Source organism: Sphingomonas sp. AX6 (assembly GCF_902506605.1).
Lineage (GTDB): Bacteria > Pseudomonadota > Alphaproteobacteria > Sphingomonadales > Sphingomonadaceae > Sphingomonas.
Window position 1 is genome coordinate 1,635,133 of sequence record NZ_LR733979.1, and the last position, 54,949, is coordinate 1,690,081.

58 protein-coding genes and 1 tRNA gene (2 of these 59 running past the window's edge) are annotated in these 54,949 nt (G+C 64.5%); 28 read left to right on the top strand and 31 right to left on the bottom strand.

The annotated features are described in order from the left end of the window. On the bottom strand, positions 1–1,348 hold the 5' portion of the coding sequence (gene topA / locus ENHY17A_RS07945; protein ID WP_159711672.1) for a type I DNA topoisomerase. 1,205 nt of this gene lie to the left of the window's left edge; 1,348 of the gene's 2,553 nt are visible here — the first part of the coding sequence; it begins with the start codon at positions 1,346–1,348; the stop codon falls past the left edge of the window. Between the two features lie 124 nt (positions 1,349–1,472). Here topA and ENHY17A_RS07950 point away from each other — a divergent pair, with 124 nt between their 5' ends. Further along, positions 1,473–1,913, top strand: a complete 441-nt coding sequence (locus ENHY17A_RS07950; RefSeq protein WP_159711674.1) for a hemerythrin domain-containing protein — start codon at positions 1,473–1,475, stop codon at positions 1,911–1,913. A gap of 37 nt (positions 1,914–1,950) precedes the next feature. Here the strand turns inward: ENHY17A_RS07950 and dprA are convergent, their stop codons facing one another. The 3 genes from dprA to ENHY17A_RS07965 all read right to left on the bottom strand — a co-directional run bounded on the left by dprA (position 1,951) and on the right by ENHY17A_RS07965 (position 3,887). Beyond that, a complete protein-coding gene (gene dprA, locus ENHY17A_RS07955; protein WP_159711676.1) occupies positions 1,951–3,051 on the bottom strand; it encodes a DNA-processing protein DprA in 1,101 nt (366 codons plus the stop codon). Further along, entirely contained in the window at positions 3,044–3,649 is a 606-nt protein-coding gene (gene plsY / locus ENHY17A_RS07960) for a glycerol-3-phosphate 1-O-acyltransferase PlsY (RefSeq protein ID WP_236547812.1), read from the bottom strand. The genes dprA and plsY overlap by 8 nt, the downstream gene beginning before the upstream one ends. 79 nt (positions 3,650–3,728) lie before the next feature. Further along, positions 3,729–3,887, bottom strand: coding sequence for a hypothetical protein (locus ENHY17A_RS07965; protein WP_159711678.1), 159 nt, complete (start codon positions 3,885–3,887; stop codon positions 3,729–3,731). Positions 3,888–4,092: 205 nt separating this feature from the next. Here ENHY17A_RS07965 and hemA point away from each other — a divergent pair, with 205 nt between their 5' ends. Both hemA and ENHY17A_RS07975 read left to right on the top strand, forming a co-directional pair. Then, a complete protein-coding gene (hemA, locus tag ENHY17A_RS07970) occupies positions 4,093–5,337 on the top strand; it encodes a 5-aminolevulinate synthase (protein WP_159711680.1) in 1,245 nt (414 codons plus the stop codon). Then, the gene (locus ENHY17A_RS07975) at positions 5,334–5,855 is read left to right on the top strand and encodes a hypothetical protein (protein WP_159711682.1); all 522 of its coding nucleotides are present in this window, start codon (positions 5,334–5,336) and stop codon (positions 5,853–5,855) included. The genes hemA and ENHY17A_RS07975 overlap by 4 nt, the downstream gene beginning before the upstream one ends. A gap of 133 nt (positions 5,856–5,988) precedes the next feature. Here ENHY17A_RS07975 and ENHY17A_RS07980 read toward each other — a convergent pair whose 3' ends face one another. Further along, the gene (locus ENHY17A_RS07980; protein WP_159711684.1) at positions 5,989–6,444 is read right to left on the bottom strand and encodes a hypothetical protein; all 456 of its coding nucleotides are present in this window, start codon (positions 6,442–6,444) and stop codon (positions 5,989–5,991) included. A 76-nt stretch (positions 6,445–6,520) separates the two neighbouring features. Here ENHY17A_RS07980 and rpiB point away from each other — a divergent pair, with 76 nt between their 5' ends. The 5 genes from rpiB (at position 6,521) to ENHY17A_RS08005 (ending at position 10,489) form a co-directional block, all read left to right on the top strand. Beyond that, the gene (gene rpiB, locus ENHY17A_RS07985; RefSeq protein WP_159711686.1) at positions 6,521–6,976 is read left to right on the top strand and encodes a ribose 5-phosphate isomerase B; all 456 of its coding nucleotides are present in this window, start codon (positions 6,521–6,523) and stop codon (positions 6,974–6,976) included. A gap of 101 nt (positions 6,977–7,077) precedes the next feature. Then, complete coding sequence (gene glyA, locus ENHY17A_RS07990; protein ID WP_159711688.1) at positions 7,078–8,388, top strand: serine hydroxymethyltransferase; 1,311 nt, start codon at positions 7,078–7,080, stop codon at positions 8,386–8,388. A gap of 8 nt (positions 8,389–8,396) precedes the next feature. Continuing rightward, the gene (locus tag ENHY17A_RS07995; protein ID WP_201296364.1) at positions 8,397–8,555 is read left to right on the top strand and encodes a hypothetical protein; all 159 of its coding nucleotides are present in this window, start codon (positions 8,397–8,399) and stop codon (positions 8,553–8,555) included. A gap of 171 nt (positions 8,556–8,726) precedes the next feature. Beyond that, the gene (gene nrdR, locus ENHY17A_RS08000; RefSeq protein WP_159711690.1) at positions 8,727–9,188 is read left to right on the top strand and encodes a transcriptional regulator NrdR; all 462 of its coding nucleotides are present in this window, start codon (positions 8,727–8,729) and stop codon (positions 9,186–9,188) included. Positions 9,189–9,385: 197 nt separating this feature from the next. After that, on the top strand, positions 9,386–10,489 hold the full coding sequence (locus ENHY17A_RS08005) for a TrmH family RNA methyltransferase (protein ID WP_159711692.1): 1,104 nt from the start codon (positions 9,386–9,388) through the stop codon (positions 10,487–10,489). A 2-nt stretch (positions 10,490–10,491) separates the two neighbouring features. On the opposite strand, the gene ENHY17A_RS08010 is transcribed toward ENHY17A_RS08005, so the two are convergent. The 3 genes from ENHY17A_RS08010 to folK form a co-directional block, all read right to left on the bottom strand. Then, positions 10,492–10,809: a chorismate mutase gene (locus tag ENHY17A_RS08010; protein ID WP_159711694.1), complete on the bottom strand. Its 318-nt coding sequence runs from the start codon at positions 10,807–10,809 to the stop codon at positions 10,492–10,494. 44 nt (positions 10,810–10,853) lie between these two features. After that, positions 10,854–10,929 (bottom strand) — tRNA-Lys (locus tag ENHY17A_RS08015). A gap of 10 nt (positions 10,930–10,939) precedes the next feature. Beyond that, complete coding sequence (gene folK / locus ENHY17A_RS08020) at positions 10,940–11,419, bottom strand: 2-amino-4-hydroxy-6-hydroxymethyldihydropteridine diphosphokinase (protein WP_159711696.1); 480 nt, start codon at positions 11,417–11,419, stop codon at positions 10,940–10,942. A gap of 23 nt (positions 11,420–11,442) precedes the next feature. Between folK and ENHY17A_RS08025 the strand changes: the two genes are divergently transcribed. The 3 genes from ENHY17A_RS08025 (at position 11,443) to ENHY17A_RS08035 (ending at position 12,982) form a co-directional block, all read left to right on the top strand. Next, positions 11,443–12,108, top strand: a complete 666-nt coding sequence (locus tag ENHY17A_RS08025) for a uracil-DNA glycosylase (protein WP_159714326.1) — start codon at positions 11,443–11,445, stop codon at positions 12,106–12,108. An 81-nt stretch (positions 12,109–12,189) separates the two neighbouring features. Continuing rightward, positions 12,190–12,441, top strand: a complete 252-nt coding sequence (locus tag ENHY17A_RS08030) for a hypothetical protein (protein WP_159711698.1) — start codon at positions 12,190–12,192, stop codon at positions 12,439–12,441. Between the two features lie 10 nt (positions 12,442–12,451). Then, on the top strand, positions 12,452–12,982 hold the full coding sequence (locus ENHY17A_RS08035) for a GNAT family N-acetyltransferase (RefSeq protein ID WP_236547813.1): 531 nt from the start codon (positions 12,452–12,454) through the stop codon (positions 12,980–12,982). On the opposite strand, the gene aguB is transcribed toward ENHY17A_RS08035, so the two are convergent. From aguB to ENHY17A_RS08050, 3 genes are all read right to left on the bottom strand, one after another. Next, on the bottom strand, positions 12,953–13,813 hold the full coding sequence (gene aguB / locus ENHY17A_RS08040; RefSeq protein ID WP_159711700.1) for an N-carbamoylputrescine amidase: 861 nt from the start codon (positions 13,811–13,813) through the stop codon (positions 12,953–12,955). The genes ENHY17A_RS08035 and aguB overlap by 30 nt on opposite strands. 114 nt (positions 13,814–13,927) lie before the next feature. Beyond that, positions 13,928–14,905 carry an agmatine deiminase family protein gene (locus ENHY17A_RS08045; RefSeq protein WP_159711702.1) on the bottom strand — a complete coding sequence of 326 codons (978 nt, stop codon included), beginning with the start codon at positions 14,903–14,905 and terminating at the stop codon, positions 13,928–13,930. 198 nt (positions 14,906–15,103) lie between these two features. Continuing rightward, positions 15,104–16,735 carry a M28 family metallopeptidase gene (locus ENHY17A_RS08050; protein ID WP_159711704.1) on the bottom strand — a complete coding sequence of 544 codons (1,632 nt, stop codon included), beginning with the start codon at positions 16,733–16,735 and terminating at the stop codon, positions 15,104–15,106. A 249-nt stretch (positions 16,736–16,984) separates the two neighbouring features. Between ENHY17A_RS08050 and ENHY17A_RS08055 the strand changes: the two genes are divergently transcribed. Further along, a complete protein-coding gene (locus tag ENHY17A_RS08055; RefSeq protein ID WP_236548034.1) occupies positions 16,985–18,100 on the top strand; it encodes a DmpA family aminopeptidase in 1,116 nt (371 codons plus the stop codon). A gap of 459 nt (positions 18,101–18,559) precedes the next feature. Here ENHY17A_RS08055 and ENHY17A_RS08060 read toward each other — a convergent pair whose 3' ends face one another. The 3 genes from ENHY17A_RS08060 to ENHY17A_RS08070 form a co-directional block, all read right to left on the bottom strand. Beyond that, on the bottom strand, positions 18,560–19,429 hold the full coding sequence (locus ENHY17A_RS08060) for an OmpA family protein (protein ID WP_159711706.1): 870 nt from the start codon (positions 19,427–19,429) through the stop codon (positions 18,560–18,562). Between the two features lie 481 nt (positions 19,430–19,910). After that, positions 19,911–20,525: a 30S ribosomal protein S4 gene (rpsD, locus tag ENHY17A_RS08065; protein ID WP_159711708.1), complete on the bottom strand. Its 615-nt coding sequence runs from the start codon at positions 20,523–20,525 to the stop codon at positions 19,911–19,913. Between the two features lie 193 nt (positions 20,526–20,718). Beyond that, positions 20,719–22,362 carry a peptide MFS transporter gene (locus ENHY17A_RS08070; RefSeq protein WP_159711710.1) on the bottom strand — a complete coding sequence of 548 codons (1,644 nt, stop codon included), beginning with the start codon at positions 22,360–22,362 and terminating at the stop codon, positions 20,719–20,721. Positions 22,363–22,469: 107 nt separating this feature from the next. On the opposite strand from ENHY17A_RS08070, the gene ENHY17A_RS08075 reads away from it, so the two are divergent. From ENHY17A_RS08075 to ENHY17A_RS08090, 4 genes are all read left to right on the top strand, one after another. Beyond that, positions 22,470–23,054 carry a nitroreductase family protein gene (locus tag ENHY17A_RS08075; protein WP_159711712.1) on the top strand — a complete coding sequence of 195 codons (585 nt, stop codon included), beginning with the start codon at positions 22,470–22,472 and terminating at the stop codon, positions 23,052–23,054. Positions 23,055–23,106: 52 nt separating this feature from the next. Further along, the gene (locus ENHY17A_RS08080; protein WP_159711714.1) at positions 23,107–23,463 is read left to right on the top strand and encodes a GntR family transcriptional regulator; all 357 of its coding nucleotides are present in this window, start codon (positions 23,107–23,109) and stop codon (positions 23,461–23,463) included. Between the two features lie 182 nt (positions 23,464–23,645). Next, entirely contained in the window at positions 23,646–23,879 is a 234-nt protein-coding gene (locus ENHY17A_RS08085) for a hypothetical protein (RefSeq protein ID WP_159711716.1), read from the top strand. 46 nt (positions 23,880–23,925) lie between these two features. After that, positions 23,926–24,411 carry a hypothetical protein gene (locus ENHY17A_RS08090; RefSeq protein ID WP_236547814.1) on the top strand — a complete coding sequence of 162 codons (486 nt, stop codon included), beginning with the start codon at positions 23,926–23,928 and terminating at the stop codon, positions 24,409–24,411. Positions 24,412–24,548: 137 nt separating this feature from the next. Here ENHY17A_RS08090 and ENHY17A_RS08095 read toward each other — a convergent pair whose 3' ends face one another. Then, the gene (locus tag ENHY17A_RS08095) at positions 24,549–26,273 is read right to left on the bottom strand and encodes an acyl-CoA dehydrogenase (RefSeq protein WP_159711720.1); all 1,725 of its coding nucleotides are present in this window, start codon (positions 26,271–26,273) and stop codon (positions 24,549–24,551) included. A gap of 44 nt (positions 26,274–26,317) precedes the next feature. Here ENHY17A_RS08095 and ENHY17A_RS08100 point away from each other — a divergent pair, with 44 nt between their 5' ends. Beyond that, complete coding sequence (locus ENHY17A_RS08100) at positions 26,318–27,274, top strand: L-threonylcarbamoyladenylate synthase (RefSeq protein WP_443018307.1); 957 nt, start codon at positions 26,318–26,320, stop codon at positions 27,272–27,274. A gap of 182 nt (positions 27,275–27,456) precedes the next feature. On the opposite strand, the gene ENHY17A_RS08105 is transcribed toward ENHY17A_RS08100, so the two are convergent. Further along, positions 27,457–27,741 carry a hypothetical protein gene (locus ENHY17A_RS08105; protein WP_159711724.1) on the bottom strand — a complete coding sequence of 95 codons (285 nt, stop codon included), beginning with the start codon at positions 27,739–27,741 and terminating at the stop codon, positions 27,457–27,459. 82 nt (positions 27,742–27,823) lie between these two features. Next, the gene (gene msrA, locus ENHY17A_RS08110) at positions 27,824–28,372 is read right to left on the bottom strand and encodes a peptide-methionine (S)-S-oxide reductase MsrA (protein WP_159711726.1); all 549 of its coding nucleotides are present in this window, start codon (positions 28,370–28,372) and stop codon (positions 27,824–27,826) included. Between the two features lie 83 nt (positions 28,373–28,455). Here msrA and galE point away from each other — a divergent pair, with 83 nt between their 5' ends. Next, on the top strand, positions 28,456–29,448 hold the full coding sequence (gene galE / locus ENHY17A_RS08115; protein ID WP_159711728.1) for a UDP-glucose 4-epimerase GalE: 993 nt from the start codon (positions 28,456–28,458) through the stop codon (positions 29,446–29,448). Positions 29,449–29,566: 118 nt separating this feature from the next. Here the strand turns inward: galE and ENHY17A_RS08120 are convergent, their stop codons facing one another. Further along, complete coding sequence (locus ENHY17A_RS08120; protein WP_201296366.1) at positions 29,567–31,780, bottom strand: TonB-dependent receptor; 2,214 nt, start codon at positions 31,778–31,780, stop codon at positions 29,567–29,569. Positions 31,781–32,142: 362 nt separating this feature from the next. Then, the gene (acs, locus tag ENHY17A_RS08125) at positions 32,143–34,101 is read right to left on the bottom strand and encodes an acetate--CoA ligase (RefSeq protein ID WP_159711730.1); all 1,959 of its coding nucleotides are present in this window, start codon (positions 34,099–34,101) and stop codon (positions 32,143–32,145) included. 271 nt (positions 34,102–34,372) lie between these two features. Between acs and ENHY17A_RS08130 the strand changes: the two genes are divergently transcribed. Genes ENHY17A_RS08130 through ENHY17A_RS08145 form a run of 4 tightly spaced genes read left to right on the top strand, consistent with a single transcriptional unit; the run spans position 34,373 to position 39,159 of the window. Next, positions 34,373–35,848 (top strand): efflux transporter outer membrane subunit, encoded by a 1,476-nt coding sequence (locus tag ENHY17A_RS08130; RefSeq protein WP_159711732.1) that lies wholly within the window; start codon positions 34,373–34,375, stop codon positions 35,846–35,848. Next, complete coding sequence (locus tag ENHY17A_RS08135) at positions 35,848–37,248, top strand: efflux RND transporter periplasmic adaptor subunit (protein ID WP_159711734.1); 1,401 nt, start codon at positions 35,848–35,850, stop codon at positions 37,246–37,248. Before ENHY17A_RS08130 ends, ENHY17A_RS08135 begins: the two co-directional genes overlap by 1 nt. Continuing rightward, complete coding sequence (locus ENHY17A_RS08140) at positions 37,238–37,951, top strand: ABC transporter ATP-binding protein (protein WP_159711736.1); 714 nt, start codon at positions 37,238–37,240, stop codon at positions 37,949–37,951. The genes ENHY17A_RS08135 and ENHY17A_RS08140 overlap by 11 nt, the downstream gene beginning before the upstream one ends. Further along, entirely contained in the window at positions 37,951–39,159 is a 1,209-nt protein-coding gene (locus ENHY17A_RS08145) for an ABC transporter permease (RefSeq protein ID WP_159711738.1), read from the top strand. The genes ENHY17A_RS08140 and ENHY17A_RS08145 overlap by 1 nt, the downstream gene beginning before the upstream one ends. Before the next feature lie 174 nt (positions 39,160–39,333). On the opposite strand, the gene ENHY17A_RS08150 is transcribed toward ENHY17A_RS08145, so the two are convergent. From ENHY17A_RS08150 to ENHY17A_RS08175, 6 genes are read right to left on the bottom strand one after another with little or no spacing between them, the layout of a single operon-like run. Further along, positions 39,334–40,194 (bottom strand): DMT family transporter, encoded by an 861-nt coding sequence (locus tag ENHY17A_RS08150; protein WP_159711740.1) that lies wholly within the window; start codon positions 40,192–40,194, stop codon positions 39,334–39,336. Then, positions 40,187–40,786: a nucleotidyltransferase family protein gene (locus tag ENHY17A_RS08155; RefSeq protein WP_159711742.1), complete on the bottom strand. Its 600-nt coding sequence runs from the start codon at positions 40,784–40,786 to the stop codon at positions 40,187–40,189. The genes ENHY17A_RS08150 and ENHY17A_RS08155 overlap by 8 nt, the downstream gene beginning before the upstream one ends. Then, positions 40,761–41,696 (bottom strand): XdhC family protein, encoded by a 936-nt coding sequence (locus tag ENHY17A_RS08160; protein ID WP_159711744.1) that lies wholly within the window; start codon positions 41,694–41,696, stop codon positions 40,761–40,763. Before ENHY17A_RS08160 ends, ENHY17A_RS08155 begins: the two co-directional genes overlap by 26 nt. After that, positions 41,693–43,885, bottom strand: a complete 2,193-nt coding sequence (locus ENHY17A_RS08165; RefSeq protein ID WP_159711746.1) for a xanthine dehydrogenase family protein molybdopterin-binding subunit — start codon at positions 43,883–43,885, stop codon at positions 41,693–41,695. The genes ENHY17A_RS08160 and ENHY17A_RS08165 overlap by 4 nt, the downstream gene beginning before the upstream one ends. Continuing rightward, a complete protein-coding gene (locus ENHY17A_RS08170) occupies positions 43,882–44,886 on the bottom strand; it encodes an FAD binding domain-containing protein (RefSeq protein WP_159711748.1) in 1,005 nt (334 codons plus the stop codon). Before ENHY17A_RS08170 ends, ENHY17A_RS08165 begins: the two co-directional genes overlap by 4 nt. Continuing rightward, positions 44,883–45,380: a 2Fe-2S iron-sulfur cluster-binding protein gene (locus ENHY17A_RS08175; RefSeq protein ID WP_159711750.1), complete on the bottom strand. Its 498-nt coding sequence runs from the start codon at positions 45,378–45,380 to the stop codon at positions 44,883–44,885. Before ENHY17A_RS08175 ends, ENHY17A_RS08170 begins: the two co-directional genes overlap by 4 nt. A gap of 156 nt (positions 45,381–45,536) precedes the next feature. Here ENHY17A_RS08175 and ENHY17A_RS08180 point away from each other — a divergent pair, with 156 nt between their 5' ends. Beyond that, a complete protein-coding gene (locus ENHY17A_RS08180; RefSeq protein WP_159714338.1) occupies positions 45,537–46,547 on the top strand; it encodes a glycerophosphodiester phosphodiesterase in 1,011 nt (336 codons plus the stop codon). Positions 46,548–46,559: 12 nt separating this feature from the next. Continuing rightward, positions 46,560–46,826: a hypothetical protein gene (locus ENHY17A_RS08185; RefSeq protein ID WP_159711752.1), complete on the top strand. Its 267-nt coding sequence runs from the start codon at positions 46,560–46,562 to the stop codon at positions 46,824–46,826. 34 nt (positions 46,827–46,860) lie between these two features. On the opposite strand, the gene ENHY17A_RS08190 is transcribed toward ENHY17A_RS08185, so the two are convergent. Both ENHY17A_RS08190 and ENHY17A_RS08195 read right to left on the bottom strand, forming a co-directional pair. Continuing rightward, on the bottom strand, positions 46,861–47,592 hold the full coding sequence (locus ENHY17A_RS08190; RefSeq protein WP_236547815.1) for an alpha/beta hydrolase family protein: 732 nt from the start codon (positions 47,590–47,592) through the stop codon (positions 46,861–46,863). After that, positions 47,589–48,308 carry a TIGR02117 family protein gene (locus ENHY17A_RS08195; RefSeq protein WP_236547816.1) on the bottom strand — a complete coding sequence of 240 codons (720 nt, stop codon included), beginning with the start codon at positions 48,306–48,308 and terminating at the stop codon, positions 47,589–47,591. The genes ENHY17A_RS08190 and ENHY17A_RS08195 overlap by 4 nt, the downstream gene beginning before the upstream one ends. Before the next feature lie 25 nt (positions 48,309–48,333). Here ENHY17A_RS08195 and phhA point away from each other — a divergent pair, with 25 nt between their 5' ends. Continuing rightward, positions 48,334–49,212, top strand: coding sequence for a phenylalanine 4-monooxygenase (gene phhA, locus ENHY17A_RS08200; protein WP_159711754.1), 879 nt, complete (start codon positions 48,334–48,336; stop codon positions 49,210–49,212). 110 nt (positions 49,213–49,322) lie between these two features. Here the strand turns inward: phhA and ENHY17A_RS08205 are convergent, their stop codons facing one another. The 4 genes from ENHY17A_RS08205 to ENHY17A_RS08220 form a co-directional block, all read right to left on the bottom strand. After that, entirely contained in the window at positions 49,323–50,297 is a 975-nt protein-coding gene (locus ENHY17A_RS08205; RefSeq protein WP_236547817.1) for a 50S ribosomal protein L11 methyltransferase, read from the bottom strand. Next, positions 50,294–50,992 (bottom strand): SDR family NAD(P)-dependent oxidoreductase, encoded by a 699-nt coding sequence (locus ENHY17A_RS08210; protein WP_159711756.1) that lies wholly within the window; start codon positions 50,990–50,992, stop codon positions 50,294–50,296. Before ENHY17A_RS08210 ends, ENHY17A_RS08205 begins: the two co-directional genes overlap by 4 nt. 151 nt (positions 50,993–51,143) lie before the next feature. Next, complete coding sequence (locus tag ENHY17A_RS08215) at positions 51,144–52,514, bottom strand: methyl-accepting chemotaxis protein (RefSeq protein ID WP_236547818.1); 1,371 nt, start codon at positions 52,512–52,514, stop codon at positions 51,144–51,146. A 23-nt stretch (positions 52,515–52,537) separates the two neighbouring features. Then, positions 52,538–53,923, bottom strand: a complete 1,386-nt coding sequence (locus ENHY17A_RS08220) for a methyl-accepting chemotaxis protein (protein WP_236547819.1) — start codon at positions 53,921–53,923, stop codon at positions 52,538–52,540. Between the two features lie 214 nt (positions 53,924–54,137). Between ENHY17A_RS08220 and sdhC the strand changes: the two genes are divergently transcribed. The 3 genes in view from sdhC to sdhA are tightly spaced (at most 1 nt apart) and all read left to right on the top strand, a layout consistent with a single transcriptional unit that may run on beyond the window. Beyond that, complete coding sequence (sdhC, locus tag ENHY17A_RS08225) at positions 54,138–54,560, top strand: succinate dehydrogenase, cytochrome b556 subunit (protein WP_159711758.1); 423 nt, start codon at positions 54,138–54,140, stop codon at positions 54,558–54,560. Position 54,561: 1 nt separating this feature from the next. Beyond that, entirely contained in the window at positions 54,562–54,945 is a 384-nt protein-coding gene (gene sdhD / locus ENHY17A_RS08230; protein WP_159711760.1) for a succinate dehydrogenase, hydrophobic membrane anchor protein, read from the top strand. Further along, positions 54,942–54,949 carry the start of a succinate dehydrogenase flavoprotein subunit gene (gene sdhA / locus ENHY17A_RS08235; RefSeq protein ID WP_159711762.1) on the top strand. It continues 1,795 nt past the right edge of the window, so 8 of the gene's 1,803 nt are visible here — the first part of the coding sequence; it begins with the start codon at positions 54,942–54,944; its stop codon lies beyond the right edge, outside the window. Before sdhD ends, sdhA begins: the two co-directional genes overlap by 4 nt.

The window sequence follows — 54,949 nt, forward strand, 5'->3', positions numbered from 1 at the left end:
GCGGCTGGGTGAAATGCTGTTCGGCGTCGACGCCCTTTTTCGCGGGCGAATCCCCCGAGCGCAGCAGCGGCAGCCGCTTCGAATCCTCGTCGGCGCTGTCGTCCTGGCCTTCCTCGTAAAGCGCGAGATAACCGGGAAAGAGCACGACCTGACCCGTGGCGCGCAATGCGTGCCGACCGGTACCGTCCTCCATCTCGATCGAGGTGCGCTCCATCCGCGCCGACGCCATCTGGCTTGCCATCGCGCGCTTCCAGATCAGGTCATAGAGGCGTGCATGGTCGCCCGAGCCTAGCTTGTCCTTGCTGAAATCGGTCGGGCGGATCGCCTCATGCGCTTCCTGCGCATTCTTCGCCTTGGTCTGATACTGCCGCGGCTTGTCGGGGACATAGCCACCGTCGTAGCGGTTCGTGATCGCCCGCCGCGCATCGTCGATGGCCGATCCGTCCATTTGGACGCCATCGGTTCGCATATAGGTGATCGCGCCATCCTCGTAGAGGCCCTGCGCGATCCGCATCGTATGGCTGGCCGAAAAGCCCAGCTTGCGCGCTGCTTCCTGTTGCAGGGTAGAGGTGGTGAAGGGCGGCGGCGGGTTGCGCGTCGCAGGCTTGGTCTCGACGGTCGTGACCGAGAAATTACCCGCCTCGACCGCCACCTTGGCGCGGTTCGCAGTCGCGCCGTCACCGATCGTCAGCCGCTCGATCTTTTCGCCCTCGAAGCGCACCAGCCGCGCGTCAAACGCGGTGCCGTCAGCTTCCAGGTGCGCGGTGACCGACCAATATTCCTGCGCGGTGAACCCTTCGATCTCACGCTCGCGCTCGACGATCAGACGCAGCGCGACCGACTGGACCCGACCCGCCGACTTGGCACCCGGCAGCTTGCGCCACAGCACCGGCGACAGCGTGAAACCGACGAGATAATCGAGCGCGCGACGTGCCCGATAGGCATCGATCAGGTCGGTATCGAGCGCACGCGGACGCTGCATCGCCTCGGTCACCGCGGCCTTGGTGATCGCGTTGAACGTCACCCGATCGACCTTCGCCGGCAGCGCCTTTTTCTTGGCCAGCACTTCCTGGACATGCCAAGAAATCGCCTCGCCCTCGCGATCCGGATCGGTCGCGAGGATCAGTCGGTCTGCGCCCTTGGCGGCATCGGTGATCGCCTTGAGCTGCTTGGCCTTGTCGCCATAGGTTTCCCATTCCATCGCGAAGCCGTCGTCGGGGTTCACCGACCCGTCCTTTGCAGGCAAGTCGCGGACATGGCCGTAGGAGGCGAGCACCTTGAAGTCGCCACCCAGATATTTCTCGATGGTTTTGGCCTTGGCCGGCGATTCGACGATGACGAGCTGCATGAGCGAAAATGGTCCCTTACGTGTACGCGCGAGAGTGGTAGGGAGGTAGGCGCGCCGTCAAGCACACGCCAGAGGCTTTTCGTTAACCCTTGATCGGGCATGAAACGCGGCGGGGAGCCCATCGATGTATTCGTTCGAACGCCTGATCCGCGAACATGCCGAAATCACCACGCTTGCGCGCACGCTGACTCGCGCCATTGAGGCAGGTGAGTCAGCCAACGCGCGGTACGTCGCGCTGAAGGCGCTGGCGCACGACCTTGCAGACCATCTGGCACGCGAGGATGCCGATCTGTATCCCGCGCTAATGCTGAGTGTCGACGAAGGTGCCGCCAGCGCCGCGCGCGACGCGGTCGAGAAATTTGAAACATTGGCGACCGACTGGGGCGACTATACCACGCGTTGGACCCGAGACGACATCGCCGCCGACGGTCCAGGCTTTGCAGCGGCGAGCGCGGAAATATTGGGCCGACTGGCCGCACGGGTGAAGGTGGAGAACGACCTGCTCTATCCGCTCGCGCTGCGCGCCGCACAGATCACGCTGCGCGAGGAACAGATCGCGGCCTGACTGGTCGAACTTAACAGGATCAAACAACCCCGTAAGCTCAAACCAAACTGACGCGCCCGCCCGCGTGGCGTTCCAACTTGCCAGCAAGTTCCAATTCCAGCAGCACCGTCTGAACGATCGCAGGCGGCAAACCGCTCTGACGGATCAGTTCGTCTACCGCGACCGCGACTGGCGACAGCAGGTCGATCACAGCACCTCGCTCTCGATCGCTAGCATCACTGGCGGGCGGCGGCGGGGTGTAGGCGCCGGTTGGCGAACGCAGCGCGCGCGCATCGATCGGGCGAATCGCCTCCAGTATGTCGGCGGCGCTCTGCACCAAAGTCGCGCCTTCGCGAATCAGCAGGTTGCAGCCCTGCGCGCGGGGATCGAGCGGGCTGCCGGGCACCGCCAGCACGTCGCGCCCCATTTCTCCCGCCAACCGCGCGGTGATTAGCGAGCCCGATTTGGGCGCGGCCTCGACCACCACCGTCGCCAGCGATGCGCCCGCGATGATGCGGTTGCGCCACGGGAAATGGCGTGCGCGTGGCTCTGCCCCCGGTGGCTGTTCGGCAACCAGCAGGCCACGCAATGCCACCGCTTCCTGCAATTCGGCGTTTTCGGGTGGGAAGGCGATATCGATGCCGCTGGCGATCACCCCCACCGTGCCGCCGTCGACCGACCCGATATGCGCGGCGGTGTCGATCCCGCGCGCCAGGCCGGAGACGATCGTCACGCCTTCGTTCGACAAGGCATAAGCGAGATCACGCGCGAACCGGCGTGCGGCGGCAGACGCATTGCGCGCGCCAACCATCGCGATGCAGGGGCGTGCGAGCAGGCCGGTGTCGCCGCGCACCATCAGCGCGGGGGGTGCCGAATCGATCTCACGCAACAACTGCGGATAATCTGCGTCGTCGATGAACAGGTAACGTGCACCCAGTTGCTCGACCCGCGCGATTTCGCGTTCCACCAAGCCAAGCGCCGCAATCTCCGGAGGCTTGCCTCCACCGCGCGCCGCCAGCATCGGCAGCGCGTCCAACGCGGCCTCCGCCGTGCCGAACCGCGCGACAAGTTGCGCATAGGTGACGGGGCCGATCCGGGGCGAACGCAACAGGCGGAGCTTGGCGATCCGCCCATCCACCCGCGCATCGCCGTCAGCCACGCGCGCGACCGATCCTCGGTTCGTTTCCGGCGAACAGGCGGTCGATATTCTCGCGGTGCTTCCACAGGCAAATAAGGGCAAGGCCGATCAGCAGCAGCACGATGTCGAATCGTCCGAAGAACGCGGCGGCCACGGGCGCACTCACCGCAGACAACATCCCCGCGACCGACGAGATGCGCAGGCCCGCCAGCAGTCCCAGCCATACGATCGCATAGACCACACCGACCGGCCAGTGCAGCGCCAAGACGATGCCCATCAGCGTCGCGACCCCCTTGCCTCCCTTGAATTTGAGCCACACGGGATAGCAGTGCCCGACGAACGCCGCCGCCGCGGCCAGCGCTTCGTTGCCCGGCCAAAGCGCCGCGGTGATCCACACCGCGACCGCACCCTTCAACAGATCGAGCAGCAGCGTCGCCGCTGCCAATCCTTTGCGACCGGTGCGCAGCACGTTGGTCGCGCCGATATTGCCCGATCCAATCTCACGCAGATCGCCCGCCCCGCTCATCCGCGTCAGCAGCACGCCGAACGGAATCGATCCCAGCAGATAACCGAGCAACAGCGCCATCGCAGGCGCGATCCAGAGGATTTCAGTCGGCAATCGGCGCTCCCCGCATTTCAGGAGCGATATTATTGATTTGATTGTCGAAGCGCAACAATATCACGCGCATGCGAACGCCTCACCCGGCGCGGCGGCTTTCATCAGTCTTCGTGATCGCTGAATAGCGTGCCGCCATGGTCAGGTGTACGCGTCGTGCACAATCGTCCTTGGCCGAATCGGCCAGTTTCCGCGCCTGCGCCTCACGCCTGCGGTAATATTCGAGCTGTGTGGTTTCCATGTCTGCCCTCCCGAGGGGCTCGCCCGATGCGCCTGAACGGAAGGTCCACGAGTCGCATCCGGCGATGTCGCTTTTGTACCACAAACCAAGCATGGATCGCTTGATCGAGGGCAAGATCGCCCTCGCTTCATCGGATTTGCGGCACGCAGTGATCGGCCCTTTGATCTGGAAATGGCGTGAACTTGCCGCTAAGGGCTCATCCGTCATGACCAGCGAAGCGACCCCCGCGCCCGTTTTAGACTATGGCCGCGTCTTTTCGCAGGCGATCGATCGCCTGCACGCCGAAGGCCGCTACCGCGTCTTCATCGATATCCTGCGCAACAAGGGCGCATACCCTAATGCGCGCTGTTTCGCCGGGCATAACGGGCCGAAGCCGATCACCGTGTGGTGTTCGAACGACTATCTGGCGATGGGCCAGCACGCGACCGTCATCGAAGCGATGGAAGAGGCGCTGCACAATGTCGGCGCAGGGTCGGGCGGCACCCGCAACATCGGCGGCAACACGCATTACCACATCGACCTGGAAACCGAGCTGGCCGACCTGCACGGCAAGGAAGCGGCGTTGCTCTTCACCTCGGGCTATGTCTCGAACGAGGCAACGCTGTCGACGCTGGCCAAACTGCTGCCGGGCTGCATCGTTTTTTCGGACGAGCTGAACCACGCGTCGATGATCGCGGGGATTCGTCATTCGGGCTGCGAAAAGCGCGTGTTCCGCCACAACGATCTGGCGCATCTCGAAGAATTGCTCGCCGCCGAAGATCCGCTGGTGCCCAAACTGATCGCGTTCGAAAGCGTCTATTCGATGGACGGCGACGTCGCGCCGATCCACGCGATTTGCGACCTGGCCGACAAATATAACGCGCTCACCTATCTCGACGAAGTTCATGCCGTCGGCATGTACGGCGCGCGCGGCGGCGGGATTTCGGAACGCGACGATGCAGCCAGGCGCCTGACGATCATCGAAGGCACGCTGGGCAAGGCATTCGGCGTCATGGGCGGCTATATCGCCGCCGATCGCACGATCATCGACGTAATCCGCAGCTATGCGCCCGGCTTCATCTTCACCACGTCGCTGTCGCCGGTGCTGGTCGCAGGCGCGCTGGCAAGCGTTCGGCACCTCAAGGCGTCAAGCGTCGAGCGCGAAGGTCAGCAAGCTGCCGCCGAGCGGCTCAAAACGATGTTCGGCGATGCCGGGCTGCCGGTCATGGCTTCGACCACGCATATCGTCCCGCTGATGGTCGGCGACCCGGTAAAGGCCAAGAAGATCAGCGACATCCTGCTCGCCGAATATGGCGTGTACGTCCAGCCGATCAATTATCCGACCGTCCCGCGCGGCACCGAACGGCTGCGCTTCACCCCCGGCCCGGCGCATGACCAAGCGATGATGGCGGAACTGACCCGCGCGCTGGTCGAAATCTGGGACCGGCTGGAACTGCGCGCCGCCGCTTGAACGCCGCGTTCGCTCTCACCCTGCTCGGTGCGGCACTGCTCGTCGCAGGCATGATGTGGATGATCCAACGGCAGGCGACCGATCCGTTCGCAGCCTTTCGCGAACGCCTGTCGCGTCAGGCGCTGACCGCCAGCCCGGCTGCGATCCTGACCGAAACGCTCGACGCGGTTACCGAGAAACTTGGCAATCCGGCGACCGATGCGTGGCTTTGGGAGCCCGGCGGCATGGTCAAGATGACGGCGCGCGGCGCAGGCGGTGAGTTTCCGATGCCAGAGGTCAATCCCTGGGCCGGGGTCGGCGATGCTTCATCGCCGGTCGCGTTCCTTTTGACTTTTGGCCCGGCTGGCATGATCCGCGTCGGACGCGGCGACTACCCCGCCCGCACGCAGGAAACCGCCAAGGCGCTGGTCCCTGCAGTCACCTCCGCGCTTGAGGCTGCCTTCCTTCGCCAGAAACAGGGCGAAGAGATCGATGCGTTAAAGGCCCGGCTGGACGCGTTGGAACGCGGAAGCCCCTAACCCGCCATCGTCATTCCCGCGAAGGCGGGAATCCATTTGCCTTTACGTCCACGCACTATCGAAGCCGATTGAGCTTATGGATTCCCGCCTTCGCGGGAATGACGGGAGGTTATGGACCCGTCCCCGACCAACTTCAGTCGCGACAATAACCCTCACCGGTCGTCACCGTCAGGCAGTCCTGTTTATCGAGCAGGTATTTCAAACCCGTCGCCTCGCCGTCGGTCGCGGTCAACAGGAACGTGCCGTCAGGGCGTGTAAAGCGGATGCCGTTGGCCACCGCGTCGCCGGGGAATGTCCCCGTGTCGTCAAGCGTATACTGCATTTCGAGCATGAACGCGCCATTGCCGCGTGCTGGATCGGGCTGAATGTCGAGGTACAGCCCCTCGACTCCTGTCCAGCGACCGACCCATTGGGCGGGGTCGACCGGTTCGACTGCGGTGATCATCTCGTCGCCGACGTTCATGGGCGCAGGCGTCTCGTTCGCCATTGCGTCGATCACACTGGTATCGACCGTGGCGTTCGGGATCGAATCGGTCGGCTCCACCGTGCCGCAAGCACCCAGTGCCGCGAGTAGTGCCATTGCCGTCATCGTTCTTGCCATCATTGCGTTCGCCCTCTCTCAATCACTGGCATCCGGTTTTCCCATCGCCTAAAGACTCGCAGCCATGGACACCACCCCTTCGCTTCGCATCGCCATCGCATCCGACCACGCCGCGATCGATTTGAAAGCACAACTGGTCGCTTGGTTGCAGGAAGCCGGGCACGACGTGATCGATCTGGGGCCGGACAGCGATGCGCGCGTCGATTATCCCGATTTCGGGTATAAGCTCGCCGCTGCGGTGGCCGACGGCTCGGCTGAGAAGGGCATCGCCTTGTGCGGATCAGGCATCGGCATTTCGATCGCGGTCAACCGCAACCCGGGCTGCCGCTGCGCGCTGGTCGGCGAGCCGCTGTCGGCAAAGCTGGCACGCGAGCATAACGACGCGAATGTGCTGGCGCTGGGCGCACGGCTAACCGGGCTCGATATGGCAAAGGCGTGCGTCGAGGCGTTCCTGACCACCGATTTCGGCGGCGACCGACACCAGCGTCGCGTCGATAAATTGAGCAGCCCGCCCGCCTGAAAAGCCGGGTGGCGTTCCGCCGCTGCCGAGCCTAGAGAGCCCATGAACCGTGGGCGTGCACGCCCCCACCGACTCACAGGCCAAAGAGGTTCCTTTTCGCGATGAGCACCAATCCGCAAACCCTATCCTCCGTCCAGCCGGATGGTTTCTTCACGCGCACTCTCGCCGATGCCGACCCTGCGGTCTTCGCGGGCGTCGCGCACGAACTCGAGCGCGAACAGACCCAGATCGAGCTAATCGCATCCGAAAACATCGTCTCGAAAGCGGTGCTCGAGGCGCAGGGGTCGGTGTTCACCAACAAATATGCCGAAGGCTATCCGGGCAAGCGTTACTATCAGGGCTGCCACCCGTCGGACGAGGTCGAAACGCTGGCGATCGACCGCGCCAAGCAATTGTTCGGCTGCGGCTTCGTCAACGTCCAGCCGCATTCGGGCGCGCAGGCGAATGGCGCGGTGATGCTGGCGCTGACCAAGCCCGGCGACACGATCATGGGATTGAGCCTCGACGCGGGCGGTCACCTCACCCACGGCGCAAAGGCGGCGCAGTCGGGGAAATGGTTCAACGCCATCCAATACGGCGTCGATCCGGAAACCCACCTGATCGATTTCGATGAAGTCGCGACCAAAGCGCGGGAGCATCAGCCCAAACTCATCATCGCAGGTGGCTCCGCCTATCCGCGCATCATCGACTTCGCCAAATTCCGCGCGATCGCGGATGAAGTCGGCGCGCTGTTCATGGTCGATATGGCGCATTTCGCTGGCATCGTCGCAGGGGGCCTGCACCCCTCGCCCTTCGAACATGCGCATGTCGTCACCACGACCACGCACAAGACGCTGCGCGGTCCCCGTGGCGGCATGGTGATGACCAATGACGAGGCCATCGCCAAGAAGATCAACTCCGCGGTATTCCCCGGCCTGCAGGGTGGCCCGCTGATGCACGTCATCGCCGCCAAGGCGGTCGCGTTCGGCGAAGCGTTGCAGCCCGATTTCAAGAGCTATATCGCGGCGGTCGTGGAGAACGCCAAGGTTCTGGCGAGCACGATGAAGGAACGCGGCGCGAACCTCGTCTCGGGCGGTACCGATACGCATCTCGCGCTGGTCGATCTGACCCCGCTCGGAGTCACCGGCAAGGACGCGGACGAGGCGCTGGAGCGCGCAGGCATCACCTGCAACAAGAACGGTATCCCCAACGATCCGCTGCCGCCGATGAAGACCAGCGGCATTCGCGTCGGCAGCCCCGCGGGCACGACCCGCGGTTTCGGCACCGCGGAGTTCCGCGACATCGGCAACATGGTCGCCGACGTGCTCGACGGATTGCGCGAAAAGGGCGAGGCCGGGGATCAAGCGGTCGAGGCGGACGTTCGTCAGCGTGTGCGCACGCTTTGTGCGCGCTTCCCCATCTATCAGGATTGAGAACTCTCATGACCGAAGACGAAAAGACGCTTGGCAAGAGCATGGCGAAATGGGGCGCGCTCGGCGCCGTAGTCGCGATCCCCGTGCCGTTCATCGGCCCGCTGATCGGGGCCGCTGCGGGCGCGGGCTATGCGTATTATAAGGCCAAGAAGAAGCCGGGCGCCTGAAGCCGATCGTCTGACAATGGCGCTAGCCCTTGCTTTCCACCCCGTTGGTGTCGAGTAGGGTTCGAGCGAAGTCGAGAACCCGTATCGAGACAGCGTGTGTAACGACCCTCCCTCGATACGCCTTCTCGACAAGCTCGAACGCTACTCGGGACGAACGGATTTTATCAGGATATGCGCTGCCCCTTCTGCACCCATGAAGACAGCCAGGTAAAGGACAGCCGCCCCGCAGAAGACGGCGCGGCCATCCGCCGCCGCCGCCAGTGCGAAGCATGCGGCGCGCGCTTCACCACGTTCGAGCGCATTCAATTGCGCGAACTGACCGTCCTGAAATCCGAAGACCGCCGCGAACCGTTCGAGCGCGAAAAATTGCTCCGCTCGGTGTCGATCGCCTGCCGAAAGCGCCCGATCGACCAGGCACGGATCGACAAGTTGGTGTCCGGCATCCAGCGTCAGTTGGAAACACAGGGCGAAGGCGAAGTCACCACCAACCGTATCGGCGAGATGGTGATGGAGGCGCTGAAGGGGTTGGACTCGGTCGCCTATATCCGCTTCGCGAGCGTCTATAAGGATTTCACCGAAGCACGCGATTTCGAGGAATTTGCGGGCACGGTGACCGAGGTCGGGCGAGGGTAGGATGCTCCTTTCACGAAACCACTCCATCTGACTAACGCAACCCCGGCCTCTTTGCCCCGAGCAAAGTCGAGCCTCCACCCCAGCCGTTCATTCCGAGTAACCTTCGAGCTTGGCGAGAAGGCGTATCGAGGGAGCGCCCCCACACGCATCGCCAACCAAGCTTGTCGAAAGCCGACCTCGCAGGATAAGGCACCACGATGACATTCTGGGCCTATATTATCCGCTGCTCGGACAGCCTTTACTATACCGGCCATACCGACGACCTCAAACGCCGGATCGCACAGCACCAGATGGGTGATGTTCCCGGTTTCACCAGCGTGCGCCGACCGGTCGATTTGATGTGGTCCGAATCCTTCTCAACGCGCGACGAAGCGCTGAACGCAGAGCGGAAAGTCAAAAATTGGTCTCGTCCGAAAAAGGAAGCACTGTTTCGCAGCGATTGGGCTGGCGTGTCCAAGGCGGCGCGAAAACCGGTTCGGAGCGAGGCGGTGGCTCCCTCGATACGCCTTCTCGACAAGCTCGAAGGCTACTCGGGACGAACGGGATTGGATGACGTGGAGATGGATGTGGGCCGAAATGCAACCCCCACCCCACCCCCGGTCATCATCCTCGTCCGCCCCCAGCTCGGCGAAAACATCGGCAAGGCCGCGCGTGCGATGCTCAATTTCGGCCTCACCGAAATGCGCCTCGTCGCCCCGCGCGACGGCTGGCCCAACCCATCCGCCGGCCCCGCCGCATCGGGTGCGGACATCGTCCTCGAACGCGCACAAGTGTTCGGCACGCTGGCCGACGCCGTCGCCGATTGCGGCCATGTCTATGCCACCACCGTCCGCAAGCGCGGCGTGACCAAACCGGTCGTCACCCCCGAACAGGCGGCGTCCGAAATCCACGCCGCCCCGGCCCGCTCCGCCATCCTGTTCGGTCCCGAACGATCCGGGCTGGAAACCGACGACGTCGCGGTCGCCCGCTCGATTATCACCGTACCCATCAATCCCGAATTCGGCAGCCTCAATCTGGCCCAGGCGGTGATCCTGGTCGCCTATGAATGGTCGAAGGGGCAGGCGCTGATTCAACCGCCCGCAACCGACCTGCTGCCCCCCGCCCCGCAGGATGAACTGGAGGGCCTGATCGAACATCTGGAGGGGATGTTGCTTAACTCAGGCTATTTCTATCCACCCGACCGGATGCCAGTCACCAAACGCACGCTGCGCGGCGTGCTGACGAAACCCGGCTGGAACACGCAGGAAGTGCGCACACTTCGCGGTGTGTTGTCGGTGCTGGACCGCCCGCGGCGGCGCTAACCCTATTCGGCCGCGACACGCGCATCGAAAGCGTCCAATTCATAAGCGATCGACGCCTCGACCAGCCGGTCCCAGATCGCGGCGATCTCGTCCGCCGGAATACCGCCTGCAACCGCTGCAGCACGCGCGTTGGCGATCACCTGCGCCTTGCGCGCTTCATCCCGCACAGCGCTGCGATCGGGCTTGATGCGCGCGGCGGCGTCCATATAGCCGAATCGCTCGACCAACAACGCCATCAGCGCATGGTCCACCGCATCCACGCCTGCGCGCACATCGGTCATGGTCATGCAATCGGTCGGGTTCACACGTTCACGGGTCATGCGCGCTTCTTTAACGGGTGACCCGACGATGCAAAGGGAGGAAATGGTGGGCTCGTCGGGATTCGAACCCGAGACCTACAGATTAAAAGTCCGTTGCTCTACCAACTGAGCTACGAGCCCGACCGAGCGCTCACCTAGGCGGGCGCGTTCGCCGGGTCAACCGGGCGCGAAGCTGGCGCAGCGTCAATTTGGTGATCGGATCGCGCCAGTCGGGGGCGATCGACGCCGCAGGACCGATCACGAAGTCGCGAACGCGAAAACCGATATGCGGCACGACGAGTCCCGGCGACGCCCAGCCGCCGCCCGACCACAGGATGATGTCCAGGTCGATGACCCGCGATCCCCAGCGCTGGCCACGACGCCTTCCGAAATCGCGCTCGATCGATTTCAACCGGGCGAGCAGCACAGGTGGTGCCTCGTCACTCTCGACCACGCACGCGGCATTGGCGAAACGCCGGATCGAGGGGCCGATGGCGGGTGTATCGGTGACGGGCGAGGCGGCGATCACGCCACCCAGCGCAGCGATGCCTGCGCGCACTTCGTCCGCAGGCGCGCCGTGTCGGCCTCGTCGATTCGATCCGATCGCGATCAGATAGGTTGAGCTTGCCACCCAAGACCGCCTATCGCCGATCCATGTTCGTGCCCAGCCCCCTGCCCGCCACCGAGCCCCCGCGCGACTGCCCGCGTTGCCCGCGCCTGGTGGCGTTCCGCGACGAACTGCGCGTGGAACATCCCGACTGGTGGAACGCGCCGGTCAATGCGTTCGGCGATCCGGATGCCTGGCTTGCGATCATCGGCCTCGCCCCCGGAAAGCACGGCGCAAACCGCACGGGTCGGCCGTTCACCGGCGATTATGCCGGTGACCTCCTATTCGCGACGCTGGCCAAGTTCGGCTTCACCGAGGGCACGTACGACGCGCGTCCCGACGATGGGTTGCAGTTGAAGGGTGCGATGATCATCAACGCCGTCAAATGCCTGCCGCCGCAGAACAAGCCGACGCCCGAGGAAATCCGTACCTGTCGCCCGTTTCTGGAAGCGCAGGCGAACAACCTGCCCAATGCGCGCATCTTTGTGGCGCTCGGCCAGATCGCACATCAATCGGCGGTCAAGATATTGGGCGGGCGACTGCCCAAGGCCAAGTTCGGACATCTCGCCGAACACCGGCTGCCGGGCGGACAGGTGCTGATCGATAGCTATCACTGCTCGCGCTACAACACGAACACCGGACGGCTGACCGCAGAGATGTTCGAGGCGGTGTTTGCGCGTGCGCTGGACGTGCGCGCGGCGCTTACGACTTGATGCGTCCTGCCGGTCAGGCTGGTCATCGCACGCGTTCGTGTTAGTCTGTGCGCGGGTTCGATCATGACAGGAGGCAATCCGATGTTGATGCTTATGGCGGCGCTCATACTCCCGATATTTGCTTCGCAAGCACAGTCCGCGCCTAAGGCCGTCACCGCCGATACGTGCACGGAAATGAAATTCCATCGCGCGGACGAACCGTTGACGCCACACGCGACCGAGCCGCTCAATCGCCAACCGCTGGCGAGGGAAGAAAAAACGGTGATGTACCGAGAGGGCAAGTGCGTGAGCGCGATCCTGGTGCAAGAAAATGTCGGCACCGAGCAACGCTAACGATCTGAACATGTACCAAGTCTGGCGCGCGATGACCGATGCCGATCTGGACGGCGTGGTCGCGGTCGCGCGGATCGCCTTTCCCGACCATTTTGAGGATCGCGACTGTTTCGCCGAGCGGCTGACGCTGTATCCCACCGGATGTCGGGTGCTGACCAATGCTGCGGGGGCAGTCGTCGGATACGGCATCGCCTATCCGTGGGTGGAGAGTTCGATGCCGCCGCTGAACGCCACGATCGGTGCGTTGCCGCGCGATGCGTCGCTGCTCTATCTGCACGACTTGGCGTTGATGCCGGAGGCACGGGGCAGCGGTGCGGCACGGGGCTTTGTCGGATGGCTGGTGGATCACGCGCGCGCCGAGGGGCGGTCACGGATCGCTTTGGTCGCGGTCAACGACGCCGCGCCATTCTGGGAGGGGCAGGGCTTTGCAGGCCTCGACAGCCCGGCATTGCGCGGGAAACTGGCCAGTTATGGCGACGATGCCCGCTACATGGTGCGAGCGCTCCCGCCCTCAGATATCCTGGACCAGCCGTCCGTATAGCTCCGGCCGCCGGTCGCGGAAAAAGCCGAAGGCGGCGCGGTGCCGCTTGATCCGGTCCAGGTCTAGCGTCGCGGTAATCACGCCTTCGTCCTCGCGGCCCAGTTCGGACAGGATGTCGCCGCGCTCGTCGGTGATGAACGACGTTCCGTAGAAACGCTGACCATGCTCCACGCCCACCCGGTTGGCGGCGACCACCGGCACGACGTTCGACACTGCATGGCCGACCATCGCGCGCCGCCATAGCCGTGCGGTGTCCAGACTGTCGTCATGCGGCTCGCTGCCGATCGCGGTCGGATAGAAGAGCAGTTGCGCACCCATCAGCATCATCGCGCGCGCGGTTTCGGGATACCATTGATCCCAGCAAACCCCGACGCCCAGCGTCCAACCCGGCGCGCTCGGCGGCGCGGGCCAGGTCTTGAACCCGGTATTGCCGGGGCGGAAATAGAATTTCTCCTCATAACCCGGACCATCCGGAATATGGCTCTTGCGATACACGCCCTGCACTTCGCCGTCCGGCCCGATCATCGCCAAGCTATTGTAGTGATGCGGCCCATCGGCCTCGAAAAAGCTGGTCGGAATGGTCACGCGCAGCGCTTCGGCCAGCGCCTGCATCGCCAGCACCGCCTTGTGCTCGCCCACGGGTGCGGCGTTCGCGAACAGCGCTTCGTCCTCGACCCGGCAGAAATATTCGCCTTCGAACAATTCGGGCGGCAGGATCACCTGCGCGCCGCGCGCGGCGGCCTCCTTCACCAGCCGCGAGACGTTGGCGATGTTCGCATCGATATCGTTCGAGAAGCCGAGTTGCAGCGCGGCGACGGTAATCTGGGTCATGTCGTCCTTCTTCTCCCCTCCCACTTGTGGGAGGGGTCGGGGGAGGGCCTGTCGGGTCGGCGCCGCGCGTGCGGACATGCCCTCCCCTAGCCCCTCCCGCAAGCGGGAGGGGAATTAGGTGCTCGGCACCTGCTGGCTGATACAGTGGAAACTGCCGCCACCCGTCAGGATATGGTCGGCGCGCTGCCCCACCACCTGCCGATCGGGGAAGATCACCTGAATCGCCGCCACCGCCGCCGCGTCATTGTCCGCACCATATAAGGGCACCACCACTGCGGCATTGCCGATATAGAAGTTCATGTAGCTCGCCGGGATCACATCTTCCTCATCATTGAGGATGCGCCCTGGAGAAGGGATGTGGACGACCTCGACGCCGAACGCCTCCGCGCGCATCGCCGCATCCTGATAGACGCGCCAATTCGGATCGTTCTCCGCCGCTTCAGGCAAAGCCAGTCGGTTCGGCCCGACGAACCGCGCCAGATTGTCGACATGCCCGTCGGTATGGTCGTTGTAGAGCCCGTCGCCCAGCCACAGCACGCGCGTGTACCCCAAGTCGCTTGCCAGCCGCGCCTCGATATCGGCTTGCGTCAAATCGGGGTTGCGATTGCGATTGAGCAAGCATTGCTCGGTGGTCACCACCAACCCGGTGCCGTCGCCGTCGATCGCGCCGCCTTCGAGCACCCAGTCGTGCGACGCCAGGCGCATCCGCCGCGATGCTGCCAGCCGCGCGCCGATCGTGTCGTCACCCGGCAGGTCGTATTTGCCGCCCCAGCCGTTGAAGCCGAAATCATGCGCGCGCCCGTCGCCGCCGATGATGGGCGCGGTGTCGCGCAGCCAGATGTCGCCGAACGGCTCGATCACGACCTTCGCAAAATCCCCCGCCATATCGCGCGCCGCGCCCGCCGCTTCGTCGTCGGCGGCAACCAGGATCACCTGCTCGCCGCGTCCGTCAGCGTGGACCGCGCGCGCAAAGGCCACCACTTCGGCGCGCGCGGGCTCCAGATCGTCGACCCATAATTCGCCATGGCTGGGAAAGCCGATCCAGACGGCATCATGCGGAGCCCATTCGGGCGGCGGCGGCGGATTGCTCATGGCGCGAGGATTTAGGGGGTCACGAGGATTTGCGAAAGGGGTAGCGTAAACGCGCGCCCCCACCCACACCGTCACCCCGGACTTGTTCCGGGGTCCACCAAGCGGCATGTCGAGCCGCAAACCCGCTGATACTGCGTGCGCGGCTTAGTGGACCCCGGCACTCCGGCCGGGGTGACGGCGCGTGGAGGCGGCGACCCGTTATTCCACCTCCGCCCGGCTGGCATCGCGAACGGCGCGGAACTCATCCCCCGCTACCCAGTTCGGCCACGCATTCCCTTCCGCCAATTGCCGCGACAGCGTGTAGTAAGCGCGCAGATCCTGCATCGCCCCGCCCCAGTCCCAATTAGGATCATATTCGTCGCCCGGTGCGTGATAGATTTTCGCCCGCGCCGTCGAATAAACCTTGTGCGCCGCCTCGCCGCCCTCGACCAGGTCCGACCCCGCGCCGCCATACAGCATCGGCACGCCCTTTTGCGCGAAGGCGAAATGGTCGCTGCGGTAATAGCCGCCCGCCGCCGGATTGCCTGCGGGCTCCAGCACGCGGTTCTGCGCGGCGACGATCGGGCGCAACATCGCCTCAAGCTCCGACTTGCCCGGCCCGACGATCCCGTAATTCCGCGTCGCACCCGCCATCGGCAGCGAATCGACATTCACCCCGCCCACCGTCTTGTTCAGCGGAAACACCGGATTGGCGGCATAATATTTCGCCCCCAACAGCCCCGATTCCTCCGCGGTCACCGCCATGAAGGCAAGCGTGCGCTTGGCCGGACCCGCCTTGGCATGCGCCTCGGCCAGCGCGACCATCGCCGCGGTCCCGGTGGCATTATCGATCGCGCCGTTGCAGATATCGTCGCCGTCCACCGCGTCGCAGCGGCCCAGATGATCCCAATGCGCAGTGTGCATCACCACTTCGTCGGGCCGCTCGGTCCCGGGAAGAATCGCGATGACATTCTTCGACGCCTGACGCCGCACATTGCTCTTGAACGATGTCGATGCCGTCAGCCCCAGCGGCACCGCCTTGAAACCGGGCCGCGCGGCGGCCGCGGACAGCGCCTCGAAATCCTGCCCCGCGCTCGCGAACAGCGTCTTGGTCGCGTCCAGCTGCAGCCATCCGATGGCCTGCGACGCGCCGACTTCCGCGCCTTCCATCTGCCATTGCGGCCCCGTCCATGACGACTGCACGACGTTCCAGCCATAGGAAGCGGGCTCGCTCTGATGGACGATGATCGCAGCGGCTGCCCCCTGACGCGCGGCTTCCTCATATTTGTAGGTCCAGCGCCCGTAATAGGTCATCGCCTTGCCCCCGAACGTCCCTTCGAGCCCCTCGGTCTGCCAGTCGGGATCGTTGACCAGGATGACGACCGTCTTCCCCTTCACGTCCACGCCCGCATAGTCGTTCCACCCCCGCTCGGGCGCGTTGACCCCGTAACCGACGAACACGACCTCGCTGTCCTTGAGCGAAATCGAGGGATCGAGCCGATAGCTCGCCACCACCATGTCGGTGCGATAGTCGAACGACAGCGGCGTCTTGCCCCCGGCGAACACCAGCGGTTGCACGTCGCTCGCGGTAATCTCGACCAGCGGCACCTCCTGGAACCAGCTGCCGTTGTTGCCCGGCTTCAACCCCGCCTTCTCGAACGCCTGCGCAAGCAGCGCGACGGTCTTTTCCTCGCCCGGTGTGCCCGGTGCGCGGCCTTCGAATTCGTCGGAGGACAGCCGCTCGGTCAACCTCTTGAGCGTCGCCTCGCTGATCGGGGCTTGCGGCGCGGTCTGCGCGAGCGCGGGCGTGGTGGCGAGGAGGAAGGCCGAAAGCGACAAGGCGAAACGCATGGGGGCGGAGTCTCCGGTGGGTGGTTTAAACAGGTTATAGCCAACCCCGCACCGGTGTCGATTGATCTACGGATATCTGACCGGCATTGGGTTCGGGCCAAAGGCTCGGCATCCGCCACCGGCAGGTAAAGCATCATGGCCATCAGCCGCATTTCCGGTTTACTCCTGTTCAAAGGGGTCGAAGAATGTGAACTCCGGGGGCGATACACGGGGGATTCAATGATCTTTGCGGAACTGATCGGGGCAATTATGATCGTGGCGACGGCCCAAGATGACCCCAGCCCTCCCCGGCCCCGCGATGTTGGGATTGTCATCGGCGTCCTGCCGACAGGACCGCTCAACGCCATCACTGATGTCGAAGGGGTGAAGGTCGGCCATGTGACCATCGACGAAGGCAAGGACATCCATACCGGGGTGACCGCTATCGTGCCGCATGGCGGCAACGTCTTTCGCTCCAGGGTTCCGGCTGGTTTCGTCGCATTCAATGCGTTCGGTAAATTCGCCGGTTCGACACAGGTTGCGGAGTTGGGCGAGGTCGAGACGCCCATTCTGCTCACCAACACGCTGAATGTCGCCGAAGCGATAGCGGCATCGATTGAATGGACCCTGGATCAGCCCGGCAACGCAGCGGTTCGCTCGGTCAACGCGGTGGTCGGGGAGACCAACGACGGCATGCTGAATGACATCCGCAGACGTCGCGTAACGATCGCCGATGCGCGGCGCGCAATCGAGGCCGCAAAGGATGGCGCGCTTGAAGAAGGATCGGTCGGTGCAGGCACGGGCACGGTGGCCTTCGGGTTCAAGGGCGGGATTGGTACCGCATCGCGCAGGCTGCCCCAATCGATGGGTGGCTGGACCCTCGGCGTGGTGGTTCAGAGCAACTATGGCGGCGTGCTGAACATCGCCGGTGTGCCAGTCGGTATCCGGCTTGGCCGACACGCTTTTGCCAGCGCTACGGAACAGGGGAGCGCGGACGGATCGGTCGTCATCGTTATCGCCACCGATGCCCCGATCTCGGATCGAAATCTGCGCCGGGTCGCCGAGCGCGCCTTCATCGGAATCGGTCGGACCGGATCGTCCTTTTCCAACGGATCGGGCGACTATGCGATCGCCTTTTCGACCCATTCGGCAGTGCGCCGCGAAGAAGGCAGCGTCCCAACCACGCAAGTCTCGGAACTTCGCAACGAAGTCATGTCTCCACTCTTTCAGGCCGCGGCCGAAGCCACCGAGGAAGCCGTGATCAATTCGCTGTTCGCGGGGAAGGCCGTGGAGGGTCACCGGGGCATTGTAGAACGTCTTCCCACCGAGGAGATCACGCCGTGGCTGTCCGCTCCTCCACCGATTTCGCCGATGCAAAACAAGTAGCGGGCGGATTTTGATGTTTCATCGCTAGTCGGATACCTCACCGGCCCCTCCTAATCATCGGTCTCTATGGCCGAAAATTGAGGTCGAACGGGCACAAGAATCTGGTTTCCTACCTCGACGAATTTTGCTCGATACTTGTCGATGAAGTTCCGATCCGCCGTCATCCATCAACGAACCTGTGGTCGGCATCGGCCTCGCAACCGGGCCATATGCACGCGTAAACCGATCGCACCTCCGCCCGCGCGGAACAGTGCGATCGTGTCAACCTTGTCAACTTGTTCAGGAAAGTTTCCGTGCGCGTCAGGTGCCACGCGCGACGATCGCCGCGCACGGAAAAGAGCGGCTCCCCTTCGGAAACCGCCCTTCGCCTCCTCGCAACCGCCCGAGGCAAGCCCGCTCACCACGCGACCGGCACGCTCTGGCAAACCGGGGTGGGCACCAACGCCCACCCCGCTCGTATCACAGCCCGTCGACGGCCTTGCTGACTAGCACGTTCACCGCGACCCGACGGTTCTGCGCCTTGCCGTCGTCGGTGTCGTTGCTTGCCACCGGATTGGACTCCGACATGCCGGTCGGGGTCAGCATCCGGTACGGTTTCCAACCGCACGCCTGTTGCAGATGGTTGACCACGCCGCCCGCGCGCTTTTCGCTCAGCACCTGGTTGAACTCGGGGTCACCGGTGGAATCGGTATAGCCCACCACCAGCAACAGGGCATTGTCCATCCCCTCGGCCTGGCTGGCCGCCGCGCACAGGTCGTTCTTCGCCTGCTCGGTCAACGCCGCCTTGCCGGTGTCGAAATTCACATCCGTCGTGCTCTTGATATTATACTGGTCGATATCGCCCATCCGCCCGCGCAACGCGTCGGTCGCCGCGCTCTGTTCGGCAAAGCCCTGTGCGGTGCCGCTACGGATCATCGATGCGGTCTTCAGGTCGCGGCTCTTCAGGGCGATTTGACTCGCGACCAGGTCACCGCCGCCCTGCAGCGTCTCGACACTGACCGGCAGGCCGTTGAGCAGCGATTCCGACGCCAGCGTGTTGCGCGCGAGCCCCAGGAACCCGCCGCTCGACCGGATGCGCGTCGCTTCGTTGACCACCACCACCGTGCTGGTGCCGTCGGCTGCGGTCACCTGCAACCGGTCGCCGTCGCGGGCGGAAATGATGCCGTCGATTTCCGGACCCTCGGTCATTTCGGCAGGCGCGCCGTACACGGTCGCCGACACGTCCGCCTCGGGCGGGGGCTGCACCTCCTGCGCGAACCCGACGGATGCGGGCGCGGCCAGCAGAGCAAGCGTCAGCAGGGCTTTGGGGGTCTTAAGTAGATTGGACATGATGATCCTCCTTCGATCTGAACCTCGTGCGGGCTCCACACCCGCCGCCGTCCGCCCGATCTCGTATCGGCGACGGCATGGCTGGCGGTCGAAACCCACTTCGTCCGGCAAGGTCGGGCCGCGGCTTGCACACCGCATTCCGATGCCAGGGACTTGCCCGGTGTTCCGATTAACCTTTCACGGAGATGAACGGAGGGCGCGCGGCTGCCAGAGTGCGGGTCATTCGTGTGGCGGCTGCGGCGAGCCGACAGGCGCTGTGGTTGGCGCGGGTGGGTGCGACTCGGGTGGGAAGAGTGCGTGGATCGCGGGCGAGGGGGGTGTTGCGGGCGCGCGAAAAAGGGCGGCTCCCGTATGGGAACCGCCCTTTGTCTGTCTCGGTTCGGCTGGTCGCCGCGGCAAAGCCGCGTCGTCGGTCGGCGCTGTAGCGCCGCCGGTCGGGCCGCTGCGGGATGCTGCGATTAGCTGCGCTAATCGCGGCGCATCAGCGGCTGTAGAATTCGACCACCAGGTTCGGTTCCATCTTCACCGGATAGGGAATTTCGTCCAGCGTCGGTACGCGGGTGAAGGTCACCTTCGATGCGCCGTCGGTGGCGACATATTCGGGGATGTCGCGCTCGGCCAGGCTCTGTGCTTCGATGACCAGCGCCATTTCCTGCGCCTTGCCACCCAGCGTGATTTCGTCGCCGACATAGCAGCGGCGCGACGCGATGTTGCACTTCACGCCGTTCACGCGAACGTGGCCGTGCGACACCAACTGACGCGCAGCAAAGATCGTCGGTGCGAACTTCGCACGGTATACGATCATGTCCAGGCGCTGTTCGAGCAGGCCGACCAGGTTCTGACCGGTATCGCCCTTCACGCGCGACGCTTCTTCGTAGGTGCGCTTGAACTGCTTTTCGGTGATGTCGCCGTAATAGCCCTTCAGCTTCTGCTTCGCGCGCAGCTGAATGCCGAAATCCGACATCTTGCCCTTGCGGCGCTGGCCGTGCTGGCCGGGGCCATATTCACGCTTGTTGACGGGCGATTTGGGGCGACCCCAGATGTTTTCGCCCATGCGGCGGTCGAGCTTGTACTTGGCGCTTGAACGCTTCGACATATGATATTCCTTGGCAATAGCGTGTGACGTTGACCCTAGGGCTGGAAGCACCATGATCGCGATCCCGGTCATCGCCCGACCCAGATGGGGCCGTGGCTACCGCTTCACCGGGAGTGCGGAGCCTGATTGCGAAGGCGGCGCGCTAGACCGGGCACCCGCCCGAGTCAAGCGCGCGCCGCCCACAATGCCGTGCTCAGCGCGTTTCCCCGCTGGTGTTCACGCCCGCCGCCTGCTGCTCGCCGATCGCACCCTGGCCCGCCAGCGCATGATCGACATCGTCGTCCTTCAGCGTGTCGAGATGCATCATTTTCTTGATCAGCGGCGAAATCACCAGCACCGCGACACCGACGCCGACCGCGACCCAGCCGACCGTCGAATAGACGCCGAGCACCACTTCCTTGCCCGCTTCCTCCCCGACGCCTTCGGCACCGGTGGCGGATGCGATCAGCCCGGCCGCGAAATTGCCGGTTGCCGAGGCAAAGAACCACATGCCCATGATTAGGCTGGCCATGTGCGACGGCGCCAGCCGGTTCATCGCCGACAGGCCGACCGGCGACAGGCACAGCTCGCCGGTCGTGTGGAGCAGATAGATCAGGAATATGAACAGCACCGGCGTCGCGACGTCGATGCCCACCGACTGCGCGCCCCAGACCAACACCAGGAAGCCCAACCCGACCTGAACGATGCCGAGGCCGAACTTGAACGGTGCCGACGGCTCCGCCCCCCGACGACCCAGCCCGGTCCAGATGCTCGCGAACAAGGGTGCGAGCAGGATGATGTAGATCGCGTTGACCGACTGGAACATCGATGCGGGCACGCCCGCGCGATCGACATGGCGATCGGTGAACAGGTTGAGCGACGATCCCGCCTGTTCGAACAATGCCCAGAAGATGATCGACGTGACGATCAGGAACATCGCCGCAAAGATCCGGTCGCGTTCCTCGCGGTCGAGTTTTACCACCGCAGTGAAGATCACATAGGTCAGCAGCACCGCGCCGAACCCGCCGAGCAGGATACCGACCAGTGCCTGGTTCTGAACCATGAACCAGCAAAGCGCGACCATCGCGATACCGATGCCATAGAACATCCATTCGCGCGGAATGCCGCCCATGCGCTGACGCAGATAGGCGGGATTCTTGGGCTCGCCATTGCCCATCAACAACGGCTTGCCGAGCACGAAGAAGACAAGGCCGATGAGCATCCCCAGGCCTGCCAGGCCGAAACCATATCCCCAGCCGTAAGTCTGGCCAAGGTAACCACAGATCAGCGATGCCGTCGCCGCGCCCACGTTGATGCCCATGTAGAAGATCGTGTAGGCGCCGTCGCGCCGGACATCGGTCCGCGCATAAAGCTGGCCCACGATGACCGAGATATTGGCTTTCAGAAAGCCCGATCCGACGATGATCAGCGCCAGCGCGAGCCAGAAGACGTTGATGACCGGATCGCCCTGACCGCCATCGCCTTCGAACGCCATGAAGAAATGGCCGAACGTCAGCAGCACCGCGCCGAACAACACCGCCTTGCGCTGGCCCAGATAGCGATCGGCCAGATAACCGCCGACGACGGGCGTGATGTACACCAATGCGGTGTACGCGCCGTAGATGACCGATGCTTCGCTGTCCGAAAACATCCAATGCTGAACCAGGTAGAAGATCAGCAGCGCGCGCATCCCGTAATAGGAAAAGCGTTCCCACATTTCTGCCAGGAACAGCAGGAACAACCCCTTGGGGTGCCCCGCAAATTCCGGTTGCGGCCGTGTGACGACATAGGTGCCGCCGAGCAGGAAAGCGGCAAGTACGACCACCGCTCCCCAAAAAATAACCAGTTCGAATGCCATTGAAGCCAGACCCCGCCCATGTTCGTTTATTGCGCGACACCCTAACGACGAATCTCGTGCTGTGAAGCGGATTGTTGCAAGTGCATTGCACTGATAGGCGCGTTTTCATGACCTTCAACGACCGCTCCACCCCGCTCGACCTTCTCCGCAGCCGCCGGTCGGGGCGTGCCCGCGACATGGTCGCACCCGGCCCCGACGCCGCGACGCTACACGATATGGTCGGCATCGCCGCGCGTACGCCCGACCACGGCAAGCTCGCGCCCTGGCGTTTTGTCGTCATCCCCGACGACGCGCGCGACGCCTTCGCCACACTGCTGGTCGATGCGTACCGTGCCGAAAAACCCGCAGCGGCACGGCTCGAAATCGAGGCGATGGCGCAATTCGCCCGCCAGGCGCCGACCCTGGTTGCGGTGCTGTCGACTCCGAAACACGAAAGCCACATCCCGTTGTGGGAACAGCAATTGTCGGCCGGGGCAGTGTGCATGAACCTGGAACATGCCGCGCACGCGCATGGCTTCGTCGCATGCTGGTTGAGCGGCTGGGCGGCGTACAGCGCGGCGGTCTGCACGGCGCTGGGCGGACGCGAGGGTGACCGGATCGCGGGGTTCGTGTTCATCGGCACGCCGTCGCGCGCGTTGGAGGAACGCCCGCGTCCCGATCTGGACTCGGTTATGCGCGAATGGCGGGGCTGACATTACCGAATTCCGCTATGGACCCGGATGCCCTTTGGTGTATTAAAGCAGCATGACAGGCCTGGATCACGGCGATAGCCCCGTCTATCTCAAATTGCGCGGCACGATTGCCGCCGCAATCCTGCGCGGCGAATTTCGGGCGGGCGACCAGTTGCCTTCGGTTCGTGCACTCGCCGCCGAACACGGTGCCAACCCGCTTACGGTGGCCAAAGCCTATCAAAGCTTTCAGGACGATGGCTATGTCGAAGTGCGCCGCGGCGTCGGCATGTTCGTGCTGGACGGCGCCGTCGAAAGACTCCGCACCGCAGAACGTGACCGGTTCCTGACCAGCCAATGGCCCCGCATCCGCGCCCAGATCGACCTGCTCGATCTCGACGCCGCGACGTTGCTGGACCGCGAGACTGCTTGATCGGCTCGGTTGTGCGCGCCGTCATTTGCGCGAACGCAAATCCTACATCTGGTCGCCTCGCTACTCACGACCCCGACGCCGTTAACTTCGTTTCCGATTCGTTTCGTCGCATTTTTCGACTCGTCGATGGAACCGAACGACTCGTCGTGCTATTAATTGCGGTGTCGAAAGGGAGAAACACGATGGCTTCGACCAGGCCACCATTTGCGATCGGACGCTCCGGCTATCGGATCGCCTATTACGCGCATGAGATCAATCACTGCCCCGGTTGTGGAAAGTCGCACTGGCTGATGGGTCGGATGACGGCAGAGTGCGCCTATTGCTCGACGGCGCTGCCCCTCAACGAAGGCGCAATGGTCGGCAATGGCCTGTTCCGCGGCAAGACGGGCAAGATTCCCGCGCCGCTGGCGGCCTGATTTCTTGGCGGGTCGCACGCGCCTTTTCACGACCAGCCTCGCATTTGTGGGCGCGATGGTGCTCGCCGGTTGCGGGCCAAGCACGCCCCAGGACAATGCGGGGACGATCGGCAACGACGCGGTCGCGCCCGACGATCTGATGGACAATGCCGCGGCGGGCGCTCCCGCCCCCGGGCCGCTTGCCGCCTATGTCGGTCAATATCCTTTCGATCCGATCGACGGCGTCGCATTCCGCGATCACCCTCTGGTGCGCGCGGCCCTGACACAGGCGGGCGGAGCCGATGCACCGGTAGAACAGATTCTTTCCGGCTCTGGCCCTTCCACCCCGATCGAAACTGCCGCCGATGGCCGTATCCTGTCGTGGGGCTGCGAGCAGCATAATTGCGGCCCGCACAACTGGACATTGCTGGTCGCCGCGGATGGATCGAACCCGGAGCTTTGCTATCACGACGAGGATGCGACGCCCGCCACCGTTTGGCTGGTGGACGGGCGCCCGACCGAACGTAGCGAAAATTGCCCGTCGGAGGGGTAAGCGATCCCCTCGAAGCAATTGTAATTCCCTTACCCCCGTTCGTGCTGAGCTTGTCGAAGCACTGTCCTTTTCTTCGTGCCAAGAAGAACAGTGCTTCGACAAGCTCAGCACGAACGGAAAAATAAAGGTTGCCTACCTTAAGACGAGAACGCCTCCGCCGACATCTCGTACAGCACCCCCGCCGACGCGGTCGCCGCAGCCTCAAGCCCCAGCGCTTCGGGAACGATCTGGTCGAGGTAGAAGCGCGCGGTCGCTCGCTTCGCCGTCACGAATTGCGGATCGCCTTCGAACCCGTCGAGCGCCGCCAGTTCCTTTTCCATCAGCCAGCCACAGGTCGCGATCGCGGCCATCGTCAGGAAGGGATAGCTCGCCGCCAACCGGTCGTCGGTGTCCTTGGTCATCATGTCGCGCCCGATGCGAAGCACGCGTTGCGCGACATCGCTCAGCGCGGGATGCCTGGCGTCTGCCGCCACGTTCGCGAAAAAGCGTTCGAACACCCCGCCATTGTCGAGGCCCAGCTTGCGCCCGACCAGATCGGCGGCCTGAATGCCGTTGGTGCCTTCGTAGATCGGCGTGATCCGCGCATCGCGGAAATGCTGGGCCGCGCCGGTTTCCTCGATATAGCCCATACCGCCATGCACCTGGATACCGAGCGATGACACTTCGCAGCCGATATCGGTGCCATGCGCCTTGGCCAGCGGGGTCACCAGATCGACCCGCCAACGTGCTTCCTGATCGCCCAGCGTCGCGCGATCGACCTGTCCCGCCGCGTAATAGACCAATGCGCGTGCTGCCTGCGTCTGCGCCTTCATCCGCATCAGCATCCGCCGCACATCGGGATGTTCGATGATCGCAACGCTTTCGCGGCTCGACGATCCCGCGCGCGCCGACTGCACCCGGTCGCGGGCATAGGCGACGGCACGCTGGGTCGCGGCTTCGGCCACCTGCACGCCTTGCAGCCCCACATTCAGCCGCGCATTGTTCATCATCGTGAACATCGCCGCGATCCCGCCGCCTTCCGCGCCGATCAATTGACCGATGCACTCGCCATGATCGCCGAAGCTCAGCACGCAAGTCGGCGAGGCGTGGAGCCCCATTTTGTGCTCGATCGACACGACGCGGACATCGTTGAACGCCCCCGGCTCACCGTTTTCGTCGAGGCGATATTTGGGAACGAGGAACAGGCTCAATCCCTTGGTGCCCGCCGGCGCATCAGGCGTGCGCGCGAGGACCAGGTGGACGATATTGTCGGCCATATCGTGATCGCCGAACGAGATGAAGATCTTGGTGCCACGGATCGACCAGTCGCCCTCTCCCACCGGCTCCGCCTTGGTCTTGAGCGCGCCGACGTCCGAGCCCGCCTGCGGCTCGGTCAGGTTCATCGTCCCCGTCCATTCGCCGGTCGCCAGCTTCGGCAGGTACAGCCGCTGCTGTTCTTCGCTGCCATGATGGACCAGCGATTCGATCGCCCCCACGGTCAGCGTCGGCGCCAGCGCAAAGCCCAGATTGGCAGTCCCCAGCGTATCGAGCACCGCGGTCGACAGCGCGAACGGCATCCCCTGCCCGCCGAATGCCTCGGGCGAACCGATCGTGCCCCAGCCCCCCTCGACATAGGCCTTGTACGCCGCGACATAGCCGTCGGGCATGACCACGCCGTATTCGGTCCATTTCGCCCCAACGGTATCGCCCGCGCGGTCGAGCGGCGCCCATTCCCCGGCCGCGAATTGCCCGACCCCCTCCAGCACCGCGTCCACCACATCCTCGCTCGCCATCGCAAAACGATCGCTTGCCGCCAGCTCGGGCATCCCGACGATGGTATCGATGACGAACCGCTGTTCAATGTTGATGGGGGTGAAGGGCATCTGACGGTCCTCTCTTGTCGTTCGGTTCGCTGCGCTCTAGCCCCATTTGGGTGAGCGATCCAAATCCCCAAACCCCAACCCGCACCTTACCCTACGGCGAGGCCGGAGTGGCAAACGCCGCTGCGATCATCGCGCGCGGCGGATGCGTCGCGGTGCCGACCGAGACGGTGTACGGACTGGCCGCCGATGCGACGAATGCGCGCGCGGCTGCGGGCATCTATGCCGCCAAGGGTCGCCCCAGCTTCAACCCGCTGATCGTGCATGTCGCCGAGCTGGCCGCTGCCGAGCGGTTGGCGGTTTTCGACGACCGCGCGCGCGCGCTGGCCGGACGATATTGGCCAGGGCCGTTGACGATGGTCCTGCCGCATCGCGAGGGATCGGGCATCGCGAGTCTGGTGACCGCGGGGCTGTATACGATCGCGATCCGGGTGCCCGCGCACCGCGCGATGCAGTCGCTGCTCGCGGCGACCGGCAAACCGCTGGCCGCGCCGTCCGCCAATGCCAGCGGCACGATCAGCCCGACGCGCGCGGCGCATGTGCGCGCAAGCCTGGACGGGCGGATCGCCGCGATCCTGGACGATGGGGCCAGCGAGGCGGGGATCGAATCGACCATCATCGGCCTTGCCGGACCGGCGCGACTGCTGCGTCCCGGGCCGATTTCGGCGCGTGCGATCGAAGCGGTGCTGGGCGTGGCGCTGGCGGGTCCGAGCGACGCGATCACCGCACCGGGCCAGCTAGCCGGACATTACGCGCCGAGAAAATCGCTCCGCCTGAATGCGACGTGTGCGGAGCAGGGCGAATGGATGATCGGATTTGGCGACATCGCCGGCGACGACACCCTGTCCGCGACAGGCGACAGGATCGAGGCTGCCGCGCGGTTGTTCGACGCGTTGCACCGTGCGGATGCCAGTGCGGCAGCCTCGATTGCCATCGCCCCCATAACCCCGGACGATATCGGCGCCGCGATCAACGACCGGCTGGCGCGCGCCGCGATACGCTAGGTCGACAAAAGAGAGACCGGCCCCCGACCCCCAGGCATCCGGCCTCTCTTTCCGTCGAGAAGGGAGTTTCGCGGTGGGGGTGCTTTAAGCGTGGGCGGTGATTCGCGCGATTAGCGATTGGTCTAATCGCAGTGTCATAGGAGGAAAGCGTGACCTCGGACGGCCACGCCTTCCTTTTTCAGTTACTGGGCAGGGGTCATTGATCCGTTGACCATCGCGTTTTGCTGATCGGGCGTCAGTTCATCGACATCGACGTCCGAATCGTCGATCGCCTCTTCGCGGGCATCGCCCTGATCTTCCACAGCATCGGCAGCCGCTTCGCTCATGCCGTTCGCGCGCATCGCGTCGGCCTGGGCATCCGCCTGTTCTTCGGCGCGATCGCCCAGCGAGTCGTCGCCGTCACCACCGCACGCAGCGAGCGGCGCTGCGGCCAGAACCAAAAGGACGGGTGCGATGAAGTTGCGCATGGAATTCTCCCTGTTCGTTACCGCCCGCGCACGATCGGCGGGCCGGTCGCGTTTCAACCGGCGACCGGCCCGCTTGTTCCGTTCATGCCATCGTGCCTGCGCTCTTCGCGCGTGCGGCGAAACTTTTGCGCAATTTCTGGAGCTTGGGCGGAATCACCGACAGGCAATAGGGATTGCGCTGGCCCTCGCCGTCCCAATAATCCTGGTGATAATCTTCCGCCGGATACCAGATATCGGCATGTTCGATGGTGGTGACGATCGGGTCCGGCCATGTCCCGGCATTCCGCTCGATCGCGGCGCGCGCTTCGGCTTCCTGCTCGCTCGACGTCGGGAAGATCGCCGACCGGTATTGCGTACCGACATCCCCGCCCTGGCGGTTGAGCGTCGTCGGATCGTGCGTCGCGAAGAAGATATCGAACAGGTCGCCCAGCGCGAGCTGTTCGGGGTCGAAGGTCACGCGGATCGCCTCCGCATGGCCGGTATCGCCGCCGCACACCGCCTTATAGGTCGGGTTCTCGACCTGGCCGCCGATATAGACGCTTTCCACTTCGGTCACGCCAATCACATCCTTGAACACCGCCTCGGTGCACCAGAAACAGCCCCCCGCCAGCGTAATGGTTTCGCTCACCATCGCTCATTCTCCGTCAAAATCGTTGACGACCTAGATAGGATTGGCATGGCAAAGCACAATCGGACGATCGTGGGAGCAAAAGCATGACCGGCAGCGTGATGGTAACGGGCGGCGCAGGCTATATCGGCAGCCATGCGGTGCTGGCGCTTCTCGATGCGGGAATCCAAGTGGTGGTGCTCGACAATCTGGTCACCGGCTTCGACTGGGCGGTTGATTCGCGTGCGACGCTGGTGGTCGCCGATATCGAGGATGATGCGGCGGTCCGCGCGGCAATGCGCGATCACGCGGTATTCGCGGTGATGCATTTCGCCGGATCGGTGGTGGTGCCGGAGTCGGTGGAAAATCCGCTCAAATATTATCGCAACAACACCGCCGCATCGCGCAGCCTGATCGAAAGCGCAGTCGCCGAAGGGGTAAAGCATTTCATCTTCTCCTCAACCGCGGCAACTTACGGCATTCCCGAAACCGTCCCGGTGCGCGAGGACTCGCCCAAACAACCGATCAATCCCTACGGCATGTCGAAGCTGATGACCGAGGCGATGCTCGCAGATGTCGCCGCGGCGCATGCGATCAATTACTGCGCGCTGCGCTATTTCAACGTCGCGGGGGCCGACCTGCAGGGCCGATCGGGGCAATCCACCGCAGGTGCAACGCACCTGATCAAGGTCGCGGTGGAGGCCGCAACCGGCAAACGCGCCAGCGTATCGGTATTCGGCACCGACTTCGCGACCCCCGACGGGACCGGTGTGCGCGACTATATCCATGTTACCGATCTGGCGGCGGCGCATGTCGATGCGCTGCAGCTGCTGATCGACCAGCCGGGTGAGAGCCACACGCTTAATTGCGGTTACGGCAAGGGCTTTTCGGTTCTGGAAGTGCTCGATGCGGTCGATCGGGTGACCAACATGACCATCGACCGCCGCATGGAAGGGCGCCGCGCGGGCGACCCCGATGCGTTGGTCGCCGACAACGCCGCGATCCTTGCAGCATTGCCGTGGCGACCCAGACACGACGATCTCGACGGCATCGTCCGCGATGCGCTGGCCTGGGAACGAAAACTGGCCGAGCGTGTGTGAACCAGCGCGCTAACTAACCTAACAAACAAATGCCGTACGCCTGCGAAAGCAGGAGCCCTGGCCACCAGCGTTGCGCCTGCCGCCAAGACTACTGCGTCCGCAGGAGTACGCCCCCTGTTTATAGCTGAAACCTGAGCGTTGCGCGGATATCGCGTCCCGCAAGCGGTGCGAAATCCTTGATCTGGCTGGCGTGGCGACGGGCCTCGACATCGAAGATGTTGTTGGCGCTGACGATCAACCGCGTCGAATTGCCCGTGCCGAACGGGCTGAACGCGACCGAGGCGTTGACCATCGTATAGCTGTCGGTCGGCAATTCGACCCCGGCCACGCGGTCCTGTTCGAACACATGTTCGGCCTCCAGCCGCGCGTTGAACATATCGGCCTGCGCCTCGACCCCGCCCAGCACGCGAAGCGGTGGAATGCGCGGTGCGGGGCCGAAATCGTCGACATCGACCACGACATAATCGACCAGTCCGTCGACATTGAACGCGGTGCCGCCCATCCGCGCGAGCGTAGCCGACGCCTCCACCTCGAACCCGCGCACGCGCGCGTCGCTTTGCGCATAGGCAAAGACCGGCAGTTCATCGATTTCGTCGTCATTTTCGAACTGGTAAATGTAATTGTCGAACCAGTTGTAATAGGCCGACGCCGCAATCCGGAAGCCGGGACGGCTCAGGCGGAACGTGCCTTCCACGCCCCAGCTTGCTTCCTTGGCCAGCGTCGGATCGCCGATTTCGAAGGCCTGGGTCGCGGCGTGCGGGCCGCCCGAGAATAGCTCCTCCGCCGATGGCGCGCGTTCGGTACGCGACAGGTTCAGCCCAGCGCGCACGCCGTCACCCAAACCGGTGCTGGCCCCGACCGAGCCCGAAAAGGCGTTGAACGTCCGGTCGATCGCCGGATTGCCGATATCGTCGTCGGCATTGGCCGACAGGCGGCTATGTTCGTAACGCGCACCCGCTTCGGCCCGGAAGGCACCGAGATCGACCGACTGGAGCGTGAACAGCCCCATCTGTTCGGTCGTCGTCTTGGGCATGTATTTTTCTTCGCCGACGATCTCGAAATCGCGGATCACGAACTGGCCGCCCAGCGCCCCGCGCCAGCCGTCGCGGTCCGCCTGGACAAGTTCGAGCCGTCCTTCATACCCCTGGTTGAAGAAGCTGGTGCCGATCTCGCCATTGTCCTCGAGTTCGTCGTGGCGGTAATCCGCCGCGCCCAGCCGCAAGCGGATACGGTCTAGGAACCCGCCATTGGTTTCCACTTCGCCGCGAATGTCGAAGCGGGTTTGCTTCACCGCCAGGCGGACGTCCTCATGGGCGTGGCCTTCGTGCTCGTCATGATCCCCGTGGTCCTCATCCCCGTGCTCCTCGTCGCCATGATCCTCGTGTTCTTCGTGACCATGCGGATCGAACCGGTTGGGAACGCCGTAGTTGCTTTCGTAGCGGCTGAGCGAGAAGCCCAGATGCCCGCGATCGGTAACCAGCGACAAACCGCCCGCCACTTCCCAGGTTTCGAGCGAGGTGTTGTCGATGCGACCGCGTGCATTCGCCTCCTCGGCCAATTCGGCATTGCCGTCTTCCTCGGCGTGATGCAGCGCGTCCTCGCGAATGGCGCGCGAATTGATGAACCCGCCAGTGCGCAGATCGTCGGCGCGGATATAGCTGCCATCGACATGCGCGACGAACATGCTGCCCAGCGGTACGTCGAGCACACCCGCGACCGACCGCTCCTTCGCCGCCGTGCCGTACGTGCCCATCACGTCGAGATGGATCGGCTCATCGGGGATGCTGCGCGGAATACGGTCGTCGAGCACATTGACCACGCCGCCAATCGCCGATGAACCATATAGGAGTGCCGATGGACCACGTAACACCTCGATTCGGTTGGCGGTCAACGGGTTGATCGCGACCGCATGGTCGACCGAACTGGACGAGGCGTCGATCGAACCGATGCCATCGGTCAACACGCGGATGCGATCGCCCTGAAAACCGCGAAGCACCGGACGCGACGCGCCGGGGCCGAAGCTGGTTGCCGAGACACCGGGCTGCGACGCCAGCGTGTCACCGATCGACGCGCGCATGTCGCGGTCGAGTTCGATCCCCTGCACCACCGACGTTCCGCCCAGTACGTCGAGTTCGCTGCGCTGAAAGGGTGCTGCGGTGACGATGATGTCGTTGGGCAGGTCGTGATAGTGATCGGCCTGATGCATCGGTGCGGGTGCCGGCGTCGGCGCCGCGGTCTGAGCGAATGCGGGCTGGGCCGCTGCAAAGGTCACGGCGCCGGACAGCAACAGTGCGCGGTGGGCAACAAGGCGTGATGACGATGTGAAACGCATGAACCAATCCCTGGGAAATGTCGGCCTGTAGCCATTCGCGGGACGTTATATAGTCACATGGGATGGATGCAAGGGGGTTTGGCAAGTGTCGGGCTCGGCCTGTGATTGACGACGTCGCCCAGTTTCGTCATCCCAGCGAAAGCTGGGATATCGGGCCGCATTGCGTCGATCGCAGCTTTCGCTGGGATGACGTGGTTGGGATCAGTCACTCGGTCGCGAAAACGCCGGATTTGAGAAGCCCCCACCCCGTTTTTTTCGAGCGAAGTCGAGAAACGGGATCCTGGCCTCCACCTCTCGTTTCTCGACTTCGCTCGAAACGAACGGATGGGGTGATGGCGGCGGAACACGCCCGCGCGGGACCGCTACTTCGCCCCCACCCGGTTCGCGACCAGATCGTCAACCACCGCTGGATCGGCAAGCGTCGATATATCCCCCAGACTCGACACATCCCCTTCGGCGATCTTGCGAAGAATCCGCCGCATGATCTTGCCCGACCGCGTCTTGGGCAGGCCGGGTGCGAATTGCAGCGCGTCGGGGGTGGCGATCGGACCGATTTCCTGCCTGACCCATTGCCGCAATTCGTCGCGCAGCGCCTCGCTCGGCTCGGCCCGCGCGTTGAGCGTGACATAGGCATAGATGCCCTGCCCCTTCACATCATGGGGCATGCCGACGACTGCGGCCTCGGCCACCTTGGGATGCGAAACCAAGGCCGATTCGACCTCCGCCGTCCCCATACGGTGCCCGGATACGTTGATGACATCGTCCACCCGGCCGGTGATCCAGTAATAGCCGTCATCGTCGCGGCGGCAGCCGTCACCGGTGAAATATTTGCCTTTGTAGGTGGTGAAATAGGTCTGGAAGAACCGGTCGTGGTCGCCCCACACGGTGCGCATCTGGCCCGGCCAGCTTCGCGCGATCACCAGATTGCCGTCGGTGCTGCCGTGCAGCACCTGACCCTCGGCATCGACCAGTTGCGGATCGACGCCGGGCATGGGCAGCGTCGCACTGCCGGGCTTGAGCGCGGTCGCCCCCGGCATTGGCGCGATCATCGCGCCACCGGTTTCGGTCTGCCACCAGGTGTCGATGATCGGGCAGCGCCCCTCGCCCACCACGTCGTGATACCAACGCCACGCCTCCGGGTTGATCGGCTCGCCGACCGTGCCGAGCAGTTTCAGCGACGATCGGTCGGTGGCCTTCACCGGCGCGTCGCCATCCTTCATCAGCGCGCGCAAGGCGGTCGGCGCGGTAAAGATCGTATGCACCTTGTGGCGATCCACCACTTGCCAGATGCGGCTGGCATCGGGCCAGTTGGGCAGCCCTTCGTACATCAGCGTCGTCCCGCCATTCGCCAGCGGGCCGTAGAGGATATAGGTGTGCCCGGTCACCCAGCCGATGTCGGCGGCGCACCACCACACGTCGGCGGATTTCGGGCCGGGCCGATAATCGAAACACCATTCATGCGTGCACGCCGCCCAGAGCAGGTAACCGCCCGACGAATGCAGGACGCCCTTGGGCTTCCCCGTCGAGCCCGAGGTATAGAGGATGAACAGCGGGTCCTCCGCGCCCATCGCCTCTGCTGGGCAACTCGCGTCCACCGTCGCCGCGGCGTCGTGATACCAGACGTCGCGGCCTTCGGTCATTTCCACCGCACCGCCGGTCGCCTTGACGACGATCACCTTCTCCAGCGCAGGGGCACGTTTCGCGGCTTCATCGACATTGGCCTTGAGCGCGACGCGCTTGCCGCCGCGGCGTCCTTCATCGGCGGTCACCAGCACATGGCTATCGCAATCGGTGATGCGTCCCGCAAGCGCCTCAGGCGAAAAGCCGCCGAACACGACTGAATGGATCGCGCCGATCCGCGCGCAAGCCAGCACCGCAAACGCCGCTTCGGGGATCATCGGCATATAGATGGTGACGCGGTCGCCCTTCTCGACGCCCTGCCCCTTCAGGACATTGGCGAACCGGCAAACCTCTGCGTGCAACTGGGCGTAGGTGAAGCGCCGCGGCTCCTCGGACGGTTCGTCGGGTTCCCAGATGATCGCGACCTGATCGCCGCGCGTCTTCAGATGACGGTCGATGCAGTTGACCGCGACGTTCAGCTTGCCGTCGGCGAACCAGGAGATGTGGAAATCATCCTCGTCGAACGACCAGTCGCCCGCGATTTCGGGCCGCTTGATCCAGTCGAGCCGCTTCGCCTGTTCCAGCCAGAAGCTCCCCGGATCGGCCAGGCTGCGGCCGTAAAGCTGTTCGTATTTACCCGCATCGATCCTCGCCTTCGCCTGCCATTCGTCGGGGACGGGATAGAGTGCGGGGTCGGTCATGCCGGGTTTCTCCTGATTGCCGGGCAAGTGATGGCGCTCGCGCGGCCAGGCTGCAACCACAAACCCATCGGCCAATCGCCAACCCCACCCCGTTCGTGCTGAGCTTGTCGAAGCACTGTCCTTTCTTCGTGCCAAGAAGGACAATGCTTCGACAAGCTCAGCATGAACGGTCTTATTATCAGCAATTTACCGCAGCTCTCCAGTAACAAGGTTACAAATTGCGACAATAAAACCGTGGACGCTGGCGAAACCAGCCGCCATCCAAAGCGCCATGAATCGCGTCCTGCCCCTTGCGCTGCTCAGCGCTGCGACCGCGTTGTCGGCCTGTACCGTCGGTCCGAACTATCGGCCCGCGACCACCGAATCTCTCGGCGTGCCCGATAGCTATTCGGTGGGCGATGCCGCCGCGCGTGAAGACCTGACCACGTGGTGGACCCGGTTCGACGATCCGATGCTCCAGCAACTGGCTGCAGAGGCACGCACGACCAATCTCGATGTGGCGCAGGCCATCGCCCGGCTGCGTCAGGCACGCGAAGGGCTGGTGCAGAGCCGCGCGGACCTGCTCCCCAGCGTATCGGGATCGGGCGGCTATTCGCGGCGCGAACCGATCACCGGCGGTACCAGCACCACGACGCTTCCCGACGGGACGATCATCTCGACCGGTTCCGGTTCGAGCGACAGCTTCTCGCTGGGCGCCGACGCAAGCTGGCAAGCCGACATTTTCGGCGGCAACCGCCGCGGGGTGGAGGCATCGCGCGCGGCGCTTGCGGCCGCAGGCTACGACTATGCCGCGATCCTGGTCGCGATCCAGGGAGAGATTGCGCGCAACTACATCCTTGCGCGCGCCAATCAGGCGCAGCTCGACAATGCGCGCGCGACGCTCGCCATTCAGGACGACAATCTCGAAATCGCGGGTTTCCGCGTCCAGGCGGGGCTCGTCTCGTCGATCGACGTTGAACAGGCGCGCGTTCAGCGTGCGCAAACCGCGGCCTCCATCCCGAGCATCGAATCGGCCTATGCCAGCGCGGTCGCGCGGCTGGGGGTGTTGACCGGTCGTGCGCCGGGGGCATTGCGGACCCAGCTCGCCGCCGTCCGCCCGATCCCGACCGGCCCGGCCAGCGTCGGCGTCGGCATCCCCGCCGATACGCTGCGCCAGCGCCCCGACGTGCGCGTCGCCGAACGCAATCTGGCCGCCGCGGTCGCCCAGATCGGGGTTGCGGAGGCGCAACTCTATCCGCAATTGTCGCTGGGCGGATCGATCGACACCAGCGCGAACGCGCTCGACGCGATCGGGGACATCATCACGGGCCGCATCTTTTCCAACATCGCCCAGTTGATCTTCGACGCCGGGCGCACGCGCAGCCAGGTCCGCTCGCAACAGGCCGCCGCCGACGCCGCACTCGCCAATTATCGGCAGACCGCACTGACGGCGCTGGAGGATGTCGAAAACGCCGTCGTCGCGCTCGACGCCGCCCAGCGTCGCGAACGCGAATTCGCCATCGCGCTCGACGCCGCAACCAACTCCGCCCTGCTCTCCCGCCTGCAATATCAGTCGGGGCTGACCGACTTCACCACGCTCAACCAGGTCGAATCGTCGTTGCTGTCCGCCCGCAACGGCGTGACGCAAGCGCGCGCCGATCAGGCGACGGCGCTGATCCAGCTCTACACCGCGCTTGGCGGCGGCTGGGATGAAACACAGATCACCGATCCGGCGCCCGTCGCCGTTTTAGTCGAAGGTTCGAACTGATGGCCGACGCACCCCAGCCCAAAATCGACGAATTTCTGGGCGCGAACGAACGCCCGCGCTGGCAGCGCACGCTGAACAAGCCTTGGGTCAAATGGCCGCTGATCGCGGTGGGCGTGATCCTGCTCATCCTGCTCGCGATGCGATTATTTGGCGCGGAGGCGCAGACCGGTTACGCGACCGAGGATGTCGCCAATGGCAACCTGACCGTGACCGTGTCGGCAACGGGCAAGCTCGCGCCCACCGAACAGGTTCAGGTCGGCTCCGAATTGTCGGGCCTCGTCACGCAGGTGTTGGTCGATGTGAACGACCGGGTGACCGCGGGGCAAGCGCTCGCGCTGATCGACCCGTCGCAGCTCGACGACCAGATTCGTCAGGGCCAGGCCCAGGTCAACGCCAATCAGGCACAGGTCGCGCAGGCCCAGGCGACCCTTAGCGAATCGCGCGCCCAACTCGCCCGGTTCGAGGAAGTCAGCCGTCTGTCGGGCGGTCGCGTCCCCGCCCAGACCGAGCTTGAGGCTGCCCGCGCCGAAGTCGCGCGCGCCAACGCCGCGCTGCGCGTATCGCAGGCCAATGTCGTCGCCGCGCAAGCCGCGCTCAATTCGAACCAGACCCAGCGGTCGCGCGCGATCATCCGCTCGCCGGTCAATGGCGTGGTGCTCGCGCGTCAGGTCGACGAGGGTCAGACCGTCGCCGCGTCGTTCAACACCCCGACCCTGTTCGTGATCGCGCAGGACCTGTCGCAGATGCAGCTCGAAGTCGCGATCGACGAAGCCGATGTCGGCCAGGTCACCGACGGCCAGCGTGCGACCTTCACCGTCGATGCGTTTCCGGGCCAGACCTTTCCGGCGCAGATCACGCGCGTCGATGTCGGTTCCAACCTGTCGGCACAGGCGGCGAGCTCGTCGTCGTCGACCACCGGCACTGCCACGACCGCCAATCAGGTCGTCTCCTACGCCGCCGAATTGTCGGTGGCCAATGCCGAGCAACGCCTGCGCCCCGGCATGACCGCAACCGCAGAGATCGTGACCGTCGAAAAGCGCGGCGTATTGCTCGTCCCCAACGCGGCATTGCGCTTCACCCCCCAGGCGGCAGGGGCAGAAGAAGCCAAGGGCGGCGGCGGCATGGCGGGGGCACTTATCCCACGCGGGCGGCGCGGTGGACGTGGCGGCGCAGAGAAATCGGCCACCGTTGGCCGCGGCGCGCAGCAGACCGTCTATATCCTGGGTGCCGAGGGTCAGCCCGAACCGGTTCAGATCACCACTGGAGAGACCAACGGCGTCATGACCGAAGTGACCGACGGCAACCTGCGTCCCGGTGCAAAGATCATCACCGGACAATTCACCGGAGAGGGCGGCAACACCAAGGCAGGCAGCGGCGGGAGCGGCAAGCGTGGCGGATGAGCCGATCATCACGCTTCGCGGCGTCACCAAGACCTACGGCGAAGGCGCGACCGCGTTTCAGGCGCTGAAAGGCGTCGATCTCGACATTGCCGAGGGCGATTTCGTTGCTGTCATGGGTCCGTCGGGGTCGGGCAAATCGACGACGATGAACATGCTCGGTTGCCTCGACGTGCCGACCAACGGCAGCTTCCTGTTCAAAGGCGTAGAGGTCGGGCATCTCGACCGCGACCAGCGCGCCTTGCTCCGCCGCAAATATCTCGGCTTCGTGTTTCAGGGCTTCAACCTGCTCAGCCGCACCACCGCGCTGGAAAATGTCGAACTGCCTCTGGTGTACCGCGGCGAGGACAAGAAAACGCGCCACGATCTCGGCATGGCCGCGCTCGACAAGGTCGGGCTCGCCGATTGGTGGGATCATACCCCTGCCGAATTGTCCGGCGGCCAGCAACAGCGTGTCGCCATCGCCCGTGCGATCGTCACCAGCCCCGCGGTATTGCTGGCGGACGAACCCACCGGCAACCTCGACAGCGAACGATCGGTGGAGATCATGCAATTGCTCTCCGGCCTCAACCGCGACAGCAACATCACCGTCTTGATGGTCACGCATGAGCCCGACATGGCCGCCTTCGCCCGCACCCTCGTCCACTTCAAGGACGGACTGGTCGAGCGGATCGAGACCAACAAGAAAGTGCCGGAACCCGTCTGATGCTCGGCACCACTTTCCTCCTCGCGGTCCGCTCGATCCGGCGGCACATGCTGCGGTCGTTCCTGACGATCCTCGGCATCGTCATCGGCGTCGCCGCGGTCGTATCGATGGTGACGCTCGGCCGGGCCACGACCCAGGCCGCCACCGATCAGGTCGCGTCGCTCGGCACCAACATCCTTCAGGTCCGCCCCGGCCAGGGCTTCGGTCGCGGCGGCGGCGGCCCGCGCCCGCCCGATTTCGACGTGAACGATGTACAGGCAATCCGCGATCAGGTCGCGGGCGTGACCGCCGTCGCCCCCCAGGCGCAATCGACCGCCACCGCCATCTATAACGGTGCAAACTGGTCGACGACGATCAATGGCACCACCAACGCGTTTTTCGAAGTTCAGCCCTGGGAGCTGACGTCCGGCCGCACCTTCACACCGGCCGAGGAAGCGGCAGGGCGCGCGGTGTGCATCATCGGCAATACCGTCCAGCAGAACCTGTTCCGTGGCGGCGACGCGGTGGGGCAGCGCATCCGCCTGAACGACATATCGTGCGACGTGATCGGCACACTGGAGACGCGCGGACAGGCGGGGTTCGGCGGCGATCAGGACGATACGGTCATCATGCCGATTAACACCGTCCAGCGCCGCCTGACCGGCAACCGCGATATCCGGCTGATGCTGGTCGGGTTCGACGCGGCCTATGACCCGGCAGTCGTCCAATCGTCGCTGACCGATCTGCTGCGCGAACGCCGCCGCATCCAGCCTGGGGCGGAGGATAATTTCAACATCTTCGACACCGCCCAGATCACCCAGACGCTGACCGGGGTCACCACTTTGCTCACCAGCATCGTGACCGCAGTGGCGGGGATCAGCCTGGTCGTCGGCGGTATCGGCATCATGAACATCATGCTGGTGTCGGTGACCGAACGCACGCGAGAGATCGGCATCCGCCTGGCGATCGGCGCGGTCGCGCGCGAAGTGCTGATGCAATTCCTTGTCGAGGCGATCGTGCTGTCGATGCTCGGCGGGCTGGTCGGGCTGCTGCTGGCGCAGATCGTCATCGCGGTACTGACCCCGCTGATGCAGGTACCGTTTATCTTCGATCTTCAGATCAACATCATCGCCTTTGCGATATCGGCGGTGATCGGGGTGGTGTTCGGCTTCTTCCCGGCACGGCGTGCGGCGTCACTCAATCCGATTGATGCGCTGAGGCACGAGTAACACCCATCCCGTCAGAAACCCGTTTGTTTCGAGCGAAGTCGAGAAACGTGACCAAAACGTCCAAACCACGTTTCTCGACTTCCGTCATTGACGGAAGTTTATCCTGAGCGCCCGCCCTGAGGGCAGTCGAAGGGCTCGAAACAAGCGGCTGTTGGGGAGTTGGTCTGATTATCCTCACCCCGCGAACTGCAACAACCCCAGCCCGGCCACCAGCGTCGCCGCCGCCGCGATCCTTCGCGCGCCGAGCCCTTCCTTCAGGACATGCGCGCCCATCAGCGCCGCCCACAACACCGCCGTCTCGCGCAGCGCCGACACCTTTGCCGCCTCGACAAAGCTCATCGCATAGAGCGCCGATCCGAACGACAGGATCGACAGCGCCCCCGCCGCGACCCCGTACCGCCATTTGTCCCGCACCGCCGCAACCAATGCGCGCCGCCGCGTTCCGACCGCGAGGATCGTCACGCAAATCCAGTCGACCAGAAACAGCCACACGATGAAGGTGAAGGGGTCGGGCGCGATCCGTACCCCGCGTGCATCCGCGACGTTGTAAAGCGCCACCCCGATCGCCGTCCCGCCTGCCCAGAACAGCGCCCGCCCGCTCGGATGCGCGGCATAGCCCACGCCCTTGGGCGGCAGCGTGAACACGATCACCGATGCGGTCGCGACCACCAGCCCTAACCAACCCCAGACGCTGAGCCCCTCACCCAGCAGAAGCAACGCACCGATCGCGGTCAGCAGTGGGGCTAGCCCGCGCATCACCGGAAACACCAGCGATAGATCGCCTGCCTGCATCGCCCGGATCAAACAATATTGGTAAAAGAAATGCGCCGGAACCGCGATGGCAAGCGCGGTCCAGGTCGCGGCATCGGGCGGGGCCACAATGAACGCGGAAGGCAGGATCATCAGCGCCGCACTGCTCGACAGGATCGCCCGCCCGACCAGAATGTCGGACCCCATCTTCACCGCCAGATTGGCGAACGCCAGCGTCACTGCCGAGAACAAACCCAGCGCGATCGCCAACCCCGCACTATCCATGTGGACGCGCAAGCGCGCGGAGCGCCGCCAGATCCTCGGGCGTGTCGATGTCGATCAATTCTGCCGGGGACGTGACGACATGCCGCCCGCGCGCAATCAGGTCGCGCGCGCCGCGATCCCCCGACAATTGCTTGAGGGCATCGAAATGCGCCGCACCGAACAGAGCGGGCGGGCTCGGCTTCACGCCGTCGCTCGATGCAACGACGGCATCGTCGCCTTCCGCCTCGTCGATCAGGCGATAGAGTTGCGCGGCGGTCACTCGCGGCATGTCCGCCAGCGCGATCATGGCGGCGGCGGCACCCCGCCGTGCGGCTTCGGCAACGCCCAATCGCACCGATCGTGCCTGCCCTTCCTCGGGCATATCATTGACGATCACGTCATAGCCCCGCACCCCGAAATCAAGATGGGTCTCCAGCGTCACCGCAACTCGGAAGGCGAAGGGCATATCCTCGAATGCGGTGACCGCATGAAAGGCGAGCGGTTTGCCCAGATAGGGCTCGGCCAGCTTGTCCGTCTCGCCGAACCGCACCGAACGCCCGGCAGCGAGCAGGATCAGCGCAGTGGTTTCAGGCCGGATGGGCGGCGGGTTCATTCAACGCTTTCACCATGCCGGCGGCGATCGACAAAGCGATTTCCGACGGCCCGATCGCGCCGATGGCCAGCCCCGCCGGGCCTTCGATCCGCGCCAGCGCATCGCTGTCGAACCCCGCCGCCGCCAACCGTTCCAGCCGTGCCGCATGGCTCTTGCGCGATCCCAGCGCCGCGACATAGCCAGTGGGCGCGCGGAGGCCTGCGATCAGCGCCGGATCGTCGATCTTGGGATCATGGCTCAGCGTTACTACCGCGCTCGCCGCATCGGGTTTCAGGTCGGCTAGCGCCTCGTCGGGCCAGCGATCGTCTAGCGTGACGCCGGGAAAGCGTTCCTCGGTCAGGAACCGTCCGCGCGGATCGATCACCGTCACTTCGATGCCCATGGCGCGCGCGATGCCGCACAGGCTTTGCGCGATCTGGACCGCACCGATCACGAACAACCGGCGGGGCGGCAGATAGCGGTTGATGAAATTGTCGGCGCGTTCGAACCGCCCGATCCGGCTATAGCCTTCGAGGAGGTCGGTGGTGATGTGGATCGACTCGCCCTTGGCCGCGCAGGCTGCGATTTCGTCGAAGAATTGAGGCGGAAACCCGCCCTCGCCGACACGCTGCACGGCGACCAAGATTTCGCCGCCGCACGGCAGCCCGACTTCCCACGCCGCCGCGTCCGCCACGCCATAATGTTTGAGCGCGAACTTGCCCGTCTCGATCACCTCGGCCGCCGTCGCCAGCACATCGCCCTCGACGCAACCGCCCGACACCGATCCTTCGAACCGCCCGTCTTCGTGAACCAGCATGTGGCTACCACGCGGGCGCGGTGCCGACCCCCAGGTCGACACGACGGTCGCCAGCGCCAAATTTTGTCCACGCCAGTCGCGCGCGGCGTCCAAAATGCCCCCATGGTCGCTCATGTCGCGTCGGGAAGCCCGGCCAGCAATTTGTCGAGCGTCACCGGAAAATCGCGCACGCGAATGCCGGTGGCGTTGTAGATCGCGTTGACGATCGCCGCGCCCGAGCCCGAAATCCCCAGCTCGCCGATCCCTTTGACGCCAACTTCGTTGCTCACCTTGTCCGGGCTGTCGAGCAGATGCACTTCGATCGCGGGCACATCGGCATGGGCCGCCACATGATATTCGGCCAGGTCGGGATTGACGAACTGTCCGGTGCGCGCATCGACCACCGCATCCTCGAACAATGCATAGCCCATGCCCCAAACCATCCCGCCGATCAGCTGACTGCGCGCGGTTTTGGGGTTCAGGATACGCCCTGCCTCGAACACGCCGAGCATCCGGCGGACGCGGACTTCGCCGCTCGTCGCATTGACCGCGACCTCGACGAAATGCGCGCCGTGCGACGCCTGGCTGTGCTTTTCGCCCTCATCGCTCGGCTTGGCATGGCCCTTGGCCTCCAGCGGCTTGCCGTCGAGCAATTCGATCAGCGCGACGCGCCGCCCGTCCGCCTCGACATGGCCGTCCACCAGCCCAAGCTCATCCGGCGATGCGTTCATCCGGCGCGCCAGTTGTTGGATCAGATCGTCGCAGGCCAGTGCCACCGCGGAGGACGAACTGCTCGCGCCCCATGATCCCCCCGAACCCGAGGTACGCGGCAAATCGGTATCGCCAAGCGTCACGGTGACGTCTTCGACCGCCAGCCCCAGCAGGTCGGCGGCCATCTGCGCCAGGATCGTGTACGTGCCGGTGCCGATATCGGTCATGTCGCATTCGACCAGCACCCGCCCGTCGGGTTTCAGCGTCACCCGCGCGCTTGCCTGCGTCGTGAAGTTCAGACGCAGCGACGCGGCCATGCCGTGCCCGATCAACCAGTCGCCGTCGCGGGTTTTGCCCGGCGTCGGATTGCGCTTGTCCCAGCCGAAGCGTTTCGCACCCTCGTCATAGCATTCGACCAGGCGACGCTGCGAAAACGGCTTGTCGTCGCTGGGGTCGCGGTCGGGCTCGTTGATGCGGCGAAGCTCGATGGGGTCGATGCCCAGCTTCTCGGCCAGTTCGTCCATCGCCACTTCCAGCCCGAACGTCCCCACCGCCTCACCCGGCGCGCGCACCGATCCGGCGGGCGGCAGGTTCACGCGCACCACCGACTGGGTGAAGCGCCGGTTCTTTCCGGCATAAAGCGGGATCGAACCCATCGCGACGGGTTCGATCATGTCCTTGTTCTTGTTCTGGCTGACGATGCTTTCCTGAGCGATCGCCGTGATCCGCCCGTCCTTCGACGCGGCGATCCGCATGTGCTGGCGCGTGTCGGAGCGGTGATGCACCATCGTCGCGGTCTGGCGGCGCGACAGCATCAGCTTGACCGGCTTGCCCGTTTCCTTGGCCGCGATCGCCGCGACCGCGCATTCGATGCCCGCGCCCAGCTTGCCGCCAAATCCGCCGCCCACATAGGGGGCGAGGATACGAATGTTCGATTTGTCGATCTTCAGCGTCTTGGCCAGGCTGTTGCGCGCATCGCCCAGCGTTTGCAGCGCCCCGCGTACGATCAGCTTGTCGCCGTCCCACCATGCCAGCGCGGCGTGCGGTTCCATCGACGCGGGCAAGTGGAACGGCGTGGTATAGGTCACATCGACCGTCACCTCCGCGTCGCGCATCGCCGCATCGACATCGCCGATATCGACATCCTCGATCAGCGCGCCCTCGGGCTCATGCTCGATCTCGTCCACCGTCTCGGGGTCATGCGCGCCTTGGGTCGGCGCATATGCGATCTCGACCAGCGCGGCCGCGGCGCGGGCGTTCTCGAAACTGTCGGCGACGACCGCTCCCAGCACTTGACCGAAGAACAGCACATGCCGCCCTTCGTCGGGCATTTCCTCGTCGCTGTCGGCACGCTCGGTGGGGAGCAGCGGATGATCGACGATCACCGCCACGACGCCCGGCGCGGCTTCCGCCTCGGCCGTGTCTATCGAGGTCACGCGCCCCGCGCCGATCGTCGTGTGGATCATCTGCGCGTACAGCGTGCCGTCGGGCGCATCCTCATAGGCATAGGTCGCCTGGCCCGTTACTTTCAGCCGACCGTCGATGCGATCGTGCGGCTTGCCGACATGGCCCGCGCGAGGGCGGTCGAGCAGATTGGGGGTCGTATCGCTCATGCCTGCACCTCTTCGCCCAGCTTGCCCTCGGCGAGCGCGGACAGAGTGCCCACCATCAGCCGCCGGGTCAGCGCGATCTTGAAATCATTATGGCCATGACCGGTGGCATCCGCCAACAAACGGTCCGCCGCCATGCCGAACAGCGCGGCCGATGGCGCTTCGCCCACCAGCATCGCCTCGACCTCCGCGTCCCGCCACGGCACCGTGCCGATCCCGCCGAACGCGATCCTGGCAGCGGCGATCTTGCCATCCTGGACCGACAGGCTCGCCCCGATCGACACCAGGGCGAACGCATAGGACGCGCGGTCGCGCACCTTGCGATAGGTTTGGCGGGCGGAAGTCGCGGGCGGCAGCGTGACATGGGTGATCAGGTCACCCGGCTCCAACACGGTTTCGATCTGCGGTGTGTCGCCAGGCTCCAGATGGAAATCCGCCATCGCGATATCGCGCTTGGCACCATCGGCACCGCGTACCGACACCACCGCATCCAGCGCCCGCATTGCGACTGCCATGTCCGATGGGTGCGCGGCGATGCACGCGTCCGACGTTCCCAGCACCGCGCAATTGCGATTGAAGCCGTCGATCGCCGGACAGCCGCTGCCGGGCTTACGTTTGTTGCATGCACTGGCGGGCTCGTAAAAATAGACGCAGCGCGTCCGCTGGAGCAAATTGCCCCCGGTCGTCGCCTTGTTCCGCAATTGCGGCGATGCACCCGCCAGCAGTGCGCGCGACAGCATCGGATAGCGCGCCCGGACCAACGCATTCGCGGCCAGATCGGCATTGGGCACCAGCGCGCCGATGCTTAGGGACCCGTCCGCCGTTTCGGCCACTTCGGTCATGGCCAGACGGCTGATATCGACCAGCACCTCGGGCGCTTCGATCTCAAGCTTCATCAGGTCGAGCAAATTGGTCCCACCCGCGATGAACTTCGCGCCCTCGGCCTGGCCCCGCGAGGCGGCATCGGCCTCATCTGCGGCGCGGGCATAATCGAACATTCTCACGACCGCACCTCCGCCACGTCGGCAATGGCATCGACGATATTGGGATAGGCCGAACAGCGACAGAGATTGCCGCTCATCCGTTCGCGGATTTCATCGCGCGTCAGTTTCGTGTTGCCCAGATCGGCGCTGACATGGCTGGGGCCATGCGCCTCGGCCTCGGCCAGCATCCCGACCGCCGAACAGATCTGCCCCGGCGTGCAATAACCGCACTGGAACGCGTCATGCGTAATGAACGCCGATTGCAACGGGTGCAGGTCGTCGCCCGTCGCCAATCCCTCGATCGTCGTCACCGCGTCGCCGTCATGCATCACCGCCAGCGTCAGGCAGCTATTGATCCGCCTCCCCTCGATCAGCACCGTACACGCCCCGCATTGACCGTGGTCGCAGCCCTTCTTGGTGCCGGGCAACCCCAGTTCCTCGCGCAACAGGTCGAGCAGCGACATGCGTACATCGCCCTCGAAACTGTAATCCTTGCCGTTTACGGTCAGTTGCATGGGATCGCCCCTCATCTCTGTTTCGACTGGCCAACGAGCGAACCGGGCGGGCGTTGCGCAAAGGAAAAGAAATTGATCGCATCGCTTTCACGTCGGGCCGTATTTGCAGGCTACGTGCTGCTGGCGTCCGCCTGTGCGCCGGTGCAGGATGCGCCGATGCAGGCCGCATCCGCCCCCCGCGACGTCATCGTCATCGGCCATCGCGGCGCGAGCGGGGAACGCCCAGAACACACGCTGGCCGCCTATGACTTGGCGATCGAACAAGGCGCGGACTTCATCGAGCCCGATCTGGTTCCGACCAGGGACGGCGTGCTCGTCGCGCGGCATGAAAACAACATCACCGATACCACCGACGTCGCCGACCGCCCCGAATTTGCGTCACGCAAGGCCACCAAGACCATCGACGGATCGAAACAGACCGGCTGGTTCACCGAGGATCTGACGCTGGCGGAATTGAAGACGCTGCGTGCGAAGGAGCGCCTGCCGATGCTCCGTCCCGACAACCGCGCCTATGACGGCAAGTTCGACGTGCCGACGCTGGCCGAGGTCATCGCGCTTGCAAAACAGCGGTCGGCGGAGACGGGGCGCACGATCGGCATCTATCCCGAAACCAAGCATCCCACCTATTTCGCGTCGATCGGCCTGCCGCTGGAGCCCGCACTCCTCGCCGCGCTGCGCGAGGCCGGATGGGACAGCGCCGACGCGCCGGTATTCATCCAGTCGTTCGAGGTCGACAACCTCAAGGCGTTGGCGGGTCAGACGCGCGTACCACTGATCCAATTGATGGCGCAGGACGGCGCACCCGCCGATGGCGGTGCCGCCAGCTATGCCGCAATGGCGACGCCCGAGGGTCTTCGCGCGATCGCCTCCTATGCGTTCGGGGTCGGTCCCAACACGGCGATGGTGACGGGATCGGGCGGCAAGCCGACGCCCCTTGTCGGCGACGCCCATGCCGCAGGACTGAAGGTCCACCCCTGGACGCTGCGCGCCGAAAACTACTTCCTGCCGATGCGCCACAAATCGGGCATCGACCCGCGCGCAAAAGGCCGGATGGCCGACGAGATCGCCGAACAACTCGCCGCAGGGGTGGATGGATTCTTCACCGATTTCCCTTATGCCGGGGTTCAGGCTCGGGATGCGATGGTGCGTCGATCAACCGCCGAGTAAAGGGCACGTCCCATGCGTAAATCCGTTCTGATGTTCGCCGCTTGCCTCCCGCTGTTGAGCGGCGGGTGCATCGCCAAGACCGCGTTCGACGTGGTCACGCTGCCGGTCAAGGCGACCGGCCAGGTGATCGACTGGACCACCACCAGCCAGGAAGAATCGGACCGCAATTACGGCCGCAAGATGCGCAAGCAGGAAGCCGCCGAAGGCCGCGAGATGAAACGCCGCGACAAGGAAGCCAAGCGCGCGGCACGGCAAGCCGAGCGCGACGACGATTATTGAACGCGAATTCCCGACCCGTTCGTGGTCGGTCAGATCAATCCTGCCCCTCGGTCGCCAGCGCTTCCGCCACGATCCTGAGCACATCGGGGTTCATCTGAGCCCCCACATGGCTGGTATCGATCCGGATCGCGCGACACCCCACCTCGTCCTCGCAGTGGCAGTTCCAACCGTTGACCAGCCCATCGGTCGGGCTCCAGATCGCAGTCGATGGACAGGGAAGCGGACGCGCCACTTCCTCCGCCATCGCGATCACCGCCGGATCGCTGATCTTTTGCCCAGTATACCATTCGAAGCTGCGCCACACATTGGTCGCGGTAGCAGGCCCGGCATAGGGCGACACGATCGTCACCACCGATCGCACCAGATCGGGTCGTCGGTGCGCCATCAGCCGCGCCATGATTCCGCCCAGGCTGATGCCGATCAGGGTGATCGGACCGCCGGTCTCTTGCGCCACCCGCTCGATCCGCTCGACCAGCCGCTCGCCATCCATCCCGATCGCGCGGGTGCCGCAATTGCGGCCCAGTTCCCAGCGATAGGACCGGTATCCCAGCGTATCGAGATACCGCCGCAGTGCCACATTCGACAGGTCACCATTGAACATGCCCGGCAGCACCAGCACTCCGCGCCCGTCGCCGCGCGGCGCTTCCGCCAGCCGCTTGCCCGCCAGCGCCAGTCGCCCGATGCCGAACGCGGCACGCGGCCATTCGCCCCACATCCTGGCGCGCGGTGGCGCCATGTCGCGGGGAATGGGTGAAAGCGCTGTCATAACCATGTCATTACCGTAACCGAAAAGGGTGTCCAAAGTCCCAACCGGACCCCGGCCGTGCGTAACGCGCGACCGGTCCAACTGTTGCACGTGTTGAACGCGGTGTATCGGCCCCTGGCTGTATAGAAGCTGTCGTGATTGGCGTATCCCGGCTGCGCGGCGGCAACTCCAGACGATCCGACGTCGAAACTGCCGCGGATGAACGCGACGAGCCGCGCATATTCTTCCGGTCTCAACAACACGCGGCGGACATGCGACGCCGGGCGCGGCTCGGCGATGCGCTCGACATACATCACCGTATCCTCGCTGCCGATCGCGGCATTCACGACCGTCATCGGCCGCAAATCGCGCCAGCGCGGCGTATTCACATAAAAATCGCGGTCGCCCCATCCGAACGCGACATGGCTGTGCCGACCATAAGCCGGATCGCGCGCGTCATAGGGGGAAATCAGGTCGCGCCAGTCCGCGCCCGGGGTGTCCGCAGGCCCGACCAGTGGCAGGACGATGCCGGTATGGATGCCGTTATCCTCGACCCAGACGGCAATGCCCCGTTCGGGCTCGACCCAGCCGCGATTCGCAGGGATCGCGCCCCCGATCAATCCAGCAACCATATAAGCGACCCAGACCGCGCCTAGGATGCCGACCGCACGCCCGATGGCGATGCGCCATTTCGGGGCAGTCGATCTCTGCAATCGGGCGCGCTCATTTCTTGTCATCGATCGTTCATGCTAAGCCAATCGCATGGCAAGTGAAACGCACGTATTGGACCGCCCGCCAGAGGGCGCGAACGCCGACTGGACGATCCCGCAAGGGTGGGAAAACTACACCGCCGACGAACATGCGGTGTGGGACCTGCTGTTCGAACGTCAGGCGAAACTGCTGCCGGGTCGCGCATCGGAGGCGTTTCTGCGCGGGCTCGATGTCCTCAAACTCTCCAAACCCGGCATCCCCGATTTCGAGGAACTGTCCGACCGGCTGATGAAGCTGACCGGATGGCAAGTCGTGGCGGTGCCGGGGCTTGTCCCCGACGACGTGTTCTTCGACCATATGGCCAATCGCCGCTTCGTCGCGGGCAATTTCATCCGCACCCGCGATCAACTCGATTATCTGCAAGAGCCCGACGTGTTCCACGACGTTTTCGGCCATGTCCCGATGCTGGCCGACCCGCGCTTTGCCGATTATCTCGAGGCCTATGGTCGCGGCGGGCTGCGCGCGATGGAATTCGGCGCGCTCAAACAATTGTCGCGGCTCTACTGGTACACGGTCGAATTCGGCCTGATCGACGAGCCCGAAGGCTTGCGCATCTATGGCTCGGGCATCGTCTCCAGTTCGGCGGAAAGCGTGTTTTCGCTCGAAGACCCCAGCCCCAATCGCATCGTGTTCGACCTGAAACGGGTGATGCGAACCGATTACCGGATCGACGATTTCCAGCAGAATTATTTCGTCATCCCCAGCTTCGACGAATTGCTCCGCGTGACGGTGGAGACGGACTTCGCGCCGCTCTACGGCGAGATACTGAGCCAACCCGATATTCCGGTCGCGGAAATCGTCGAAGGAGACGAGATCATCACCCGCGGCACGCAGGATTATGCGCGGGCAAAGGGGTGGCAGCCCGCCTAGTGTCGTCATTCCCGCGAAGGCGGGAATCCATAGACGCTAATCGCGCGTTTCTATCGTGAGCATCCGACATATTGATTCCCGCCTTCGCGGGAATGACGGAAGGGGGGGGCTTACCAGCTCCCGAACCCCGGGGCTTCGCCCTTGCCGCCACGGCGGCGCACGCGATCGGGCGCGTAACGAAGCCTTTTGACGAAGCGCAGTGACGGCCAATGGCCATTGTCCACGCGGCCCGCCAGCCGGAACCCCTGCGCGCGATACGCCCGCGCCACGGCCTCCTCCTGGCTTTCGAGCAATCCCGCGACCACCAGCGATCCGCCCTCGACCACTGCCCCGCCGATGCCGGGCGCAAGCTCGATCAGCGGCCCGGCAAGGATATTGGCGATCACCAGATCATAGGGTGCGCCCGACGCGATCGTCGGGTGATCGACGCCCGATGCCGCAAGCAATGTCAGCCGACCGGGGCCGCGCCCCAGCTTCACGCCGTTGATCGCGGCATTTTCGCGCGAGACATCGACCGCGACGGGATCGATATCGCTCGCCACCCCGCGCGCCTGCGGCCACAAATGCAACGCCGCAAACGCCAGCAACCCGGTGCCCGTGCCGACATCCAGAACATCGCGATACCGCTCCCCCCGCCTGGACATCGCGTCGAGCGTCGCCAGACACCCCGCCGTCGTCTCGTGCGTCCCCGTCCCGAACGCGCGCCCCGCATCGATGCGAAACGCCTTCGCCCCCGCGGGCACCTCACCGCGATTGGTGTCGGTATGGACATAGAAACACCCGGCATGGACCGGCTCGATCCCCGCCTGGCTCAGCGTCACCCAGTCCTGTTCGGCGATCCGCTCGACGACGGCCTTTGCACCACGCGCGGAGGGCAACAGCGTGCGCACCGCCTCGATCGTCGCCTTGCCCGGCTTTGCCTCGAAATAGGCATCCAGCCGCCAGTCTTGCGTGTCGTCCTCGGTTTCCTCGCGCGTCATCAGCACGGGCGCAGGCTCGATCCCCGCCAGCCGCACATCGTCAAAATCGAGCGCCTCGGCCTCCGCGCGCGTGCACGGCAACGTCAGCTTCCAGCTATCGCTCAACGCACATAGCTCGCGCCATTGGCGTCGAGCACCGCGCCGGTCATCGACGCAGGCGCCTCCAGCGCGCAGAATTTGGCTATCGTCGCAATCTCGTCGGGCATGGCGACGCGCCCGAGCGGAATGTCGGCGAGCAACTTGTCCCCGCCGCGGCTTTCCAGATAATCCTCGGCCATGCCCGTCATCGTGAAGCCGGGGCAGATCGCGAACGCCAGAATGCCGTTCTTGGCGTATCCTCGCGCGATCGTCTTGGTCATCGCGACCATCCCCGCTTTCGACGCGGCATAATGCCAGTGCGCCGGGCTGTCGCCGCGATAGGCGGCGCGGCTGGCGATGTTGACGATCCGCCCGCCCGATCCGCGATCCTGCCAGTGCTTGACCGCCAGTCGACAGAGTTCCGCGCTGGCAGTCAGGTTGATCCGCATCGTCCGCTCCCACGCGGCAAGCCAGGCATCGTCGTCGAGGTCGATCGGCGCGGCGTCGAAGATGCCCGCATTATTGACCAGAACGTCGATCTTGCCGCCCAACTGGTCAATCGCCTGCACCCACAAATCTTGCGCGCTTCCCGGTTCGGAAAAGTCGCAGGCAATGCCGCTGGCGGTGCCGTGCCCGATGACATTGGTTCGGGGCGTGTCGAGTGCGGCGATGATGGCAGCGCCAATGCCGCGCGACGATCCGGTGATGAGGATGTTGGTCATGCGCTCGCCTTAGCGCGGTGGGGCGTGTGCGGTCGAGGTTGGTTTCTGCCCTCCCCTAGCCCGTTTGTTTCGAGCGAAGTCGAGAAACGCTCACGGGCGCTTGCCTAACGTTTCTCGACTTCGCTCGAAACAAACGGGCGGAGACGTGAGCCTAAGCCGCGACGCTGTCCGAAAACCCGTCCGCCGCGCCCTTCAATTTGGCGATCCGATTGTCGATTTCGGTCGATTCGTGGTCCAGCTGGTCGAGCTGGCCGACCATGTCCTGCGTATCCTCGCAAATCGACGCGACCGTTGCTGCCGCGGAATCGGCGGCAAGTGCGGTCTCGTCAACGCTGGCGGTGATCGCGGTGACGGTTTGCGCCTGGACCTCCATGGTCCGACGGATGCGCTCGGCAGATGCCTGCACCTCGCCCACCGTGTCGCGGATCGACGCATTGGTCGATACGGTCGCACGCGTGGCAGCCTGAATCGCGGCGATCTTGGCGGCAATATCGTCGGTGGCGCGCGCTGTCTGGTTGGCAAGCGACTTCACCTCCTGCGCCACTACCGCGAAACCACGCCCGGCATCCCCCGCGCGTGCCGCCTCGATCGTTGCGTTGAGCGCGAGGAGATTGGTCTGGCCCGCAATATCGCGGATCAGCCCAAGGATCGATTCGATCGACTTCGCATGGTCGGACAGCGCCTCGGACATGCCGACCGCTTCGCTTGCCTGGCCCGATGCCTTGGTTGCGATGTCGGCAGCGACTTCGACTTCCTCGCGTGCATCCTCGATCGCACGAATCAGTCCTGCCGCGGTCTGCGCGGCTTCGCGCATCGCAACCGCCGATTGTTCGGCAGCGGCGGCGACTTCATTGGCCTTGCCCAGCATCCCGCGCGCCGAATGCGACGTCCGTCCCGCTTGTGCGCGGATCGAATTGCCCAGTTGCGACGTGCCGTCGATGGTGGCGGCGATCTCCTCGCGAAACCGCGCCGCATTGCCCTGGCGCGACGCCACCGCTTTCGCCGCATCGCGCGCGCCCATGGCCGCGGCCATCACGTCCGCCTCGATCAGCGCCAGTCGCTGGACGGTGTCCCCCAGCCGCCGGGTGCGAAGACAATCATCCCCCAGCCGCTCGCCGATCATCTTCAGCGTTTCGCTATGCGCATAGGCAAGCGACGACAGCAGTACGCGCAGCGGCACCGATGCACGATAGCTGTCATGCGCGTGGACGATCGCCATCGCCATCCAGCCGTCGCCGCCCGGGTCGCGATATTTGGTTCGGATGTAATCGGTGCTCTTGGCGATCTGGGCATCGTACCGGTCGCCCGTGAACCATTCGCGCTGCTTCGCGACCGCCGGCAGCGCCAGATAATGGTCCCAGAATCGCCGTGCGATGATCTCGCATCGTCCGTCGATCAACTCGACGATCTCGGCGCAATTAGCACCGATCGTTAGGTCCCAGTCATAGTCGCGAAGCCGCTCGGCCATCGACCTGTCGTCGTCGCCCCATTGGCCGAGCGCTATGCTGCGCTTCTCTGCCATGGCCCCCTCCTCCTGATGATCGTTTAGGCGGCGACCTTTGCCGCGAAATCCCCTGCACTCGCCTTCAGTGCGACGAGTTCGCCGTCGAGCGCGGCAAAGCCCGAACCCACCCGGTCCATTTCCGCCGCCACGCTTTCGGTATCCTCGCGGATCGCCGCGATCGTCATCGACATCGAATCGGCGGCCAATGCGGTCTCGTCCACGCTGGCGGTGATCGCAGTCACGGTCTGCGCCTGCACCTCCATCGCATGGCGGATGCGGTTGGCCGATTCCTGAACTTCTGCGACCGTGTCGCGGATCGATGCATTCGTATCGACCGTCGCGCGGGTCGCGGACTGGATTGCTGCGATCTTGGCGGCGATGTCGTCGGTCGCGCGTGCGGTTTGATTGGCGAGCGATTTCACTTCCTGCGCCACCACCGCGAAACCGCGCCCGGCATCGCCTGCGCGTGCCGCCTCAATCGTTGCGTTCAATGCGAGCAAATTGGTCTGTCCGGCAATGTCGCGGATCAGGCTGAGGATCGATTCGATGGACTTTGCGTGATCGGAAAGCATTTCGGACATGCCGACCGCGTCACCCGCCTGGCCCGATGCCCGATTAGCGATTTCGGCTGCGGCCTCGACTTCGCTGCGCGCATCCTCGATCGCGCGGATCAGACCGGCGGCGGTCTGCGCGGCTTCGCGCATCGCGACGGCGGATTGTTCGGCGGCGGCGGCGACTTCGCTGGCCTTACCCAGCATCCCGCGTGCGGAATGCGAGGTCTGGCTGGCGTGAACGCGGAGCGTTTCGCCCTCCTGCGACGCATGTTCGACGCTGGCACCGATATTCTGGCGGAAATCGCCCGCCAGCCGGTCGCGTTCGACCCGCGCGCTATGTTCGCGGTAATTATTGTAGATCGCGACCGTAATGTCGCTTTCGAGCGCGGAAAGCCGCATCAGCGTGTCGATCTTCGACACCAGTGTCGGATCGTCGCGATCGACCGCGCGCATCAATACGTCGAGCGCGGCTCGGTCGGACGCGTTGATCATCGACAGCAGCGCCATCGGTGGCACGTCGGCGGCATAAGCAGCGGCGACCGACCGCTCGATCGATTCGACCCAGGCCCGCCCGCCGGTATCGGTAAAGCGCAACCGCAGGAAATCGATGCCCAGATCGATCATCTTTTCGGTTTCGTGCGGTGCCCAATTGTCGTCGCTGTTGGTGCGATCATTGGCGAAGCAACGCAGCCATTGCTGCCAATAGGCCGCCGAAATCGCCCGCGCCTCGGGCTCCAGCAGCGCCCAAACGCTACGCGAATCGGCGATCAATCGTCCGTCGAAGTCGAAGATCTTCAGCCGATTGGACAGATCGACATCGCGTGCGATCCGGCCGATTTCGGGAAGATCCTTTGCCGCCTTGTGTTCGCTCACCCTGGTCGCGCCCCTTAAAAATCACGCTGCGCGCAAAGCCTGCACGCAAGGTCGTAAACCGGGTCTATCGCGACACGGGTTAAGAGGGCGTTAGCCAAGGGGCATCATCGATCCGATCCGTCATTCCGGCTTAGGCGGAATGACGAAGAAGCTGGGCTAGCGTCTTGCATCGCGGACGCCAGCGTTCCATTAGCGCGGTCGGAAGGAACCCGCCTTGGCATCGACCGCACCCAAACACGCACGCCCCTTATCTCCGCACCTCTCCGTCTATAAATGGGGACCGGCGATGACGGTTTCGATCCTGCACCGGATTACCGGCAGCGGGATGGCGACGGTGGGCACCGTCCTGATGATCTGGTGGCTGGCGGCGCTCGCCAGCGGTCCCGCGGCCTATGCCGCGTTCGTCGGGTGTTTCACCGTCGAAGGCGGGGGACTGAACATTCTCGGCCGCGTATTGCTGATTGGGTTGACGCTTTCCTTCTTCCAGCATCTGGCAAGCGGCGTGCGCCATTTCGTGCTCGATGCGGGCGCGGGTTACGAACTGAAGGCCAATCGCACTGGCGCGGTCATGACGATGGTGTTTTCGGTCGCCGCGACCGTTGCCCTGTGGGCCTATCTCCTGGTCGGGAAGAACTGACATGGCATCGACGGAACTCGGCCGCGTCCGCGGCCTCGGCTCGGCAAAGCATGGCGCGCATCACTGGTGGACGCAGCGGATGACGGCTGCCGCCAACCTGATCCTGCTGCCCTGGTTCGTGGCGTCACTGGTGATGCTGCCCGCTTATGATTACGCGACAATGGCGGCGTGGATGGGTTCGGCCTGGGTTGCGATCCCGCTGGTCCTGCTGATCGCCAACCTCTTCTACCACATCCGCCTGGGGCTTCAGGTGGTGATTGAGGATTACCAGCATGGCGAGACGCGCATCGTGCTGATGCTGCTCCTCAACGCCTTCGTCTTCATCGCCGCTGCGACCGGTATCTTCTCGGTCCTGCGCCTCGCCTTTACCGGAGCCGCCGCATGAGCGA

Bases quoted from the DNA above. Each gene is read 5' to 3' on its own strand.
- msrA (WP_159711726.1), bottom strand. From the start codon at position 28,372: ATGGTGAGCGAAACCATTACGCTGGCGGGGGGCTGTTTCTGGTGCACC.
- sdhD (WP_159711760.1), top strand. From the start codon at position 54,562: ATGGCATCGACGGAACTCGGCCGCGTCCGCGGCCTCGGCTCGGCAAAG.
- ENHY17A_RS08175 (WP_159711750.1), bottom strand. From the start codon at position 45,380: ATGCAACTGACCGTAAACGGCAAGGATTACAGTTTCGAGGGCGATGTA.
- hemA (WP_159711680.1), top strand. From the start codon at position 4,093: ATGACCAGCGAAGCGACCCCCGCGCCCGTTTTAGACTATGGCCGCGTC.
- ENHY17A_RS08105 (WP_159711724.1), bottom strand. From the start codon at position 27,741: ATGCGCAACTTCATCGCACCCGTCCTTTTGGTTCTGGCCGCAGCGCCG.
- ENHY17A_RS08095 (WP_159711720.1), bottom strand. From the start codon at position 26,273: ATGCCCTTCACCCCCATCAACATTGAACAGCGGTTCGTCATCGATACC.
- ENHY17A_RS08055 (WP_236548034.1), top strand. From the start codon at position 16,985: ATGATCGTGGCGACGGCCCAAGATGACCCCAGCCCTCCCCGGCCCCGC.
- ENHY17A_RS07980 (WP_159711684.1), bottom strand. From the start codon at position 6,444: ATGACGGCAATGGCACTACTCGCGGCACTGGGTGCTTGCGGCACGGTG.
- ENHY17A_RS08085 (WP_159711716.1), top strand. From the start codon at position 23,646: ATGGCTTCGACCAGGCCACCATTTGCGATCGGACGCTCCGGCTATCGG.
- ENHY17A_RS08070 (WP_159711710.1), bottom strand. From the start codon at position 22,362: ATGGCATTCGAACTGGTTATTTTTTGGGGAGCGGTGGTCGTACTTGCC.
- ENHY17A_RS08145 (WP_159711738.1), top strand. From the start codon at position 37,951: ATGCTCGGCACCACTTTCCTCCTCGCGGTCCGCTCGATCCGGCGGCAC.
- ENHY17A_RS08130 (WP_159711732.1), top strand. From the start codon at position 34,373: ATGAATCGCGTCCTGCCCCTTGCGCTGCTCAGCGCTGCGACCGCGTTG.
- ENHY17A_RS08080 (WP_159711714.1), top strand. From the start codon at position 23,107: ATGACAGGCCTGGATCACGGCGATAGCCCCGTCTATCTCAAATTGCGC.
- acs (WP_159711730.1), bottom strand. From the start codon at position 34,101: ATGACCGACCCCGCACTCTATCCCGTCCCCGACGAATGGCAGGCGAAG.
- ENHY17A_RS08155 (WP_159711742.1), bottom strand. From the start codon at position 40,786: ATGAACCCGCCGCCCATCCGGCCTGAAACCACTGCGCTGATCCTGCTC.
- ENHY17A_RS08060 (WP_159711706.1), bottom strand. From the start codon at position 19,429: ATGTCCAATCTACTTAAGACCCCCAAAGCCCTGCTGACGCTTGCTCTG.
- rpsD (WP_159711708.1), bottom strand. From the start codon at position 20,525: ATGTCGAAGCGTTCAAGCGCCAAGTACAAGCTCGACCGCCGCATGGGC.
- ENHY17A_RS08005 (WP_159711692.1), top strand. From the start codon at position 9,386: ATGACATTCTGGGCCTATATTATCCGCTGCTCGGACAGCCTTTACTAT.
- ENHY17A_RS08120 (WP_201296366.1), bottom strand. From the start codon at position 31,780: ATGCGTTTCACATCGTCATCACGCCTTGTTGCCCACCGCGCACTGTTG.
- galE (WP_159711728.1), top strand. From the start codon at position 28,456: ATGACCGGCAGCGTGATGGTAACGGGCGGCGCAGGCTATATCGGCAGC.
- ENHY17A_RS08025 (WP_159714326.1), top strand. From the start codon at position 11,443: ATGTTCGTGCCCAGCCCCCTGCCCGCCACCGAGCCCCCGCGCGACTGC.
- ENHY17A_RS08160 (WP_159711744.1), bottom strand. From the start codon at position 41,696: ATGAGCGACCATGGGGGCATTTTGGACGCCGCGCGCGACTGGCGTGGA.
- ENHY17A_RS08195 (WP_236547816.1), bottom strand. From the start codon at position 48,308: ATGACAAGAAATGAGCGCGCCCGATTGCAGAGATCGACTGCCCCGAAA.
- ENHY17A_RS08075 (WP_159711712.1), top strand. From the start codon at position 22,470: ATGACCTTCAACGACCGCTCCACCCCGCTCGACCTTCTCCGCAGCCGC.
- ENHY17A_RS08150 (WP_159711740.1), bottom strand. From the start codon at position 40,194: ATGGATAGTGCGGGGTTGGCGATCGCGCTGGGTTTGTTCTCGGCAGTG.
- ENHY17A_RS08190 (WP_236547815.1), bottom strand. From the start codon at position 47,592: ATGACAGCGCTTTCACCCATTCCCCGCGACATGGCGCCACCGCGCGCC.
- ENHY17A_RS08185 (WP_159711752.1), top strand. From the start codon at position 46,560: ATGCGTAAATCCGTTCTGATGTTCGCCGCTTGCCTCCCGCTGTTGAGC.
- ENHY17A_RS08180 (WP_159714338.1), top strand. From the start codon at position 45,537: ATGCAGGCCGCATCCGCCCCCCGCGACGTCATCGTCATCGGCCATCGC.
- ENHY17A_RS08165 (WP_159711746.1), bottom strand. From the start codon at position 43,885: ATGAGCGATACGACCCCCAATCTGCTCGACCGCCCTCGCGCGGGCCAT.
- ENHY17A_RS08135 (WP_159711734.1), top strand. From the start codon at position 35,848: ATGGCCGACGCACCCCAGCCCAAAATCGACGAATTTCTGGGCGCGAAC.
- ENHY17A_RS08050 (WP_159711704.1), bottom strand. From the start codon at position 16,735: ATGCGTTTCGCCTTGTCGCTTTCGGCCTTCCTCCTCGCCACCACGCCC.
- aguB (WP_159711700.1), bottom strand. From the start codon at position 13,813: ATGACCCAGATTACCGTCGCCGCGCTGCAACTCGGCTTCTCGAACGAT.
- ENHY17A_RS08010 (WP_159711694.1), bottom strand. From the start codon at position 10,809: ATGACCCGTGAACGTGTGAACCCGACCGATTGCATGACCATGACCGAT.
- rpiB (WP_159711686.1), top strand. From the start codon at position 6,521: ATGGACACCACCCCTTCGCTTCGCATCGCCATCGCATCCGACCACGCC.
- nrdR (WP_159711690.1), top strand. From the start codon at position 8,727: ATGCGCTGCCCCTTCTGCACCCATGAAGACAGCCAGGTAAAGGACAGC.
- ENHY17A_RS08035 (WP_236547813.1), top strand. From the start codon at position 12,452: ATGTACCAAGTCTGGCGCGCGATGACCGATGCCGATCTGGACGGCGTG.
- ENHY17A_RS08030 (WP_159711698.1), top strand. From the start codon at position 12,190: ATGTTGATGCTTATGGCGGCGCTCATACTCCCGATATTTGCTTCGCAA.
- ENHY17A_RS07995 (WP_201296364.1), top strand. From the start codon at position 8,397: ATGACCGAAGACGAAAAGACGCTTGGCAAGAGCATGGCGAAATGGGGC.
- glyA (WP_159711688.1), top strand. From the start codon at position 7,078: ATGAGCACCAATCCGCAAACCCTATCCTCCGTCCAGCCGGATGGTTTC.
- ENHY17A_RS07950 (WP_159711674.1), top strand. From the start codon at position 1,473: ATGTATTCGTTCGAACGCCTGATCCGCGAACATGCCGAAATCACCACG.
- phhA (WP_159711754.1), top strand. From the start codon at position 48,334: ATGGCAAGTGAAACGCACGTATTGGACCGCCCGCCAGAGGGCGCGAAC.
- ENHY17A_RS08210 (WP_159711756.1), bottom strand. From the start codon at position 50,992: ATGACCAACATCCTCATCACCGGATCGTCGCGCGGCATTGGCGCTGCC.
- ENHY17A_RS07965 (WP_159711678.1), bottom strand. From the start codon at position 3,887: ATGGAAACCACACAGCTCGAATATTACCGCAGGCGTGAGGCGCAGGCG.
- ENHY17A_RS08045 (WP_159711702.1), bottom strand. From the start codon at position 14,905: ATGAGCAATCCGCCGCCGCCGCCCGAATGGGCTCCGCATGATGCCGTC.
- ENHY17A_RS08215 (WP_236547818.1), bottom strand. From the start codon at position 52,514: ATGGCAGAGAAGCGCAGCATAGCGCTCGGCCAATGGGGCGACGACGAC.